This window comes from Bradyrhizobium sp. DOA1, from assembly GCF_001593325.1.
Lineage (GTDB): Bacteria > Pseudomonadota > Alphaproteobacteria > Rhizobiales > Xanthobacteraceae > Bradyrhizobium.
In genome coordinates, this window is record NZ_JXJM01000001.1 from 2,599,422 (window position 1) to 2,656,616 (window position 57,195).

49 protein-coding genes, 1 tRNA gene and 4 pseudogenes (1 of these 54 cut by a window edge) are annotated in these 57,195 nt (G+C 65.0%); 34 read left to right on the forward strand and 20 right to left on the reverse strand.

Going from position 1 to position 57,195, the window contains the following annotated elements; genetic code table 11:
- Window positions 1-548: DNA-processing protein DprA (locus tag SE91_RS12330; protein ID WP_197489566.1), on the reverse strand; the 548-nt coding region annotated here is incomplete at its 3' end.
- Between the two features lie 91 nt (window positions 549-639).
- Here SE91_RS12330 and SE91_RS12335 point away from each other — a divergent pair.
- Window positions 640-1,884: an amidase gene (locus SE91_RS12335; protein ID WP_061847790.1), complete on the forward strand. Its 1,245-nt coding sequence runs from the start codon at window positions 640-642 to the stop codon at window positions 1,882-1,884.
- Here SE91_RS12335 and SE91_RS12340 read toward each other — a convergent pair.
- The 4 genes from SE91_RS12340 to SE91_RS12355 form a co-directional block, all read right to left on the reverse strand.
- The gene (locus tag SE91_RS12340) at window positions 1,876-3,081 is read right to left on the reverse strand and encodes a patatin-like phospholipase family protein (RefSeq protein WP_061847791.1); all 1,206 of its coding nucleotides are present in this window, start codon (window positions 3,079-3,081) and stop codon (window positions 1,876-1,878) included. The genes SE91_RS12335 and SE91_RS12340 overlap by 9 nt on opposite strands.
- 157 nt (window positions 3,082-3,238) lie before the next feature.
- Window positions 3,239-3,835 carry a glycerol-3-phosphate 1-O-acyltransferase PlsY gene (plsY, locus tag SE91_RS12345; protein WP_060736277.1) on the reverse strand — a complete coding sequence of 199 codons (597 nt, stop codon included), beginning with the start codon at window positions 3,833-3,835 and terminating at the stop codon, window positions 3,239-3,241.
- Window positions 3,836-3,882: 47 nt separating this feature from the next.
- Window positions 3,883-5,184, reverse strand: coding sequence for a dihydroorotase (locus SE91_RS12350; RefSeq protein ID WP_061851102.1), 1,302 nt, complete (start codon window positions 5,182-5,184; stop codon window positions 3,883-3,885).
- 5 nt (window positions 5,185-5,189) lie between these two features.
- Entirely contained in the window at window positions 5,190-6,137 is a 948-nt protein-coding gene (locus SE91_RS12355; RefSeq protein ID WP_008548449.1) for an aspartate carbamoyltransferase catalytic subunit, read from the reverse strand.
- 222 nt (window positions 6,138-6,359) lie between these two features.
- Here SE91_RS12355 and SE91_RS12360 point away from each other — a divergent pair, with 222 nt between their 5' ends.
- The 3 genes from SE91_RS12360 (at window position 6,360) to SE91_RS12370 (ending at window position 9,689) form a co-directional block, all read left to right on the forward strand.
- The gene (locus SE91_RS12360; RefSeq protein WP_061851103.1) at window positions 6,360-7,109 is read left to right on the forward strand and encodes a M15 family metallopeptidase; all 750 of its coding nucleotides are present in this window, start codon (window positions 6,360-6,362) and stop codon (window positions 7,107-7,109) included.
- 24 nt (window positions 7,110-7,133) lie between these two features.
- On the forward strand, window positions 7,134-8,777 hold the full coding sequence (locus SE91_RS12365) for an acyl-CoA dehydrogenase family protein (RefSeq protein ID WP_061847792.1): 1,644 nt from the start codon (window positions 7,134-7,136) through the stop codon (window positions 8,775-8,777).
- Window positions 8,778-8,924: 147 nt separating this feature from the next.
- Window positions 8,925-9,689 carry a CPBP family intramembrane glutamic endopeptidase gene (locus SE91_RS12370; RefSeq protein WP_061847793.1) on the forward strand — a complete coding sequence of 255 codons (765 nt, stop codon included), beginning with the start codon at window positions 8,925-8,927 and terminating at the stop codon, window positions 9,687-9,689.
- On the opposite strand, the gene SE91_RS12375 is transcribed toward SE91_RS12370, so the two are convergent.
- Entirely contained in the window at window positions 9,690-10,613 is a 924-nt protein-coding gene (locus SE91_RS12375; protein WP_061847794.1) for an AEC family transporter, read from the reverse strand. It lies immediately after the preceding gene.
- A gap of 3 nt (window positions 10,614-10,616) precedes the next feature.
- Window positions 10,617-11,108: a Holliday junction resolvase RuvX gene (ruvX, locus tag SE91_RS12380; protein WP_061847795.1), complete on the reverse strand. Its 492-nt coding sequence runs from the start codon at window positions 11,106-11,108 to the stop codon at window positions 10,617-10,619.
- 46 nt (window positions 11,109-11,154) lie between these two features.
- Between ruvX and SE91_RS12385 the strand changes: the two genes are divergently transcribed.
- Together SE91_RS12385 and SE91_RS12390 are read left to right on the forward strand one after the other, a co-directional pair.
- A complete protein-coding gene (locus SE91_RS12385; RefSeq protein WP_008548416.1) occupies window positions 11,155-11,367 on the forward strand; it encodes a hypothetical protein in 213 nt (70 codons plus the stop codon).
- Window positions 11,368-11,686: 319 nt separating this feature from the next.
- A complete protein-coding gene (locus tag SE91_RS12390) occupies window positions 11,687-13,900 on the forward strand; it encodes a DNA/RNA non-specific endonuclease (RefSeq protein ID WP_061847796.1) in 2,214 nt (737 codons plus the stop codon).
- A 63-nt stretch (window positions 13,901-13,963) separates the two neighbouring features.
- On the opposite strand, the gene SE91_RS12395 is transcribed toward SE91_RS12390, so the two are convergent.
- Window positions 13,964-14,899, reverse strand: a complete 936-nt coding sequence (locus tag SE91_RS12395) for a cyclase family protein (protein WP_061847797.1) — start codon at window positions 14,897-14,899, stop codon at window positions 13,964-13,966.
- A gap of 199 nt (window positions 14,900-15,098) precedes the next feature.
- Complete coding sequence (locus SE91_RS12400) at window positions 15,099-15,989, reverse strand: LysR family transcriptional regulator (RefSeq protein ID WP_061847798.1); 891 nt, start codon at window positions 15,987-15,989, stop codon at window positions 15,099-15,101.
- A 97-nt stretch (window positions 15,990-16,086) separates the two neighbouring features.
- Between SE91_RS12400 and SE91_RS12405 the strand changes: the two genes are divergently transcribed.
- From SE91_RS12405 to SE91_RS12445, 8 genes are all read left to right on the forward strand, one after another.
- On the forward strand, window positions 16,087-17,067 hold the full coding sequence (locus SE91_RS12405; protein WP_061847799.1) for an NAD(P)H-dependent flavin oxidoreductase: 981 nt from the start codon (window positions 16,087-16,089) through the stop codon (window positions 17,065-17,067).
- A gap of 17 nt (window positions 17,068-17,084) precedes the next feature.
- Entirely contained in the window at window positions 17,085-18,161 is a 1,077-nt protein-coding gene (locus tag SE91_RS12410; RefSeq protein WP_061847800.1) for an NAD(P)H-dependent flavin oxidoreductase, read from the forward strand.
- 77 nt (window positions 18,162-18,238) lie between these two features.
- Window positions 18,239-18,526, forward strand: coding sequence for an Asp-tRNA(Asn)/Glu-tRNA(Gln) amidotransferase subunit GatC (gene gatC, locus SE91_RS12415; RefSeq protein WP_008548395.1), 288 nt, complete (start codon window positions 18,239-18,241; stop codon window positions 18,524-18,526).
- 24 nt (window positions 18,527-18,550) lie between these two features.
- On the forward strand, window positions 18,551-18,763 hold the full coding sequence (locus SE91_RS12420) for a hypothetical protein (protein WP_008548392.1): 213 nt from the start codon (window positions 18,551-18,553) through the stop codon (window positions 18,761-18,763).
- Window positions 18,760-20,235, forward strand: a complete 1,476-nt coding sequence (gene gatA, locus SE91_RS12425; protein WP_060736272.1) for an Asp-tRNA(Asn)/Glu-tRNA(Gln) amidotransferase subunit GatA — start codon at window positions 18,760-18,762, stop codon at window positions 20,233-20,235. Before SE91_RS12420 ends, gatA begins: the two co-directional genes overlap by 4 nt.
- On the forward strand, window positions 20,226-20,528 hold the full coding sequence (locus SE91_RS12430; protein ID WP_156489586.1) for a hypothetical protein: 303 nt from the start codon (window positions 20,226-20,228) through the stop codon (window positions 20,526-20,528). The genes gatA and SE91_RS12430 overlap by 10 nt, the downstream gene beginning before the upstream one ends.
- Window positions 20,525-22,003, forward strand: coding sequence for an Asp-tRNA(Asn)/Glu-tRNA(Gln) amidotransferase subunit GatB (gatB, locus tag SE91_RS12435; RefSeq protein ID WP_061847801.1), 1,479 nt, complete (start codon window positions 20,525-20,527; stop codon window positions 22,001-22,003). Before SE91_RS12430 ends, gatB begins: the two co-directional genes overlap by 4 nt.
- A gap of 1,488 nt (window positions 22,004-23,491) precedes the next feature.
- Window positions 23,492-23,758, forward strand: a complete 267-nt coding sequence (locus SE91_RS12445) for a hypothetical protein (protein ID WP_061847802.1) — start codon at window positions 23,492-23,494, stop codon at window positions 23,756-23,758.
- Window positions 23,759-24,204: 446 nt separating this feature from the next.
- Here the strand turns inward: SE91_RS12445 and SE91_RS12455 are convergent.
- Window positions 24,205-24,297 (reverse strand) — tRNA-Ser (locus SE91_RS12455).
- Window positions 24,298-25,096: 799 nt separating this feature from the next.
- On the opposite strand from SE91_RS12455, the pseudogene SE91_RS12460 reads away from it, so the two are divergent.
- Window positions 25,097-26,670, forward strand: a pseudogene (locus tag SE91_RS12460) (porin).
- A 475-nt stretch (window positions 26,671-27,145) separates the two neighbouring features.
- On the opposite strand, the gene SE91_RS12465 reads toward SE91_RS12460, so the two are convergent.
- Window positions 27,146-29,524, reverse strand: a complete 2,379-nt coding sequence (locus SE91_RS12465) for a lytic transglycosylase domain-containing protein (protein ID WP_061847804.1) — start codon at window positions 29,522-29,524, stop codon at window positions 27,146-27,148.
- Window positions 29,525-29,805: 281 nt separating this feature from the next.
- Between SE91_RS12465 and dapA the strand changes: the two genes are divergently transcribed.
- Genes dapA through SE91_RS12485 form a run of 4 tightly spaced genes read left to right on the forward strand, consistent with a single transcriptional unit; the run spans window position 29,806 to window position 32,280 of the window.
- Complete coding sequence (dapA, locus tag SE91_RS12470) at window positions 29,806-30,696, forward strand: 4-hydroxy-tetrahydrodipicolinate synthase (RefSeq protein ID WP_061847805.1); 891 nt, start codon at window positions 29,806-29,808, stop codon at window positions 30,694-30,696.
- A gap of 54 nt (window positions 30,697-30,750) precedes the next feature.
- Window positions 30,751-31,164: a large conductance mechanosensitive channel protein MscL gene (mscL, locus tag SE91_RS12475; protein WP_008548332.1), complete on the forward strand. Its 414-nt coding sequence runs from the start codon at window positions 30,751-30,753 to the stop codon at window positions 31,162-31,164.
- Between the two features lie 59 nt (window positions 31,165-31,223).
- On the forward strand, window positions 31,224-31,697 hold the full coding sequence (gene smpB / locus SE91_RS12480; RefSeq protein ID WP_061847806.1) for an SsrA-binding protein SmpB: 474 nt from the start codon (window positions 31,224-31,226) through the stop codon (window positions 31,695-31,697).
- Between the two features lie 4 nt (window positions 31,698-31,701).
- Entirely contained in the window at window positions 31,702-32,280 is a 579-nt protein-coding gene (locus tag SE91_RS12485) for a peroxiredoxin (RefSeq protein ID WP_008548328.1), read from the forward strand.
- Window positions 32,281-32,283: 3 nt separating this feature from the next.
- Here SE91_RS12485 and SE91_RS12490 read toward each other — a convergent pair whose 3' ends face one another.
- Entirely contained in the window at window positions 32,284-32,958 is a 675-nt protein-coding gene (locus tag SE91_RS12490; protein WP_061847807.1) for a uracil-DNA glycosylase, read from the reverse strand.
- Entirely contained in the window at window positions 32,939-33,583 is a 645-nt protein-coding gene (locus tag SE91_RS12495) for a LabA-like NYN domain-containing protein (protein ID WP_060736267.1), read from the reverse strand. Before SE91_RS12495 ends, SE91_RS12490 begins: the two co-directional genes overlap by 20 nt.
- A gap of 328 nt (window positions 33,584-33,911) precedes the next feature.
- On the opposite strand from SE91_RS12495, the gene rpoZ reads away from it, so the two are divergent.
- From rpoZ to SE91_RS12535, 8 genes are all read left to right on the forward strand, one after another.
- On the forward strand, window positions 33,912-34,304 hold the full coding sequence (rpoZ, locus tag SE91_RS12500; protein WP_007603391.1) for a DNA-directed RNA polymerase subunit omega: 393 nt from the start codon (window positions 33,912-33,914) through the stop codon (window positions 34,302-34,304).
- A gap of 204 nt (window positions 34,305-34,508) precedes the next feature.
- Window positions 34,509-36,794: a RelA/SpoT family protein gene (locus SE91_RS12505; protein WP_061847808.1), complete on the forward strand. Its 2,286-nt coding sequence runs from the start codon at window positions 34,509-34,511 to the stop codon at window positions 36,792-36,794.
- 110 nt (window positions 36,795-36,904) lie between these two features.
- Complete coding sequence (locus SE91_RS12510) at window positions 36,905-37,657, forward strand: pyridoxine 5'-phosphate synthase (protein ID WP_061847809.1); 753 nt, start codon at window positions 36,905-36,907, stop codon at window positions 37,655-37,657.
- Window positions 37,654-38,073 carry a holo-ACP synthase gene (gene acpS, locus SE91_RS12515; protein ID WP_008548285.1) on the forward strand — a complete coding sequence of 140 codons (420 nt, stop codon included), beginning with the start codon at window positions 37,654-37,656 and terminating at the stop codon, window positions 38,071-38,073. Before SE91_RS12510 ends, acpS begins: the two co-directional genes overlap by 4 nt.
- Window positions 38,074-38,321: 248 nt before the next feature.
- Window positions 38,322-39,086: a signal peptidase I gene (gene lepB / locus SE91_RS12520; RefSeq protein ID WP_061847810.1), complete on the forward strand. Its 765-nt coding sequence runs from the start codon at window positions 38,322-38,324 to the stop codon at window positions 39,084-39,086.
- Window positions 39,083-39,904 carry a ribonuclease III gene (rnc, locus tag SE91_RS12525; protein ID WP_060736264.1) on the forward strand — a complete coding sequence of 274 codons (822 nt, stop codon included), beginning with the start codon at window positions 39,083-39,085 and terminating at the stop codon, window positions 39,902-39,904. The genes lepB and rnc overlap by 4 nt, the downstream gene beginning before the upstream one ends.
- Entirely contained in the window at window positions 39,894-40,820 is a 927-nt protein-coding gene (era, locus tag SE91_RS12530; RefSeq protein WP_061847811.1) for a GTPase Era, read from the forward strand. The genes rnc and era overlap by 11 nt, the downstream gene beginning before the upstream one ends.
- Window positions 40,821-40,841: 21 nt before the next feature.
- Window positions 40,842-41,222 carry a hypothetical protein gene (locus SE91_RS12535; protein ID WP_061847812.1) on the forward strand — a complete coding sequence of 127 codons (381 nt, stop codon included), beginning with the start codon at window positions 40,842-40,844 and terminating at the stop codon, window positions 41,220-41,222.
- Window positions 41,223-41,314: 92 nt separating this feature from the next.
- Here SE91_RS12535 and SE91_RS12540 read toward each other — a convergent pair whose 3' ends face one another.
- The gene (locus SE91_RS12540) at window positions 41,315-41,620 is read right to left on the reverse strand and encodes a hypothetical protein (protein WP_061847813.1); all 306 of its coding nucleotides are present in this window, start codon (window positions 41,618-41,620) and stop codon (window positions 41,315-41,317) included.
- 58 nt (window positions 41,621-41,678) lie between these two features.
- Between SE91_RS12540 and recO the strand changes: the two genes are divergently transcribed.
- The 5 genes and pseudogenes from recO to SE91_RS12565 form a co-directional block, all read left to right on the forward strand.
- Complete coding sequence (gene recO, locus SE91_RS12545) at window positions 41,679-42,431, forward strand: DNA repair protein RecO (protein WP_061847814.1); 753 nt, start codon at window positions 41,679-41,681, stop codon at window positions 42,429-42,431.
- A 99-nt stretch (window positions 42,432-42,530) separates the two neighbouring features.
- Window positions 42,531-42,818 (forward strand): annotated as a pseudogene (locus tag SE91_RS37600) (hypothetical protein).
- Window positions 42,819-42,878: 60 nt separating this feature from the next.
- The gene (parC, locus tag SE91_RS12555; protein WP_061847815.1) at window positions 42,879-45,137 is read left to right on the forward strand and encodes a DNA topoisomerase IV subunit A; all 2,259 of its coding nucleotides are present in this window, start codon (window positions 42,879-42,881) and stop codon (window positions 45,135-45,137) included.
- Between the two features lie 330 nt (window positions 45,138-45,467).
- Window positions 45,468-47,012 carry a GMC family oxidoreductase gene (locus tag SE91_RS12560; protein ID WP_061847816.1) on the forward strand — a complete coding sequence of 515 codons (1,545 nt, stop codon included), beginning with the start codon at window positions 45,468-45,470 and terminating at the stop codon, window positions 47,010-47,012.
- A gap of 454 nt (window positions 47,013-47,466) precedes the next feature.
- Window positions 47,467-47,664, forward strand: a pseudogene (locus SE91_RS12565) (YnfA family protein); the annotation flags it as partial.
- Between the two features lie 123 nt (window positions 47,665-47,787).
- Here SE91_RS12565 and SE91_RS12570 read toward each other — a convergent pair.
- From SE91_RS12570 to SE91_RS12585, 4 genes and pseudogenes are all read right to left on the reverse strand, one after another.
- Entirely contained in the window at window positions 47,788-47,967 is a 180-nt protein-coding gene (locus SE91_RS12570; RefSeq protein ID WP_060736262.1) for a hypothetical protein, read from the reverse strand.
- Between the two features lie 415 nt (window positions 47,968-48,382).
- Window positions 48,383-49,597 (reverse strand): annotated as a pseudogene (locus SE91_RS12575) (YeeE/YedE family protein).
- A gap of 142 nt (window positions 49,598-49,739) precedes the next feature.
- A complete protein-coding gene (chrA, locus tag SE91_RS12580; RefSeq protein ID WP_061847817.1) occupies window positions 49,740-51,125 on the reverse strand; it encodes a chromate efflux transporter in 1,386 nt (461 codons plus the stop codon).
- Entirely contained in the window at window positions 51,125-51,943 is an 819-nt protein-coding gene (locus SE91_RS12585; RefSeq protein ID WP_061847818.1) for a chromate resistance protein ChrB domain-containing protein, read from the reverse strand. Before SE91_RS12585 ends, chrA begins: the two co-directional genes overlap by 1 nt.
- Before the next feature lie 195 nt (window positions 51,944-52,138).
- Between SE91_RS12585 and dmeF the strand changes: the two genes are divergently transcribed.
- The gene (dmeF, locus tag SE91_RS12590) at window positions 52,139-53,101 is read left to right on the forward strand and encodes a CDF family Co(II)/Ni(II) efflux transporter DmeF (protein WP_061847819.1); all 963 of its coding nucleotides are present in this window, start codon (window positions 52,139-52,141) and stop codon (window positions 53,099-53,101) included.
- 232 nt (window positions 53,102-53,333) lie between these two features.
- Here the strand turns inward: dmeF and SE91_RS12595 are convergent, their stop codons facing one another.
- Complete coding sequence (locus tag SE91_RS12595; protein WP_061847820.1) at window positions 53,334-54,491, reverse strand: MFS transporter; 1,158 nt, start codon at window positions 54,489-54,491, stop codon at window positions 53,334-53,336.
- Window positions 54,492-54,651: 160 nt separating this feature from the next.
- On the opposite strand from SE91_RS12595, the gene SE91_RS12600 reads away from it, so the two are divergent.
- Window positions 54,652-55,911 carry an adenylate/guanylate cyclase domain-containing protein gene (locus SE91_RS12600; protein ID WP_008548219.1) on the forward strand — a complete coding sequence of 420 codons (1,260 nt, stop codon included), beginning with the start codon at window positions 54,652-54,654 and terminating at the stop codon, window positions 55,909-55,911.
- 77 nt (window positions 55,912-55,988) lie between these two features.
- On the opposite strand, the gene SE91_RS12605 is transcribed toward SE91_RS12600, so the two are convergent.
- A protein-coding gene (locus tag SE91_RS12605; RefSeq protein ID WP_061847821.1) for an MFS transporter crosses the window boundary here: on the reverse strand, window positions 55,989-57,195 show its 3' portion. Its footprint extends 38 nt past the window's final position; only the last 1,207 of its 1,245 coding nucleotides appear in the window; its start codon lies beyond the right edge, outside the window — the gene reads right to left on this strand; the stop codon is at window positions 55,989-55,991.

Consider the following 57,195-nt stretch of genomic DNA (forward strand, 5'->3'; position numbering starts at 1 on the left):
AGCACGGCAATCGTGCCGCTCTCGACGCTGGCGCGATGCGCGGCCTGGTCGACGCCGCGGGCGAGGCCGGAAATGACGACGAAGCCGGCTTCGCCGAGCTCGCGCGCGAGCACGCCTGCGAATTTCAGCCCGGCGCCGGAGGCATTGCGCGAGCCGACGATCGCGATCATCGGCCGCATCAGGGTTTTCGTGTCGCCTCGCACGGCCAGCAGCGGCGGCGCGTCGTCGATCATTGCCAGCCGCGCCGGATAGCCGTCTTCGCCGGGCGCGCGCCAGGCGATGCCGAATTTGCGGCTCGCGGCCAGCTCGGCCTTGGCTTCATCGGCGCTACAGATGCGCCCCGATCGCTGTGCGCCGCCGCGGCGTGCCAGATCAGGCAGCCGCTCCAGCGCAGCCCGCGCGGTGCCGAAATGATCGACCAGCGAGCGGAAGGTGCGCGGCCCGACATTGTCGGAGCGGATCAGACGCAGGCGGTCGATCCTGTCAGACTCGGTCAGCTCCACGCTCGGATTGATGGCGTCCACGGGGTCTCCTTGTGGGGGCAGAATGGAACAACCAGAGGGCGTTGCGCAACAGTGGCGTGCGCTTGCGCGGCCTTGCCCCGATGCTAAAAGCGATGCCAATAAGAAGGATGTTGCCATGATCTCACTCGCCGACCTCCAGCGCCGCATCGAAGCCGGCGAGCTGTCGCCCGATGCCGCCATCGCTCAGTCCCACGCGGCGATCGAAGCCAAGGAGAAGGACGTCCACGCCTTCGTCCGTCATGACAAATCCGCGAAGGCGCAAGCCTCCGGCCCGCTGCGCGGCATCGCGGTCGGCATCAAGGACATCATCGACACCGCCAACATGCCGACCGAGATGGGCTCGGAAATCTATCGCGGCTGGCAGCCGCGCTCGGACGCGCCTGTGGTGATGATGTTGAAGCGGGCGGGCGCCACCATCATCGGCAAGACCACGACCACGGCGTTCGCCTCGCGCGATCCGACGCCGACGCTCAATCCGCACAATCTGGGCCACACGCCGGGCGGCTCGTCCTCGGGCTCGGCCGCGGCCGTCGGCGCCGGCATGATTCCGCTGGCGCTGGGCACGCAGACCGGCGGCTCCGTGATCCGCCCCGCCGCCTATTGCGGCACGGCTGCGATCAAGCCGTCGTTCCGGATGCTGCCGACGGTCGGGGTCAAATGCTATTCGTGGGCGCTCGATACGGTTGGTCTGTTCGGGGCGCGCGCCGAGGATCTCGCGCGCGGGCTGCTGGCGATCACGGGGCGCACCGAGTTCTCCGGCATCACCCCGGCCAAGGCGCCGCGCATCGGCGTAGTCAGGCAGGAATTTGCAGGCAGCGTGGAGCCGGCGGCGGAGCAGGGGTTGGAGGCTGCCATTCAGGCGGCGACACGAGCGGGCGCCAATGTGCGCACGATCGATCTGCCCGCCTCACTGCAGGACGCCTGGCGCATCCAACCGATCATCCAGGATTTCGAGGCGCATCGCGCGCTCGCCTGGGAGTTTTCGGAACGCCACGACGAGATCGCGCCGATGCTGCGCGCCAGCCTCGATGCGACGGCCGGACTGACCCCGAAGGAATATGACGAGGCGCGCCGGATCAGCCGGCGCGGACGCCGCGAGCTCGGCGAGCTGTTCGAGGGCGTCGACGTGCTCCTGACCTATTCGGCGCCGGGCACCGCGCCGGCCAAGGAGCTCGCGACCACGGGCGATCCCCGCTACAACCGGCTGTGGACGCTGATGGGCAATCCTTGCGTCAACGTGCCGGTGCTGAAGGTGAATGGCCTGCCGATCGGCGTGCAGGTGATCGCGCGCTTCGGCAATGATCCGCTCGCACTTGCGGCGGCACGGTTTCTGGAGGATGCGCTGGCGAAATCAGGCTAGCGCAGGTTCGCGGGGAACGGACTGCTGATCACGCGCGCGCGCGTTGCCGTCTGCGCCTTGCCCGAGCCAGCGCTCGGCCGCCTCGCGGCCGCTTCGGTGCAGCGCGCGAATGAAGCCGCGGCCGAGATCCGTGGACGAGCGCTGCGCGAGGCCCTCGACGAAGTCTTCGGCCGCGATCCTGGACAGCCGCAGTGAAGGCGCGGCATGGGCCTGCGCCCATTCAAGCGCGGCGATCTCGGCGTTGAGCGCGGCGTTGGCCGCGATCTGGTCGAGCCGGCGGTCGATCGCTGCGAGCGTGATCGGCACGTAGCTGTCGCGTGCCGGCGTGACCTGGATCAGCAGGACATCGGGCGTCGCCGTTTCCTGCGCCAGGCGCAGCAGCGGCGGGTTGCCACCGAAGCCGCCGTCCCAATAGGCCTCGCCGTCGATCTCCACGGCGCAGTGAACGAGCGGCGGACAGGTCGAGGCCAACGCGACGTCGGCGGTGATGGCGTCATTGCGGAATATCCGCTGCTGCCCGTCGCGGATTCGCGTCGCCGCGATCATGAGCTTTGGGCACCTTGCGTCGCGCAGGGCAGCAAAATCGATGTCGCGCGACAGCGCCTGCCGCAGCGGATCGAGATCGAACGGATCGAACTGGCCGGAGCGCAGCGTCGGGCCGAATGCGACAGAACTTCCCGCCGGCGAGAAGCCGCCGATCAGCATCAGCGAGCGGAACGAAGCCTCATGCATCAGCCGGACCCAGAACCGGTTCAGCCGGGAGCGCGCGCCTTCGCGGCCGCCTTCGGCCAGGCCGCAGGCGAGCAGCAGCGCATTGATGGCGCCGGCGCTGGCCCCGCTGATGGTGTCGATCGCGATATCAGGCTCTTCCAGCAGCCGCTCCAGCACGCCCCAGCTGAAGGCGGCGAAGGTGCCGCCGCCCTGAAGCGCCAGCGAGAGTTTTCGCGGCGGCCATTGGCGGGCATGCGGCTGTACGGGCGCAATGGGCGCGGCCGTGGTCACGACCTCGACCGTCACGGGCGCTTTCGCGATTGGATCGGGTGGCGACACTGGCGGCAGAGCGGAAAGAGGATTTGGGGCGGGCGGCGAGGGCGCATCGGACCAGATATTGGTCGCCGAGAGCAGCCGGCTTGCTGCGGTGCCAGAAGCACCCAGCGAACCATCCCCGTCATGCGTGTCGACAATCTTCTCGCTCATTCTGAGCAACCGCCGCCATATCCGCTGTCACGATGACAGACCCGGAACTCGCTTGCCAATACAACCGTGATTCGGTCGCAAGTTGCGAACAGGATTTGGCATATAATGCAGAAGGAGCGCTTCGGTATCCGTAGATGCCCGGCGTCGTGCGAAAACGCTATGCCTTCTCGCCGATCCGGCTTTCCCTGCCACCTTGCAGGCGCTTGATGTTCTCGCGATGCGCGTAGAACAGCAGCAGCGTCAGCACTGCCGTCAGGGCCGACAGGGCGAGGTGCCCGAACCACCACAGGAAGATCGGCGTGATGAACGCCGCCACCAGCGCCGAGAGCGAGGAGTAGCGGGTGGTGAAGGCGGTGGCGAGCCAGAGCAGGCAGAACACGATGGCGCCGGGCCAGAACAGGCCGAGCAGGACGCCGATATAGGTGGCCACGCCCTTGCCGCCCTTGAACTTCAGCCAGACCGGGAAGAGATGGCCGAGGAAAGCGCCGAGCCCCGCCACCATGGCGGCATTGGGTCCTGCGATGTAGCCGGCGATCACCACGGCCGCGGTGCCCTTGAGCGCATCGAACAGCAGGGTGCCCGCGGCGAGGCTCTTGCGGCCGGTACGCAGCACATTGGTGGCGCCGATGCTGCCGGAGCCGATCGAGCGGATATCCTGCGTACCCGCAAGCCTGGTCAGGATCAGCCCGAAGGGGATCGATCCGAAGAGATAGCCGATGACGAACGCCACCGGCAAAAATGCTTCAAGCGCCATGGCGGCAGCTCCAAAGGCCCAACTTCCAGGTCGAGCGATCTCGTACGTCAGACATGCTCATAGACCGTCCGGCCGCCGACAATGGTGCGCACGACGCGGCCTGTAAAGCGGGCCTCGTCGAACGGGGTGTTCTTGCAGGGCGATTTGAGGTCGGCGGGATCGACTACCCAGGGTGTGTCGGGGTCGATTACGATGACATCCGCCGGGCTGCCGGCGCGCAGGGTTCCGCCCGGCAATCCCAGCAGTTCGGCCGGACGGGTCGACATCGCACGGATCAGCGTCTTCAGTTCCATCTCGCCATTATGCACCAGCCGCAGGCCGGCCGGCAGCATGGTCTCGAGCCCGACGGCGCCGGGTGCGGCTTCGGCGAAGGGCAGGCGCTTGACCTCGACGTCCTGCGGATTGTGGTCGGACATGATGACGTCGAGCAGGCCGGAGGCGAGCGCGGCCACCAGCGCGCGGCGGTCGTCCTCGGTGCGCAGCGGCGGGGACAGCTTCAGGAACGAACGGTAAGGGCCGATGTCGTTTTCGTTGAGCGCCAGATGATTGATCGAGACCGAGGCACTGACGGCAAGGCCTGCGTCGCGGGCGCGCTGGAGGATATCGAGGGAATCGGTGCAGGTCAGCGAGGCCGCGTGATAGCGGCCGCCGGTCAGCGCAACGAGCCTGAGGTCGCGCTCCAGCATCACGGCTTCGGCGGCATTCGGGATGCCCATCAGGCCGAGCCGGGTCGCGAACTCGCCCTCGTTCATCACGCCTTCGCCGACGAGGTTGGGATCCTCGGTGTGATGTACGATCAGCGCGTCGAAATCTCGGCCGTAGGTCAGCGCGCGGCGCATCACCTGGGCGTTGGTCACGCTCCTGTCGCCGTCGGTGAAGGCGACCGCGCCGGCCGCTTTCAACAGGCCGAACTCGGTCATCTCCTCGCCGTGCAGGCCCTTGGTGAGCGCGGCCATCGGCTGGATGTTGACGATCGCGGTGTCGCGGGCGCGGCGCATCACGAAGTCGACCGTCGCCGAATTATCGATGACGGGCGAGGTGTCGGGCTGGCAGATGATGGTGGTGATGCCGCCGGTCGCGGCGGCCTGGCTTGCCGAGGCAAAGGTCTCGCGATGGCTGAGGCCGGGCTCGCCGACAAAGGCGCGCATGTCGATCAAACCCGGCGCCACGATCTTGCCGGAGCAGTTGATGATGTCGGTGCCTTCGGGCACGCCGGCCGCGCCGATGCCGCGGCGGGTCTCGCGGATGGCGCCGTCGGCGATGAGCACGTCGCCGACGCCGTCGAAATCCCTCGAGGGATCGACGACGCGGGCGTTGGCGAGCAGGATGGGGCGGCGATCAGTCAGCATCGGCATCACGCGTTCGGCAGGTTACGGGCGAGCGCTTCCAGCACGGCCATGCGGACCGCGACGCCCATCTCCACCTGTTCGCGGATCAGGGACTGTGCGCCGTCGGCCACGATCGAGTCGATCTCCACGCCGCGGTTCATCGGGCCGGGATGCATCACGAGGGCATCCGGCTTGGCGTAGGCGAGCTTCTTCTGGTCGAGCCCGAAATAATGGAAGTATTCCGACGAGGAGGGCACGAAGGAGCCGTTCATGCGCTCGCGCTGCAGGCGCAGCATCATGACGATGTCGGCGCCCTCCAGGCCCTCGCGCATGTCGCGTGCGACCTCGACGCCCATCCGCTCGATGCCGGGCGGCAGAAGCGTGGAAGGGCCGACGACGCGGACGCGGGCGCCCATGGTGTTGAGCAGGATGATGTTGGAGCGGGCGACGCGCGAATGCAGCACGTCGCCGCAGATCGCGACCACGAGACCTTCGATCCGGCCCTTGTTACGGCGGATGGTGAGCGCATCCAGCAACGCCTGCGTCGGATGCTCATGCGCGCCGTCGCCGGCATTGATCACGGAACCGTCGACCTTGCGCGCCAGCAGTTCCACCGCGCCGGATGCGTGATGGCGCACCACCAGGATGTCCGGATGCATCGCGTTCAGCGTCACCGCGGTGTCGATCAGGGTCTCGCCCTTGCGGATCGAGGACGAGGACACCGACATGTTCATGACGTCGGCGCCGAGCCGTTTTCCCGCGAGCTCGAACGAGGATTGGGTCCGGGTGGAAGCCTCGAAAAAGAGGTTCACTTGCGTCCGTCCACGCAGGACGGTGCGCTTCTTGTCAACCTGGCGGTTGAGCTCGACATATTCTTCGGACAGGTCGAGGAGGCCGCTGATGTCGGCCGCGGAAAGGCCCTCGATGCCCAGCAAATGCCGGTGGCCGAGGACGAAGGTCGATTTCGATGTCATTAAAAGCAGAGCTATAGGGGCGGATGGCGGGGGGAGCAAGGGGCAAACGGTGCGACGGGAGTTATCCCCTGATCTGTCGGTTCGGTCGCTGCGGCGTGGCCTGTCCCTACCTTTTCCGTCATGCCCGGGCTTGTCCCGGGCATCCACGATCTTCTATCGCATTTGACGCAAAAGAACGTGGATGGTCGGGACAAGCCCGGCCATGACGATGTGGGGCATTCCGTGAAAAGAATTCTGACAGCGTTCCTCGCCGCAGTGACGATCAGTGCCGCCCACGCCCAATCGCTCCCTGGCGGCTTCGTATACCTGCGCGACATCGATCCCAGCATCATCCAGGACATTCGCTACGCCACGTCGAACAATTTCGTCGGCCGTCCGCTCGCCGGCTACGATGCCGGCGAATGCGTGGTGAAGCGGGAGGTGGGGCTCCGGCTGAAGGCGGTCCAGCAGGACCTGGCGTTGCAAAATCTCTCGCTCAAGATGTTCGACTGCTACCGGCCGGCGCGGGCCTCGCTCGACATGGTGAAGTGGTCGCAGAACGGCCGCGAGCCGGCGGCCGAGCGGCGCTACAATCCGCGAATTCCAAAGACCGAGTTGTTCCGCCTCGGCTACATCGCGAGCCGTTCGCAGCATTCGACGGGGGCGGCGCTCGATCTCACGCTGGTCGATCTCAAGGCCGACAATTCCGCCAAATACGATCCCTCGAAGACCTATGCCGATTGCACGGCGCCGGTCGATGCGCGCGCGCCGGAAGGCAGTGTCGACATGGGCACCGGCTACGACTGTACCGACACCAAGGGCCACACTGCGGCGCCATCGATCAGTCCGGAACAGCGCGCCTGGCGCAAGCGGCTGGTGGCGGCGATGGCCGGGCAAGGCTTTGTGAACTATTCGAAGGAGTGGTGGCATTTTTCCCTGCCGGGGGCAGGCGGGGCGGCCTATGATTTCCCGATCCAGCCGCGGCGGAACTAAAAGTCCGCTCCGAGGAAGTACTCAATGACCCAGCCGAGCTTTGCGACCCACGAGGTCCTCAACCAGTCGCCGCCGTTCGAGGACGTCGACCTCTTCGCCGTCGATCGGCCGCTGATCGAGGCGGTCAGGGCCAATGGCGGCGCGTCGGCGGAACGCGAGCTGTCGGAATTCGGCAAGCAATGGGGCTCGGCGGCGATGGCCGATCGCGGGCGCGTCGCGAACGAGAACGCGCCGAAGCTGCGCAGCTTCGATGCCAAGGGCAATCGCCGCGATCAGGTCGAGTTTCATCCCGCCTATCACGAGCTGATGGCGCACAGCGCGCATGCCGGCGTCCATAATTCGACCTGGACGGCGGATGGAAAACCTGCGGGCGATGCCGCCGAGGTCATTCGCGCGGCAAAGTTCTACATGGCGGCGCAGGTCGAGACCGGCCATCTCTGCCCGATCACGATGACGCGCGCCTCCGTCGCGGCGCTGGCGATGCAGCCGGATTTGCTCGCGCGCGTGATGCCGGTGCTGTCGACCAGGAGCTACGACCCGAGCTTCGCGCCGTGGTGGGACAAGCGCGGCATGACGCTCGGCATGGGCATGACCGAGAAGCAGGGCGGCACCGATGTGCGCGCCAACATGACCCGGGCCGTGCGCGACGGACATGCCTATCGCATCACCGGCCACAAATGGTTCATGTCGGCGCCGATGTGCGATGCATTCCTGGTGCTGGCGCAGGCGGAGGGCGGCCTGACCTGTTTCTTCATGCCGCGTTTTGCGCCTGACGGCTCGGTGAATGCGATCCAGTTCCAACGCCTCAAGGACAAGCTCGGCAACCGCTCCAATGCCTCGTCCGAGGTCGAGTTCGTCGGCGCCTATGCCGAAGCGGTCGGCGAGGAGGGCAAGGGCATCCGCACCATCATCCAGATGGTGCAGCTGACGCGGCAGGATTGCGCGATCGCCTCGGTCGGCCTGATGCGTTCGGGCCTCGCCCATGCGCTGCATCACGCCCGTCACCGCAGCGTGTTCCAGAAGCATCTCGCCGATCAGCCCCTGATGCAGGCGGTGCTGTCCGACATGGCGCTGCATGTCGAGGCGAGCACGGCGCTGGTGATGCGGCTCTGCCGTGCCTTCGACCGCACCGCGCAGGAGGCGGCGGAGGCCGCCTATATGCGGCTGCTGACGCCCGCGATCAAATACTGGACTTGCAAGAGTGCGCCGCCGTTTCTCTACGAGGCGATGGAGTGCCTCGGCGGTAACGGTTACGTCGAGGACGGCATTCTCGCGCGCCATTATCGGGAGGCGCCGGTCAACGCGATCTGGGAAGGCTCCGGCAACGTGATGTGCCTCGACGTGCTCCGCGCGCTTGCGCGCGAGCCAGACGCAGCCTTGGCGGTGCTGCAAGCGCTGGCTGCCGAGGCCAGGGGCTTGCCGGGGGCAGGCGAGGCGGTGGCGTTCATCGGCAAGGCCTTCCGCCGCGCCGATGGTGAGCGCGTCGCACGGCTCGCGGTCGAGAAGCTGGCGCTGCTCGCGGCGACTGCGGCACTGAACGGCGTGTCTGCGCACGGTGCGGAATTGTTTGCGAGCACGCGTCTCGCCGCCAATCACGCCAGCATGTATGGTGCGGTCGAGCTCGACAATGGTGACGTGCGCGTGCTGCTGGAGCGGGCGTTGCCGTGAGCATGGCACTTGCTACCCACATCGTCATGGCCGGGCTTGACCCGGCCATCCACGTCTTGAGTCGCAGCGCGAAGAACGTGGATGCCAGGGACAAGCCCGGGCATGGCGGTTCTTTCGACAGCTCGCCGGCCTAGTGAAAGCCTTGTGATGGACTCCCTCAATCCCGATTATCCGCCGCCGAGTGTGACGCCCGCGACGCCGCGCGTCTGGATGTTCTGGGGCACGGCGCTGTGGGGCTTCCTGATCTTCTTCGCAATGTTCGTCGGGCAGATCGGCGCCATCGTTCTGCTGGTGGCGCAGCGCGGCCTGCCCATGGACCTCGCCTCGCTGCAACTCGTCGGGCGTGAGCCTCAGGCGCTCGCGCTGTCGGTCGCCATGGGTCTGCCGGCGACGCTGGCCGCGGTCTGGCTCGCCATTCGCATCAAGAAGGCGTCCTTCGTCGATTATCTCGCGCTGCATTGGCCGTCCTGGAAGCAGCTGCTGCTTGGTGTCGTCGGCCTCATCCTGATCGTGCTGGTCTGGGAGACGATGTCGCGCGCACTGGGCCGCGAGGCGACGCCGGGCTTCATGACCGATCTGTTGAAATCGGGCCGCGACAAGGGGGCAGCCCTGCTGTTGCTGTTCGCCTTCAGCGTGGCGGCGCCGATGTCGGAAGAGGTCCTGGCGCGGGGCTTCCTCTATCGCGGCTGGTCGGAAAGCTTCCTGCGGGTATCAGGCGCGATCCTGCTGTCGTCGCTGGTGTGGACGATCGTGCACCTGCAATACGATCTGTACTTCCTGGCCGAGGTCTTCTGCATCGGACTCTGGTTCGGCTACATGCGCTATCGCGCCAATTCGCTCTGGCTCACCACCGTGCTGCACGCGCTCAACAATCTGACCGCGGTGGTGCTGACGATGTGGCTGGGGAGTTGATCAGGCCGCCAGCGCGATCGCGACCGGCATGGTGACGGCCGCAAAGATCGTCTGCAGCGTGATGATCTGCGCCAGCAGCGGCGCATCGCCGCCCATCTGGCGCGCCATGACATAGGCGCTCGACGATGTCGGCACCGCCGAGCAGATCGCGACGATCGCGAGGCTGTTACCGGACAGCCCGAACCAGACACCGAGCCCCATCGCGAGCGCGGGCATCAGCACGAGCTTGAACACGACGCCGAAGGCGGCCCCCAGGCTCGGGTGCAACAGGCCTTGGAGATGAAGGCCGGCGCCGGTGACGAGCAGGCCGATCGCGAGAGAGGAGCGGCTCAGCGCGTCCGCGACGTCGTGCCAGATCTTCGGCAGCGGCAGGTGCATCAGGTTGACCGCAAGCCCGATCGCGCAGGCCCAGATCAGGGGATTGCGGACCATCGTCATGACGATCGTGCCTGCCGACTGCTTCTCGGGCGCCGCGTAACGGGCGAGCACCACGACGCTCAACACGTTGACCAGGGGAATGATCGCGACCATCGCCACGGAGGCGAGCGCCAGCCCGACGTCGCCGAACATGTTGGCGGCGACCGACAGGGCGACGAAGGTCTGCCAGCGCGTCGCACCCTGGAAGATCGAGGTGAAAGCAGGGCCGTCGATGCCGAGCCGCGACAGGGCCGGGCGCAGCGCAAGGCACAGCAGCGACATCGCGAGCGCCGACAGCAGCAGCGCGCCGCCGACGCCGGCGACCGGCACCTTGGAAAGGTCGGCCCTCACCAGCGTCTGGATCAGCAGCATGGGAAACAGCACGAAATAGGTCAGCCGCTCCAGCCCGTGCCATTGCGTGTCGAGCTGCATCAGGCTGTGCTTCAGCACGATGCCGAGCACGATGAGGACGAACACCGGCAGCAGCGCCGCGATGACGACAGCCATGGATCAGTCGATCCCCGGATTGGTGCGAAGATTGGCGAGGCGGTCGAGCGCGCCTTGCAGGATGAAGATCGCGGCGTGTTCGTCGATCACCTCGGCGCGCTTGGCCCGGCTGACGTCCATGCCGATCAACTCGCGCTCGACCGCCGCGGTCGAGAGGCGCTCGTCCCAGAGGCCGATCGGCAGTGCGGTCAGGCCTGCAAGATTGCGGGCGAAGGCGCGCGTGGATTGCGCGCGCGGGCCCTCGCTGCCGTCCATGTTGATGGGAAGGCCCAGCACGAAACCGGCCGCCTTGCGCTCGGCCGCGATCGCGAGGAGGCGAGCGGCATCCAGCTTGAACGCCTTGCGCTGGATCGTCTCGACGCCGGTAGCGAGCTTGCGATCGGGATCGGATACAGCGACGCCGATGGTCTTTGTGCCGAGGTCGAGCCCGATCAGCGCGCCGCGCGCGGGCCAGTGGGTTGCAGCATCGACGAGAGGCAGGATAAGAGCCGGCATGGTCTTAGCGCATATCACGCGTCGCGCTGTGGAGTGAACCCTGGACATGGATGCACTGACACTATTCGGCCTGTTTGCCGTGACGGCGATGCTGGTCTGCTATGCGCTGGAAGACCGCAGCCACTGGTTCGTCCTGCTGTTCGCGGCGTCCTGCGCGCTCGGCTCCGCCTATGGCTTCCTGCAAGGCGCCTGGCCGTTTGGCCTCGTCGAGGCGATCTGGGCTCTGGTCGCGCTCCGGCGGTGGCAACGGAAGGCGTAGCGATGGAAGCGCGTCTTCGGACTTGTCTCTCAGAAGTGCTTTCGAAATCGTGATGCGCACATGCGAGAACAACGATCATTTTGTTGCGCAGTTCACACAAGCAAAGCGCGTCCCATGACATGATGTCGCGCGAGCAGCGACCAGCATCGATTGACGCTTTGGTTGTGGCGCGATAGGTTTATCGGGCTAAAGTAGTGGGGCATCGACCCCAATTCTTGAATAATCATTGGCAGTGGACGGTGGTTCGACCGCACTGCAGCCTCGGCGCAGTTTTCAGCCTCCGCACGTCGATATTCATCCGAATTTTCGAGAGGTCATCATGTTCATCAAGCCAAGCCTGATCGCGGGCTCAGAACGGCGATTCAAGCAAGCCGAGTTTTCACCGGAGGCCCTGAACAAAAAGCTGGGCGACGGCCCGATCGAGATGTCGGTCGAGAAGAAGCGCTTGCGTCAGCGCCAGCTGTTCGCCGAGACGAGGGACGTGCAGAAGGCCGAGACCGGCCTCGAGCGGATCATCCAGGGCAACGATCTCGACAGCATCAACTATCTCGCCAAGGGCACGGCTGCCGCGCGCTCGATCTGCCGCATCCAGCTGAGGGATGGCAGGTCGAATCTGCTCGGCTACGGCTCGGGCTTTCTGATCGGGCCGGGCCTGCTGCTGACGAACCATCATGTGTTCGGCAAGCCGTCCGATGCAGCCAATTCGGTGGCCGATTTCAACTACGAGCTGGACATTTCGGGCCAGGAGCGTGCGCCGGTCAGGTTCGGATTCGAGCCGGGCAGGTTCTTCTACACCAATGACAGGCTGGATTTCTCGATCGTCGCGGTGGCACCGACCTCGTTGTCCGGCGACGAGCACCTGGAGGATTGGGGCTGGTTGCCGCTCTTTGGCGCGCCCGGCAAGGCGGACCCGGGCGAGTACCTCACCATCGTCCAGCATCCCAGCGGGCAGATGAAGCAGGTCTGCGTCCGCGAGAACAAGCTGCTCAAATATGTCGGCGACTTCGTCTGGTACAACACCGATACCACGGCAGGTTCGTCAGGCTCGCCGGCCTTTAACCGCTTCTGGCAGGTGGTCGCACTGCATCACAGCGGCGTCCCGAGGAAGGACGCAAGGGGCCGCGCCCTGACCAAGGACGGCAGGGTGTGGGATGCCTCGATGGACGAGACCTTGATCGACTGGATCGCCAATGAGGGCATCCGGATCAGCGCGATCGTCGCCGATCTCAAGATTGCGGTCGGCTCGCATCCCCTGATCAAGCCGGTGCTCGACGAAGAAGAACCGCCGGCCCGGCACGAGATCGAGAAGATGCCGCAGCCAGCCGCCCCGGTCTCCTTCGGAGCCAATCTCTGGTTCGAGCAATCCGTCGATGGGACCTCGCTGGTGGTCCCCGTCCGCGTACCATTGCCGATGCTCCGGAAGGAAATTCCCATGCCGCCGATGCCGCCCATGCCGGGCCGCGGGGGCAACGGCGGCCTGCCGAACGGCGGCTTGCCAAATGGCGGCAAGCCCTTGATCGTTCCGCCGGTCGGCCTGCTGCCTCACATCAGTGCCAAGAACGGCCTGCCCATGGAGGCCGTGCATATCAATCAGAGCACGCTGAAATCGCGGCCGGGCTACAAGGCGAATTTCCTAGGCACCGGCAAATTCTCCGTCCCGCTGCCGAAGATACCGGCCGCCCTCAAATCTCGAGTCGCGATGCTGAAGGGGAGCTCCAGGCAGTCCGAGCTGAAATATTTCAACTATAGCGTCGTCATGAACAAGGAGCGCGGGCTCGCCTTCTTCAGCTGCGTCAATATCGACGGCGGCCAGCAGCAGGACGTCGGCAAGCGCGAAGGCGATTCCTGGCTGCGCGATCCACGCATAGACGAGGACGCCCAGATCGGCGACGAGTTCTACCGCAAGCAGGCTACCTTCGAAGCAGACCGCAGCAAGAACCCGTTCGATCGCGGTCATCTCGTCCGCCGCCTCGATGCGACCTGGGGTGACACCGTCGCCGCGGCCAAGGAGCACGGCGACGATTCCTTCCATTTCACGAACTGCTCGCCGCAATTCTTCTCGTTCAACCAGGGCAAGCAGCTCTGGGCCGGACTGGAGGATTACACGCGCGATATCCTGCTCAAGGGCGAGGAGAAGGGCATCGTCATGAACGGCCCGGTCTTCGATGGGCCGGACGCCGACGGATCTGATTTGCCCAATCCGGCCGGCCGGCCGCGCAAGGATCCGAGCTTCGGCGGCGTTCAAATTCCGAAATATTTCTGGAAGATCCTAGTTCGACGCGACGACGACGCTCTCAAGGCGATGGCGTTCCTGATGAGTCAGCGCAAGCAGGTCATGGAGATCGACCGTGTCCAGGAGGCGGATCTACTCGAGCGCATGTCCGAAGAGGACGTCAGCGTCTTCCAGGTCTCGGTCGCGGACCTGGCGAAATTGACCAAGCTCGACTTCGGCAATCTCGCAGATGCGGACTCGCTCGAGGCGACCTCGATCGGCCCGCGCCGGATCGAGTCCTACGAGGACATTCGTACCTGAAGTTCGGGCCGGGTGAGGGTAGCGGTGTGCTCACCCGGCCTTCTTCCAGGGCCGCTTCGGGCGTCAGCGGATCGCGATCGGGTTGATCATCGCCTGCACGCCGCCGGTCCAGCGCGGCTGTCCCAGCACGAACAGGAATTCGTAGCCCTTGTCACGAGCGAGCGCGGCCGTGTCCATGTTCTCGAGGATGTAGGTCCCGTTCATCGCGAGCAGGATTTGATGCACCTCGAACAGGTTCTTGGATTCGAACGGCACCACCTCGACCCCCCAGGTGTCGGCGCCGACCGCGACGACGCCCTTGCCGGTCAGGTACTTCGCGCCTTCGACGCCAAGTCCCGGCTCGCCGGCCGAATAGCGCTTGTCGTCCTTGCCGACCAGGCCGAGCCAGCCGGTGTGGAAGATGACGACGTCGCCCTGGCGGATCTCGACGTTCTGCGCCTTGGCGGCTTCCTCGATCTCTTTGACGTTAAAGGCGGTGCCTTCCTTGACCACGTCGGTTTTGAAATAGGCGGCCATATCGAGCAGCACCCCACGGGTGACCATCGGCGGCACCTTCTCGATGCCGAGCTTCTTCAGTCCGGTCGGATCGGCGAAATCGGCCAGCTTGTTGCCGTTGTAATAGACGTGCTCGATGCCGAGATGGCCGAGCCCGTCGAGCTGACTGCCGACGCCGACCCAGGTATTCAGGATGTCATCGTTATAAGTTGCCTTGTTCGGACCAAGGCCGCTGCTGCCGGCCTGTCCCGGCTGCACAATGGTGATCTTGTAGTCGCGGGGCGGATAGGCCGGAGTCTTGGAATCGACGGCCATGCCGAGCGCATAGGTCTTGCCGGTCTTCACCAGCGACGCCGCCTTCACTACGAGCTCCGGCGTCATGTAGTTGGCGGCTCCGACCTCGTCGGTTGGCCCCCACTTCGATTTGGTCCAGTCCTGGGCGTTCGCTGTGGCTGTCATCGCCGACAACGCGGCGACGCAGCACAACACGAGCGTATCGCGCATCGTTAGTCCTCCCAATGTCTTGCCGATATTTGGCTTCGTTATGGTTCGCGCTGGTAGTGACGCATCCTAGCGTCAAAGAATCGCGTGCTTCAAAGTGTTTCAATGCACTGCGCTGCGGCGGCTGAGCGCAGGGCAGCGGTGATTGATTCAAGTACGACAGATTTATGACGAATTTCGTGTGATGGAACGAGGCATCGCCTCAGGCCGCGATGACGTCCGCGTCCTGCGTCAGGCCTGCGGCAAAGCCGCTGAGCGCGCTGGTTCGATATCCGGTCCGGCGCTGGATGAAGAGCGTCTCGACGCGCGCATGCGAGGCGCTCAACGCGTGGAGGGAAACGCTGCCGCTCATCGCGCTGCCTTCGACGACCGCGCGCGGCAGCAGCGTCACGCCCATGTCAGCGGCGACGCAGCCGATCATGCCGTCGAGCGTGCCGAGCTCGAAGCGCGCCGCCGACGGCCAGCCGAATTCGACGAACACCTGCTCGAGGCGCTGGCGATAGGTGCAGCCGGTGCGAAACACCAGCGCGGTCGGACCGGACTCCGGCGTGCCGGCGCGCAGCTCTGCCAGCGAAGCACAGCGCCGCGCGCTGACCAGTACCAGCTCCTCGCGGAAGGCGCTGGTCGCGGTGAGGTCGTCATGCGTGATCGGTCCCGCGACGAAGGCACCGTCGAGCGTGCCGTCGAGCACGGCGGCGACGAGGTCGGCCGTCGGTGCGGTGCGCAGGGACAGTCGCACGGCCGGACAGCGGCGATGGAAATCCGCCAGCAGCGGCGGCAGCCGCACCGCCGCCGTCGTTTCCATCGATCCGATCGCGAGCGGACCTTTCGGCTCGCCATCGTCGCGTGCGGCGAGCAGGGCTTCGCGCGACAGCGCCGCCATCTTTTGCGCGTAGGGGAGGAGGCGCTTGCCGGCACCGGTCAGCGTCATGCCGCGCGCGTGCCGCTCGAACAGCGCTGTGCCGATCTCCGCCTCCAGCGCCTTGACGCGCTGGGTGACGTTCGACTGCACCGTGTTGAGCTCCTCCGCAGCGCGGGTGATGCCGCCGGCGCGGGCAACAGTGGCGAAGGTCTGGAGATCGCTGAGTTCCATCGGCCGTTTCTCTTTTGAGATGGCAGCATTCACAAGAATTCATTTTTCGCGAATGTTAGTCGCGCTTACGCTCGCTGTCCAGATCGGGAGAGGGACCATGTCCATTGTGACGTCGCTGACGGAGTTGCTGGAGATCAGGCATCCGATTTTGCTGGCGCCGATGGATGTCATCGCCGGCAGCCGTCTGGTGATGGCCGTGAGTGGCGCAGGCGGATTCGGCATTCTGGGCGGCGGCTATGGCGAGAGGGCGTGGCTGGAGCAGGAGACCGCGAAACTCGCGGGATTGTCGGCACCGTTCGGGATCGGTTTCATCACCTGGAGCCTCGCCAAGCGGCCCGAGCTTCTCGACATCGCGCTCGCCGCAAAACCATCCGCGATCATGTTGTCGTTCGGCGATCCCGCGCCGTTCGCGCCGAAGATCAAGTCAGCCGGTGCGCGCCTGATCTGCCAGGTGCAGGACGAAGCGATGGCGCGGCAGGCGCTCGATGCCGGCGCCGACATCCTGATCGCGCAGGGAACGGAGGCAGGTGGGCACGGTGCCTCGCGCAGCACCGTCGATCTCGTGCCTTCGATCGTTGATCTCGTCGCAGGACGCGCGCCTGTCGTTGCGGCCGGCGGCATCGCCGACGGCCGCGGGCTTGCCGCCATGATGATGCTGGGTGCGAGCGGCGTGCTGCTGGGCACGCGCTTCTATGCGAGCCGGGAGGCCGATGGCGCGGAGGAAGCCAAGCGGCGCATATGCGCGGCAAGCAGCGGCTCGACCGTGCGCGGCATCATCTTCGATCTCTCCCGCAACAATGTCTGGCCGGCGCCGTTTACCGGGCGATGCCTGATCAATGACCATGCGAGGCGCTGGATCGGGCGCGAGGTCGAGCTGATGCAGAATGTTGCCGCGGTCACGGCGGAGTATGCCGCGGCAAAGGCCGCCGGCAATTTCGACGTCGCGGCCGTGATCGCGGGCGAGGCGGTCGGACTGATCCATGATATTCCACCGGCGGCCGAGATCGTCGAGCGGATCGCGGTTGAGGCGGAGCAGCTCCTTGTCGGCCGGCGCAACTCGATCGCGTCGATCGCCTGAACTGAGAGGACAAAACCATGTGGCCCGACCGTCGACTGATCGACCTCTTCAAGACCGAATTCCCGATCGTGCTGGCGCCGATGGCCGGCGTGATGGATGCGGAGCTGGTGATCGCCGTGGCGGAGGGCGGCGGGCTTGGCTCGTTACCGAGCGCGATGCTGTCGCCGGAGAAGGCGCGCGAGCAGGTGAACCTCATCCGCCAGCGCGTGAAGGCGCCGGTCAACATGAACTTCTTCTGCCACACGCCGATCGACCTGACGGCCGAGGCTGAGGCGCGCTGGAAGCAGCGGCTGATGGACTATTACACCGAGCATGGTGTCGATCCGGCGGCGCCGATCGCCGCGGCCAACCGCGCCCCGTTCGATGCCGCCTTCTGCGAAGTCGTCGAGGAGTTGAAGCCCGAAGTCGTCAGCTTCCATTTCGGCCTGCCGGAGCAGGCGCTGCTCGAGCGGGTGAAGGCGGCCGGCTGCCGCGTCATCTCCTCAGCGACGACAGTGAAGGAAGCAGTCTGGCTCGAGCAGCACGGCGTCGACGCTGTCATTGCGCAGGGCGCGGAGGCTGGCGGCCATCGCGGCATGTTCCTGACGGACAAGATCGCCGAGCAGCCCGGCACCTTCGCCCTAGTGCCGCAGGTCGTCGATGCCGTGAAGGTGCCGGTGATCGCGGCCGGCGGCATTGCCGACGGGCGCGGCATTGCTGCGGCCTTTGCGCTCGGGGCATGCGGCGTGCAGATCGGCAGCGCTTACTTGCGCTGTCCGGAATCCAAGGTCAGCGCGGGCGGCCGCAAGGCGCTCGCCGAGGCTCGGGACGATTCCACCGTCATCACCAATGTCATGACCGGCCGTCCTGCGCGTGGCGTGCAGAACCGCCTGATGCGCGAGGCGGGCCCGGTGTCGCCGGATGCGCCGCCGTTTCCCCATGCCGCGACCGCGCTTGGGCCGCTGAAGGCGGCGGCCGAAAAGCAGGGCAGGGTGGATTTCACCAATCTCTGGGCAGGCCAGGCCGTGGCGCTGGGCCGCGAGATCCCGGCGGCTGAACTGACCCGAGATCTCGCCAAATCGGCTCTGATCCGCCTGAAAGCGCTGGCGGGATAGGTAGGAAGCGCCGGTTGCGGCGCAAAACCGGCCTCTGCTATACGGCACATAGGTTTTGCCGTGAGAGGCCTTATATAATGTCCGTCGACGCCGCTACCGTCCGCCGCATCGCGCATCTGGCGCGCATCGCGGTTTCCGAGGACGAGGTTCCGCATCTGCAGGGCGAGCTCAACGCCATGCTCGCCTTCGTCGAGCAGCTCTCGGAGGTCAACGTCGAGGGCGTGGAGCCGATGACCTCGGTCACCCCGATGCAGATGAAGAAGCGGCAAGACGTGGTCAATGACGGCGAGATCGCCGACGATATCGTTGCCAACGCGCCCGCGACCGAAGGCCATTTCTTCCTGGTGCCGAAGGTCGTCGAGTAAGTCTTCAATTCAGGACGCTGTCCGATGTGTCTGCTTTGCGACGATGAGAAGGCCTATCAGGCCTACATGAACTATCTCGACAAGATGGAGCGGCAGGGCAAGGCTGCCGATCCCAATGTCGCCGTCAATGCCGTGCTCGACGAGCTCGAGGCCGCCGCGAATGCGGCCGCCAAAAAAGACGACCCGGCCAATGACAAGACCCTGTCTCCATTCTTCTGCAGCCCGATCAATAAATGACCGATTTGACATCGCTGACGCTCGCCGAGGCCCGCAAGGGTCTCGCCGACAAGACTTTCACGTCACTCGAGCTGACCGACGCGCATCTTTCCGCGATCGAGGCCGCGCGCGTGCTCAATGCCTTCGTGATGGAGACGCCGGACCAGGCGCGCGCCATGGCCAAGGCCGTGGACGAGAAGATCGCCAAGGGTGAGGGCGGGCCGCTCGCCGGCATCCCGCTCGGTATCAAGGATCTGTTCGCGACCAAGGGCGTGCGCACCACGGCCTGCTCGAAGATCCTCGACAATTTCGTGCCGACCTATGAGTCCACCGTCACCTCGCAGCTCTGGCGCGACGGCGCGGTGATGCTCGGCAAGCTCAACAACGACGAGTTCGCGATGGGCTCGGCCAACGAAACCTCGTGCTTCGGCCCGGTCGGCAATCCCTGGCGGCGCGAGGGAAGCAACACGACGCTGGTGCCGGGCGGCTCGTCCGGCGGCTCGGCCTCGGCCGTGGCGGCGCTGCTCTGCATGGGCGCGACCGCGACCGATACCGGCGGCTCGATCCGCCAGCCGGCGGCCTTCACCGCAACCGTCGGCATCAAGCCGACCTATGGCCGCTGCTCGCGCTGGGGCATCGTCGCGTTTGCCTCCTCGCTCGATCAGGCCGGTCCGATCGCACGCAGCGTGCGCGATGCCGCAATGCTGCTGCGCTCGATGGCCGGCCACGATCCGAAGGACACGACCTCCGTCGACATCCCCGTGCCTGACTACGAGGCCGCGATCGGCAAGTCCGTAAAGGGTATGAAGATCGGCATCCCCAAGGAGTATCGTCTCGACGGCATGCCGGGCGAGATCGAGAAGCTGTGGAGCGAGGGCGCAGCGTGGCTGAAGGCGGCCGGCGCCGAGCTCGTCGAGGTGTCGCTGCCGCATACCAAATACGCGCTGCCGGCTTATTATATCGTGGCCCCTGCCGAGGCCTCGTCCAACCTCGCGCGCTATGACGGCGTGCGCTACGGCCTGCGCGAGTCCGGTAAGAACATCATCGAGCAGTACGAGAACACCCGCGCCGAAGGTTTTGGCGCGGAGGTGCGCCGCCGTGTCATGATCGGCACCTATGTGCTCTCGGCGGGCTATTATGATGCGTATTACTTGCGGGCCCAGAAGGTGCGCACGCTGATCAAGAAGGATTTTGAGGATTGTTTCGCGAGGGGCGTCGACGCGATCCTCACGCCGGCAACACCGTCGGCGGCCTTCGGCATCGGAGAGAAGGGCGGTGCAGACCCCGTCGAGATGTATCTCAACGACATCTTCACGGTGACGGTGAACATGGCGGGCCTGCCGGGCATTGCCGTGCCCGCGGGTAAGGACGCGCAGGGCCTGCCGCTCGGCTTGCAACTGATCGGCCGTCCCTTCGACGAGGAGACGCTGTTCTCGCTCGGCGACGTCATCGAGCAGGCCGCCGGCCGCTTCACGCCCGCGAGGTGGTGGTGAATGTCGCTGATTTCATCGCGAGCCTCGACGGCGCGGCGCCTGCGCCGGAACTGAACGCGCCGCTCGCCGGCCTCTGGTGGGCGGCGAAGGGCGACTGGGACCGCGCGCACGGGATTGTCCAGGACGAGAGCAGCCGCGAGGCGGCCTGGGTGCATGCCTACCTGCACCGCGTCGAAGGCGATCTCAGCAATGCCGGCTACTGGTACCGCCAGGCCGGTCAGCCCGCTGCAAAGGATTCATTGGAAGCAGAGTGGGAGCGGATCGCTGCCACGCTGCTCGGGAGCAAGACATGAGCACGGCCACGCACAAGCTTCTCAAGGGCGCCACCGGTGACTGGGAGATGGTGATCGGCATGGAGATCCATGCCCAGGTGACGTCTAACTCGAAGCTTTTCTCGGGCGCCTCGACCGCGTTCGGAGGCGAGCCGAACAGCCATGTGTCGCTGGTGGACGCCGCGATGCCCGGCATGCTGCCCGTCATCAACGAGGAATGCGTCAGGCAGGCTGTCCGGACCGGGCTCGGGCTCAACGCGAAGATCAATCTGCGTTCGGTGTTCGACCGCAAGAATTATTTCTATCCGGACCTGCCGCAGGGCTACCAGATCAGCCAGTACAAGTCTCCGATCGTCGGCGAGGGCGAGGTGCTGGTCGAGCTCGACGGCGGCCGCAGCGTCAGCATCGGCATCGAGCGGCTGCATCTGGAGCAGGACGCCGGCAAGTTGCTGCACGACCGGTCGCCGACCATGTCGAATGTCGATCTCAATCGCTCCGGCGTGGCGCTGATGGAGATCGTCTCCAAGCCCGACATCCGCGACGCCGAGCAGGCCAAGGCCTATGTGACCAAGCTGCGCTCGATCCTGCGCTATCTCGGCACCTGCGACGGCGACATGGAGAAGGGAAGCCTGCGCGCCGACGTCAACGTCTCGGTGCGGAAGCCCGGCGGGCCGCTCGGCACGCGCTGCGAGATCAAGAACATGAACTCGATCAACTTCATCGGCCAGGCGATCGAGTACGAGGCGCGGCGTCAGATCGAGATCATCGAGGACGGTGGAGCGATCGACCAGGAGACGCGGCTCTACGACCCCAACAAGGGCGAGACACGCTCGATGCGCTCGAAGGAAGAGGCGCACGACTATCGTTACTTCCCCGATCCCGACCTGCTGCCGCTGGAGTTCAGCCAGGGCTTCGTCGACGAGCTGAAGGCTGAGCTGCCGGAGCTGCCGGACCAGAAGAAGACGCGCTTCGTTGCCGATTTCGGCCTGTCGGCCTATGACGCGAGCGTGCTGGTCGCCGAGCGCGAGAGCGCGGTGTTCTACGAGACCGTGCTCGACAGGCTCGGCAACCGCGCGCGTGACGGCAAGATGGCCGCGAACTGGGTGATCAACGAGCTGTTCGGCCGTCTCAACAAGGAAGGCCGGGATATTACGGCCTCTCCGGTGAGCGCGGAGCAGCTCGCTGCGATCATCGACCTGATCGGCGAGGGCACGATCTCGGGCAAGATCGCCAAGGATCTGTTCGAGATCGTCTGGCAGGAGGGCGGCGATCCCCGCGCGCTGGTGGAAAGCCGCGGCATGAAGCAGGTCACGGATCTTTCGGCGATCGAAAAGGTTGTCGCCGACATCATCGCGGCCAATCCCGACAAGGCTGCGCAGGTGAAGGACAAACCGCAGTCGCTCGGCTGGTTCGTCGGCCAGGTGATGAAGGCGTCCGGCGGCAAGGCCAACCCGCAGAGCGTCAACGAGCTGCTCAAGTCCAAGCTCGGCGTCTAGCAGCCTCACACGTTCGAGCGAGGTGATGGACGCGCGCATCGTCACCTCGCTTCCGGCATCCGGTGCGACGCTCGCGCGCATCCTCGAACGGCAAACTTCATCCTGACGACGGCGATGCGGCGAGCGAATCGCCGTCACGCGATTCGCGCAAAACGGCGGCTTGCGCACGCTCCGACCAGCGTTCGCGCCGTTAAGCATGAAAATATTTTCGTTGCCAAAAATCGCGACTCAGAGTCCGCGAAACGCCTTTGCGAGGCGATCGCGCGATCTGCGATGCACGTGTGTACGTCGATCATGCGCGATGCGCGCGTACAGAAAAATACTTGCTGCATAGTGTTTTTCCGCAATCGCATTGCTCGCAAACAGCGACGATGTGCTCACCCTCCGTCGTCGCGAGCACATGTCATGCAGTGCGCTTGCATCGCGCCGGCCAAGCGCACGTGCGTTGCGTCGTCAACACTTCTTTAAGCGAGACGCTGTTTTTTTCTTCGTGTTGGTGTATTCGGGATGAAGTGCATTCGATCCCCGAGTGCACGCAGCGATTAAAGCCATCTCACACATCGGAGGGCAACATGGCCAAGAAAGCGAAGAAGGCGAAGAAGGCGAAGAAGGCGAAGAGCGCAGTGAAGAAGACTGCGAAGAAGACCCGCAAGGTCGCGAAGAAGAAGTAACTTCGCTTCTGAAGTTGCCGGCTCCATGAGCCGGCACGTCATCAGCGCCTTCTAATGGTTCTGGTCGACGATAGAGGGTGTCGGCGAGACATCAGGTCAACGGTCGGATCGCTCTTTCGCGGTCCGGCAGAAGAAACAAGTTTTCTTCGTTCGGTGTGGTTCTCCGCAAGGGGCTCCGCAATTTCACAAGCGGCCTTCGGGCCAACGTGGAATCTGGTCCTGACGTGTTCGCCGACGCCCTCGTTCTCCTGAGGCCGGGGTATTGCCGGCATTCCTTTTCCAGACATTGTTGATCTGACCGCGACGCCGTCGCGCTGACGTCTTGCCGTGTCCTTGCACAGGCGAGGGCTGCGGCTGATTGCACCGTCGCACGCCACGTCTCATTCCCGGCGTCATCGCCCCGGCTCCGACCGCCGATCCAGTCCGTCGCGGCCTGTCGGTGGGATGACTGCCGTCAGTCGGGATATCGGGGCGCCCCGTCTGCGCATGTGGCGACGACGAGCGGCACGCCACGGCGCATCCGACCGCGCGCGATGGTTATCGATGTCCTGAAATCCTGCGGTAAACAGAATCTCACGAATCGCAGAAGTGCCTGCAAATCAGGGACTTCCGGGATTCTGCGCGTCGGCGCCGCGCGCCCGCGTTTACGTCTGCTTCATCGCGATACTTAAACTGCCATTCAAATTTGCCCGCCATCATCGCCTCCAACAAGCCGGCAAACGGCATGGACAAGAAGACTCGGGGATGAGTTGAACAACGATTTGGACGGGAGCCGCGCTCGGGGGAACGAGGCGGCATAAGAAAAAGGGGATGCGACATGTTTCAGGGTACTTTCGATCTGGAGACGGCGACGCCGATCGACGCAAGCGCGCTCTCGGACGTGCTGTTCGAGCGCGGGATCTACTGGGCGAGCGGCCGCGCCGGCCTCGTCGATCTGATCGCCGCACATAAATGGTTCAACCTCGCCGCGCTGAAGGGCCGCAAGGACGCCGTCGCGCTGCGCCAGGAAGTCGCCGGGCAGATGTCGGAGGCCGAGATCTCGGCCGCGCAGCGCGAGGCGAGGGCGTGGGTCTCAGCCCACTGAACTCAAGGATCGCATCCGGCCCCGTGTTCTCACGGGGCGATCCGATTGCGGAGAATCAAGTTCCTGCCTCATGCCGGTCTCTACACCGGTGTCGCATGAGCGACTCTCACAGAAACGGCCCAGGCATGGGTCAATGGCTGCCGATTCAGATCGCGCCCGACGATTGCGATCTGGAACTCGGACGTCTGCACAAGACGGGTGTTGTGCCCTGGATGTTCCCATGCCGGCGTAAATCCGGCGTCTGGTTCAACGTCTGGGCCGGCGAAGCGGTGTTGATCTCACCCTCGCATTGGCGGATCTGGCGGTCGGGCCGTTAGAAGCTGCGACATATAATAAGGTGAGCGCGAATCGGCCGGGCTCGTGGCGCCGATCCTTGGCAGGGCTTTCCCCGGCACGCGATCGCATTCAGGCGAGCGGCACAGACCTGGATTGATTCTGGGGTTGGGTGGCGGAGAGGGAGGGATTCGAACCCTCGATACAGCTTGAGACCGTATGACGCTTTAGCAAAGCGTTGCCTTCAGCCACTCGGCCACCTCTCCGGTGCGAGCCTTATGCATCTAATTGCTTGGGCCGGTCAATTTGGAAGCGCGTGTTTTTGCTCGAATATTCCCAGTGATTTTCGAGATGAAGCGGTTTGCCTCGAAGGCGGGAACATTCGACAGGCCGGGCAATGACGGTTTCACCTATGAAGGTATCGACCCTCTCATAACAAGCTAAATTTATTGAAGAATTTGATGGCGATCGAGAGCAGCCTGATCCGCGGGTCCGAATCCGTCTGTGCCGGCTGAGCTCCCGGTGCCGATCCGGCAATGCCACCATCCATATAATGAGTGTTCGCGCCGTGCCCAAAACTGATCACGCCTGGGGCCAAATAGAGAGTCGCGGAAGGTGCTTCTCCTTCCCCTTGAGTCTCCTTTGATTCCCGCGATTCGAGCTGCTTCTGAGCTCGTCAGGGGCGGGTGACGCCGCAGGTGCCACATATGCGGAACTTTGGTGGCGAGCGGAACCGCTCTGAAAAGATAAAGAAAAACAATGTGTTGTGAGGACGGCGAGATCACATCTGCGTGTTGTTTGTGCAACACCCGTCGGAAAACACGCTCCATCGGCCCGTTTCGAAGCGTTCTGTTGTTGTGTGTGCAAGGGCGTTCGGTAATTGTGACTGAGCGACGGAGGGGGGCATCCCAAGGTCGTCCCGTTTAGGTCATTCGCTTAAGTCCCTCGCGTTCATGCGGGTGTGTCCGAAGACGCGAAGGAGCCGAAAGCGGTGATTTAGAGGGGGTTGGGGAATTGGCCGTCCGGGTCAGTGACCTTCCCTGAAGAGCAACTTGGAGGTTTAACATGAAGTTGGTTAAGAGCCTTTTGCTCGGCTCAGCGGCGGGTCTGATCGCCGTGGGCGGAGCGCAGGCAGCCGATCTGCCCGTGAAGGCCAAGGCGGTCGAATACGTGAAGATCTGCTCCCTGTACGGTGCGGGTTTCTACTACATCCCGGGCACCGATACCTGCATCAAGCTGGGTGGTTATCTGCGCGCTGAAGTCGCGCTGAACACCAACTCGGTCTTCAGCGGCCAGCTCACCGGCAACAACGGTGCGCGCAACCGCCTGACGAACTACTACACGATGCGTGCTCGTGAAGATCTCAACATCGACACCCGCACTGCGACCGAGTACGGCGTCGTCCGTACCTTCTTCGACGGCGTGTTCTCCTGGACAACCGGCAACTATTCAGGGTTGGGCAGCGCGACCGGCGCGACGGTCTACAGCGGTGCTCTCGGCCTCAATACCTCGGGTGCGACCCCGGCTCTCGTTGGCTCGTCGGTCAACGGCACCGATGGCAACACCTCGGCCGGTTCGCTCGGCGTGTACTACGCCTTCATCCAGTTCGCCGGCTTCACCATGGGTAAGGCCGTGTCGCAGTTCGACGCGCCCTGGACCAACTATCCCGGCAACAACTTCGACAGCCTCGTCGGCGGCAGCGGCACGGTCACTGGTGTCAACCAGTTCACCTACACCGCTGACTTCGGTCAGGGCATCACGGCGTCGTTCTCGGCGGAAGACGCGACGGCCTACTACCAGGCCGGCAACCTGAACATGACCGGCGCGACTGCGGCTGGCATGATCGGCGGTTCGTATGGCTCCAACGCCATCGGCGGTTCGCGTTCGCCGAACCTCGTTGGTATGGTTCGTGTCGACCAGGCTTGGGGTCTCTTCCAGGCGTCGGTCGCCGCGCATGACAACCATGTCGCTTACTACGGCGCGACCGAGCCGACTGGCCATCCCGACGACAAGTGGGGTTGGGCGGTTCAGCTCGCTCTGTCGATCAAGAACATCCCGACCGGTGCGGGTGACGTGATCAACATTTCGGGCGTCTACACCGACGGTGCGACCCGCTACAACTTCCAGAATCTGTCGGGCGGCAGCTACTCGATGTTCGGCAGCTCGAGCAACGGTTCCTACCAGAGCGTCGGCTTCGCCACCGCTCCGGATACCGTGTTCATCACGGGCAGCCAGCAGGAAACCGTCAAGACCTGGGGCTTCCGTGGCGCTTACACCCACAACTGGGATCCCTACTGGAAACCGCGCTGTACGGTGCCTACGCTCAGGCTCAGTTCGGCACGCTCGCCAAGACCACTCTGTGCGGCGCAGGCGGCGCAGGCGGCGTGTTCGGCGGCCTGGCCGGCGTCACGGGTTGTAACCCTGACTTCGCGATCGGCCAGATCGGTATCATCACCCGCTGGACCCCGGTCAAGAACCTGACGTTCTCGGCCGACCTGAACTGGACCCACCTGGACCAGAAGTATTCCGGCAACGTGGCTTACGCTGGTTCCGGCACGACGGCCAAGCCGGCTGCCGTGTACGAGCTGAAGGATCAGGACACCATCACGCTGCTCCTCCGCGCTCAGCGCAACTGGTAAGTTCGGTCTAACGACCTGACAGAGAGCCCCGGCGGGAAACCGCCGGGGCTTTTCTTTTGTCCGCATTCTTAATCGCCGCCAATGCTCAGCTCTCGCTTCGTGCCGCCGCGCGCAACTCGACCTGCCGTTCTCCGTCGATCGGATTTCGTGACGATCCGGTGGCACGATATCGGAGGGATCTTGGCGCCTGCAGCCATCCGCGACGCGTGGCCTGCGACCTGCGGACGGCCGACGCCCAGCAGAACACCCGGCTGATCCGATTCTGCAGCAGCAGGCGGCTCGCACCTAGGAACGGCGGGACCCTCGCGAGCTTATCGACGTGCCTCGCGAGCTCGGTGGCCCTCGCTCGAGATATGCTGTCGCAAAGAAGGCTTGAGCTTCGTGCGCGACAGCTTCGTACGTCGTTCGAGAGACTCAGGGCCGGACGGCATCGCTCCCGGCCGATGCTCCGACAGCAGATCGGAGGAGAATGGCGCTATTCCACGCTGCCGGCGCCGCGGCGCAGATCGGCCTCGATCTGGAGGCGCGTGCCGCCGCCGAAGCGGGCGCGGTAGACCTGAAGGTTCTCCATGATCCGCTGCACGTAGTTGCGCGTCTCGGAGAACGGGATCAGCTCGACCCAGTCGACCGCATCGACCTTGGGATCGCGCGGATCGCCATAGCGCTCGACCCACTTCTTCACGCTGCCGCGGCCGGCGTTGTAGGCGGCAAAGGTCATGATGTAGGAGCCGCGATAGTCCTCGAGCAGTCCGCCGAGCTCGGCCGAGCCGAGCGTGGCGTTGTAGACCGAATCGTTCTTCAGCCGGCTTAGATCGTAGGTCGCCCCATGCCGCTTGCAGACATAGCGCGCGGCATCCGGGGTCACCTGCATCAGTCCATAGGCCTGCGCCGGCGAGACCACCGACGGATTGAACGCGCTCTCCTGCCGCGCGATGGCGTAGATGATGCTGCGCTCGACCTCGGGGCCGATCGGTGTGAACTGCGGAATGCCGTTGACGGGGTAGGCGTAGAAGTCGAACGGCAGGCCACGGTTGAGCGCAGCCTTGCCGAGCAGCAGCATGCCGCGCGCGTCGGTGTAGCGCTGGGTCAGCTCGCCGAGGCCGGCAAGCGCTTCGGGATCGCCGTTCTCGCCCATGTCGGCGAGCAGCGGTATCGCCATCTCGCGCTCGTCCAGTTCGTAGAGCAGTTGCGCGGCGCGCACGATCTCTAGCCGTTCGGCGCCGCGGCCACGCGGCTGGCTGTTGAGCTCGATCTGGGGCAGGCCGAGCTTGGCGCGCGCAAGCTGGCCATAGTAGCTGGTCGACTGCTCGGCAGCTCGCGCATAGGCGTTGCGGGCCTCCTGCTGGCGGCCCATCGCTTCCGCGGCGCGGCCCTGCCAGTAGCCGGCACGCGCCAGCGCGGTCGGATTGACGCTGCCGACCCCGATGCGCGCGAAATGCTGCGCGGCGGTCGCGGGATCGTTGAGGAAGCGGAGCGCGATCCAGCCTGCGGTGAACTCCTGCTCGGTCTTGTAGATGTCGCGCGAGGGCAGCGCGGCGTCGCGTGCGATCAGATAGGCGCTGCGGAATTCCTCGGTGTCGATCATCTTGCGCGCCAGCAGGCGGCGCTCGATCCACCATTCGTCGAGATTGTGCAGCCGGCCCGGGTCCTTCGGCGCCGCCAGCATGAGCTGGGCAGCCTCAGTGAACTTCTCCTCGCGGCGCAGCAGCTGGATCTTGCTGAACATGAAGCCGGGATCGTTGTGCAGCTCGCGCGGCACCGCATCGAGCAGCGCCCGTGCATTCGGCGCCTTCTTGACCGCAGCGATGCGGGCCTTGGCCAGCGCGACATAACCGGCGCCGAGGCGCTTTGCGGCGCGCAGCGCGGCTTCGTTCTCGCTGCCGTAGAGCAGGGTGTCCATCCGCGCCTTCTGATCGCCCGGCGTCAGCAGGGCACCGAACTGATCGAGTGCGTTGTTCTCGGTGTCCTCCGACATCGGATCGCTGCGCCAAGCCTCGCGCACCAACCGCTCGGCATTGGCGCGGTCGCCGCGTGCCAGCAACGCCCTGGCGAGCGTGAAGCGGCCCTTGGCGGAGATCGGAGACTCATTCTCGAACCACGACCACGCCACGGACTCGTCGCGCCGATCATCCCACATCGCAGCCTCGAGGCGCCGGCGCAGGAAGGTCTGCGACGGCCAGCTCGGGTTGGCGGAGATGAACGCGCGATAGCGCTCCACCGTCGCGCCGTTATCTTCGCTGCGCAGGATGATCCATTCCGCGAGCTTTCGCGCCACCGGATCGGAAATCGAAGCCGCGTAATTGGTGGCGTCGGCTGCCTTGCGCTTGCGCACGGATTCGATGACGTTCTCCAGCGTGTCCTTGTCGGCCTGCGACGTCGACGATGTCGCTGCGACCGCGGCCGGTATGACTGGCTTGCGCGGCGTTGCATGCTGGCGGGTCGCAGGTGCCAGCACCGGCGCTGCGACGGGTCTGGCGGGGGCCGGAGCGGCTGGTCTGATCGTCGCTGTCGAAGCCGGCGCGGGCGCGGTTTTGGGGGCCGAAGCGCTGGCGGCCGGGGGCTTGGGCGCGGGGGCCGCCGCTGCGGGCTTGGAGGCTGCCGCCGGCTTGGATGCCGCCGCTGGCTTCGCTGCCGGCTTGTCCTTGGCGGAGTCATTGGCAGGTTTCTTGGCGGCATCCTTGGCCGGGGCGCTGGTCGCACCCTTGCTGGCGCCCTTGGCGGAATCCTTGGACGTTCCCTTGTCTGTTCCTTTGGACTGGTCCTTGGCCGCCGGCTTTGCGGACTTCTTGGCCTCGTCCGCGCTCGTTTCGTTGGGCTTGGCCAAGGCCTCGCAGCCGATCGACAGCCCTGCCATCAGGCTTACAATCAGACCTAGGGATCGCCATGCGGCGCGCGGAAGGGAGGTCACGGCGTTTCGTCGCCCCGAATCAGTCAAGTGGGTCCAAGATCGAGCTGTATTTGATTGAATATGCGGACAAAATACCAACAGCCGCTTACTTCGGGCCGATTTGCACCACCACCGCGGCAAAATCGCGGCCTAAACGGTGCGTCACACGGCAGCGGGTCTTTTACCGGCGGGATAGACCCGATATGAAGGGGGCTTGCTCGAGAGATCGCCGCGTACGGAGGAAGTCCATGGCAGCCAAGACGAAATTCCGGGGATCGTTCACCGCCTTGGTCACGCCGTTCAAAAATGGCGGGCTGGACGAGGCGGCGTTCCGCTCCCTGGTGAACTGGCAGATCTCGGAAGGCACCAACGGCCTGGTCCCGGTCGGCACCACCGGCGAAAGCCCGACGCTGAGCCATGACGAGCACAAGAAGGTCGTCGAATGGTGCATCGCTGAAGCCAAGGGCCGCGTCCCCGTTGTTGCCGGCGCCGGCTCCAACTCCACCAAGGAGGCGATCGAGCTCGCCCAGCACGCCGAGAAGGCGGGCGCGGACGCCGTGCTGGTCGTGACGCCCTACTACAACAAGCCGACGCAAGAAGGCATGTACCAGCACTTCAAGGCGATCAACGATGCGATCGGGATACCGATCATCATCTACAACATTCCGCCGCGCTCGGTGATCGACATGTCGGTCGACACCATGAAGAGGCTGTGGGAGCTGAAGAACATCGCCGGCGTCAAGGACGCCACCGCCAGCATGGTGCGCGTGTCGCAGCAGCGGGCGGCGATGGGCGAAGACTTCAACCAGCTCTCGGGCGAGGACGCGACTATCCTCGGCTACATGGCCCATGGCGGGCACGGCTGCATCTCGGTGAGCTCGAACGTCGCCCCGCGCCTGTGCTCCGAGTTCCACGCCGCCTGGCAGAAGGGCGACACCAAGGCGGCGCTCGCCATCCACGACAAGCTGATGCCGCTGCACAACAACCTCTTCATCGAAAGCAACCCGGCGCCCATCAAGTATGCGATGTCGCTGCTCGGCAAGCTTGACGAGACGCTGCGGCTGCCGATGGTCCCGGTCTCCGAGCCGACGCGGGTTGCCGTGCGCAGCGCGATGGTTCACGCTGGCCTGATCAACTGACGCGTTGGCCTTTCGGGGGAGCCTTCCATGAGCGTCGAGGACAAGGGCGCGCGTATGCTCAAGGAGTTCCGCGAGTTCGCCATGAAGGGGAACGTCGTCGATCTCGCGGTCGGCGTCATCATCGGTGCGGCTTTCGGTGCCATCGTCACGTCGCTGGTCGGCGATGTCATCATGCCGATCATCGGCGCCGCGACCGGTGGCCTCGACTTCTCGAACTACTTCATCCCCTTGTCGAAGGCGGTCACCGCCACCAACTTAGCGGATGCCAAAAAGCAAGGCGCCGTGCTTGCTTACGGCAGCTTCCTGACGCTGACGATCAACTTCATCATCGTCGCCTTTGTGCTGTTCCTGGTGATCCGCGCCATGAACACGTTGAAGCGCAAGGAGGAGGCGGCTCCTGCCGTCCCCGCCAAACCGTCGGCCGAGGTCGAGCTGCTGACCGAGATCCGCGACCTCCTCAAGAAGTGACGCGCGCACTTCATCCGAACTGTTAGCTTTGCTGCGCATCTCGATCAGGTTTGCCTGTCATGGCCGATAAAAACGAACGTCCGATCAAGGTCATGGCGGAAAACCGCAAGGCCCGCTTCAACTACGCCATCGAGGATACGATCGAGGCGGGCATCGCGCTGACCGGCACCGAGGTCAAGTCGATCCGCAACGGCAAAAGCACGATCGCGGAGTCCTATGCCGATTCCAAGAACGGCGAGATCTGGCTGATCAACGCCACCATCCCCGAATATCTCCAGGGCAACCGCTTCAACCACGAGCCCAAGCGGCCGCGTAAGCTGCTGCTGCACCGCCGGCAGATCAACAAGCTGATGGGCGCGGTCGACCGCGAGGGCATGACGCTGATCCCGCTCAAGCTGTACTTCAACGAGCGTGGTCGGGCCAAATTGCAGCTCGCGGTTGCAAAGGGCAAGAAGCTGCACGACAAGCGCGAGACCGAGAAGAAGCGCGACTGGAGCCGCGAGAAGGGCCGCTTGATGCGGGCGAGGGGGTAGCGGGATGACCCAGAGGAACCTGCTCGAGGTCGACTGGAGCAAGATTCCCGCGCCGGCCGATGACGGCGGTGCCGCGCATCTCGGGGGCATGACGTTGCCTCCGATTGGCCTGCGCGCGACCGACGATACGTCAGTCACGCTGTCGGCGCTGCGCGGCCGCACCGTCGTGTTCGCCTACCCCCGCACCGGCGAGCCGGGCAAGATCGCGTTGGTCGATGATTGGGACATGATCCCGGGTGCACGCGGCTGCACGCCGCAGACCTGCGCGTTCCGCGATCTGTTTGCCGAGTTGAAGGCGGCGGGCGCCGTGCATGTGTTCGGTCTGTCGACCCAGAGCAACGACTACCAGATCGAGATGGCCTCGCGACTGCATCTGCCGTTTCCGGTGCTCTCGGACGAGAAGCTGGCGCTGACGCATGCGCTGAAGCTGCCGACGATGGAGGTCGCAGGTCTGACGCTGATCAAGCGCCTGGCGCTGGTCATCGACGATGCCCGGATCACGCATGTGTTCTATCCGGTGTTTCCGCCCGACCGGAACGCCGGCGATGTGCTGGAATGGCTGAAGGCCAATCCAGCCAGGTAAGACCTAACCGAGATCCGCCTTCACCTTCGCGAACACGGACCGGAACATGTCCGGCGTCAGCACGCCGGTGTTCGTGTTGTAGCGGGAGCAGTGATAGCTGTCGTAGAGCCTGAAGGCGCCGGCCTGGTGCACCGCGCCGTGGCCGAAGGGAGCCTGGGAGGCTTTCAGCTTCAGCGGCTTGAGCACGCTGTCATGCGCAATCCGCCCGAGCGCCACGATCGCGCGCAGCTTGGGCATCGTCTCCAGATTAGCGACGAGAAACTGGCGGCATGTGGTGATCTCGACCGGCAGCGGCTTGTTCTGCGGCGGAACGCAATGCACGGCATTGGCGATGCGGCAATCGACCAGCTTCAGGCCGTCGTCGGGCCGCGCTTGATAGGTACCCTTGGCAAACCCGTATTCGAGCAGCGTGGCGTAGAGCAGGTCGCCGGCATAGTCGCCGGTGAAGGGGCGGCCGGTGCGGTTGGCTCCCTGCATGCCCGGCGCGAGGCCGACGATCAGCAGGCGCGCACGGATGTCGCCGAACGGCGCAACCGGCGCATTGTGCCACAACGGCTCACGCGCGCGGTTCGCCTCACGAAAGGCGACCAGGCGCGGACAGAGCGGACAGTCACGGTCGGGGATGAGGGTGGGGGTCTGGCGTCTTGGCCGGGCCGCCTCACTCCTCGAAGTCGTCATCACCCCTCGGCGCCACGGTCGTTGCGCGCTGGAGGAATTGCGGGGCGTGGTGGCGTTCACCACGCTCGCCGCGGTCGCGCGGGGCGGGGCGTTCGGACGGGTCGCGGCCGAGCTTGGATTGCAGCTCGACGAGATCGGTGAAGACGTCGGCCTGGCGGCGCAGCTCGTCGGCGATCATCGGCGGCTGGCTGGCGATGGTGGAGACCACGGTGACCCGCACGCCGCGACGCTGGACGGCCTCGACCAGGGACCGGAAGTCGCCGTCACCCGAGAACAGCACCATCTGATCGATATGCTCGGCGAGCTCCATGGCATCCACGGCGAGCTCGATGTCCATGTTGCCCTTGACCTTGCGGCGTCCGGAGGCGTCGATGAATTCCTTGGTCGCCTTGGTGACGACGGTGTAGCCGTTGTAGTCCAGCCAATCGATCAACGGACGAATCGAGGAATACTCCTGATCCTCGATGATCGCGGTGTAGTAGAACGCCCGCAACAACGTCCCGCGGCTCTGAAATTCCTTCAGCAGGCGCTTGTAATCAATATCGAAGCCAAGCGTTTTCGCCGTCGCGTAGAGATTGGCCCCATCGATGAAGAGCGCGATCTTGTTGGTAGGGGAAAGTGACATTCAGTTTGCTCGCGTAGTGTGTCGTGATTGATCGTTTATTGTTGGCGCGCGGCGGCAAGCCACGCACGTCAGAGTGCTGCCGAAACCCGTCGAAACCGCAAATCCGGAGAAGTCGGGGCAATCAAGGTATAGTTATGGCGAACTTGCATAGACCCTGTGCTACCTTCGATGGCAGCCCGGGAAACCATCCATCCTAGCCCCAATGTGGGGGTAGCAGAGCCGTTTGGCGAGGCCAAATCACAAATTGGCCTTGCGAAATCGGCACGGTCCCTATAACTAGCCCCGATCATCCACATATTTCGTCCCACCCACAACGGAGCGACAGTCCATGGCTCGCGTCACCGTAGAAGATTGTATCGACAAGGTCGACAACCGGTTTGACCTGGTCCTGCTGGCCGCCCACCGTGCCCGCATGATTTCGTCCGGTTCACAACTAACGGTTGACCGAGATAACGACAAGAACCCTGTTGTGTCTCTGCGCGAAATTGCGGAAACGACCATCTCGCCGGAGGACCTCCGCGAGGAGCTGGTGCACTCGCTCCAGAAGTTCGTCGAGGTCGACGAGCCCGAGCCCGATACGGTGCCGCTGATCGGTTCCGCCGGCGCGAGCGTCGATGCAGATGACACCGAGGTCGCCGTCGAGCGCATGACCGAAGAGGAGCTCCTGAAGGGTCTCGAAGGCCTCGCGCCGCCGGAGGAGCAGCCGGAGGAGGACGAGTAATCGTCCCGTCGCAATCATCGACTGCTTGTGATCTTATCGAGGCCCGAACCGTTGTTCGGGCCTTTGCTTTTGTTGGCGTTTTCGTGGTTACCATAGTGTCGTCGGTTCGCGCTGGCCTGTCACCGAATTGATCGGACACGCGCAGGATCGACGCTAAGATGTGTGCAACGGGCCGTCTCCTGGCCCGTTTAGAGGCAGGACGGCATGGTTTATCGGCGCCGCAGATCCACGCAGATGCAGGCCGCAACCGAATCGGTTGCCGTGGCCCCGACTGCGCCGGTGGCGCGCCCGGCCAAGCCCCGCGCGCGGATGATGCGTCAATATGACCTCGTCGAGCGCGTCAGGTCCTACAATCCCAACACCAACGAAGACCTGCTGAACCGCGCCTATGTCTACGCCATGAAGGCGCATGGCTCGCAGACCCGCGCCTCGGGCGATCCGTATTTCTCGCATCCGCTCGAAGTGGCGGCGATCCTCACCGACCTCAAGCTCGACGACGCCACCATCGTGGCCGCGCTGCTGCACGACACGATCGAGGACACCGAGGCGACGCGGGCCGAGATCGACCAGATCTTCGGGCCCGAGATCGGCGCGCTGGTCGAGGGGCTGACCAAGCTGAAGCGGCTGGAGCTGGTATCTCGGGAGGCCAAGCAGGCCGAGAACCTGCGCAAATTGTTGCTGGCCATTGCCGACGATGTCCGTGTGCTTCTGGTCAAGCTCGCCGATCGCCTGCACAACATGCGCACGCTGGATTTCGTCCCGACGGAATCGCGGCGGCGCATCGCCGAGGAGACGCTCGACATCTACGCGCCGCTGGCGGGCCGCATGGGCATGCAGGAAATGCGCGAGGAGCTGGAGGATCTGTCCTTCCGCACCCTCGATCCCGAAGCCTATTCGGTGGTGATGCAGCGGCTCGACGCGCTGGCCGAGCGCAACCGCAATCTGATCGGCGAGATCGAGGACCAGCTCTCCAACAATCTGCGGCACCGCGGTCTGGGCGCGCGGGTCTATGGCCGCCGCAAGAAGCCATTCTCGATCTGGACCAAGATGGAGCGCAAGTCGGTCGGCTTCGAGCAATTGTCCGACATCTTCGGCTTTCGCCTCGTCGTCAACGACATTGAGGCCTGCTATCGCGCGCTCGGCATCGTCCACACCACCTGGCCGGTCGTGCCAGGGCGCTTCAAGGACTACATCTCGACGCCGAAGCAGAACGACTATCGCTCGATCCACACCACGGTGATCGGTCCCGGCAACCAGCGCGTCGAGCTCCAGATCCGCACCGAGGCGATGGACCAGATCGCCGAGCGCGGCATCGCCGCGCACGTGTTTTACAAGGAAGGCGTGGGCTCACCGACCGAATTCCTCAAGCGCGAATCCAACGCGTTCGCCTGGCTGCGCCACACCATCGGCATCCTCTCCGAGAGCGCCAATCCCGAGGAATTCCTCGAGCACACCAAGCTCGAGCTGTTCCACGACCAGGTGTTCTGCTTCACCCCGAAGGGCAAGCTGATCGCGTTGCCGCGCCATGCCAACGTGATCGACTTCGCCTATGCCGTGCATACCGACGTCGGCAACAGCGCGGTCGGCTGCAAGATCAACGGCAAGTTCGCGCCGCTGTCCTCGGAGCTCCAGAACGGCGACGAGGTCGAGGTGCTGACCTCGGAAGCGCAATCGGCGCCGCCGTCGGCCTGGGAGACGCTGGCAATCACCGGCAAGGCGCGGGCCGCGATCCGCCGCGCCACGCGCACTGCCGTGCGCGATCAATATGCCGGGCTCGGCCGGCGCATCGTCGAGCGTCTGTTCGAGCGCGCCAAGATCGAATATGCCGACGACAAGCTCAAGGGCGCGCTGCCGCGGCTTGCACGCACCTCGATCGACGACGTGATGGCGGCGGTCGGCCGCGGCGAGATCAAGGCCTCCAACGTCGCGCGCGCGATGTATCCCGACTACAAGGAGGAGCGCATCGCGCGCTACGGCGCCAAGAAAGGGCTCGCCGCCAAGCTCAAGGAGAAGTCCTCGGAGCCGTCACGCAGCCCGGTCGCGATCCCGATCCGCGGCATCAATTCCGACCTTCCGGTGAAGTTCGCGCCGAATGGCGGCGCCGTGCCCGGCGACCGCATCGTCGGCATCGTCACGCCGGGCGAGGGCATCACGATCTATCCGATCCAGGCGCCGGCCCTGAAGGATTTCGAGGAGGAGCCGGAGCGCTGGCTGGATGTGCGCTGGGACATCGAGGACTCCGCGCCGCAGCGCTTCCCCGCCCGCATCAAGGTCGAGAACGTCAACGAGCCCGGCGCGCTGGCGCAGATCGCCACCGTGATCGCCGAGCACGACGGCAACATCGACAATATCAGCATGCAGCGACGCTCGCCCGATTTCACGGAGACGACGATCGATCTCGAAGTCTATGATCTGAAGCATCTGAGCGCGATCCTGGCCCAGCTGCGTGCGAAAGCGGTCGTCGCCAAAGTCGAACGTGTTAATGGATGAAGTTCGTCGTTGCCGGGATTGATCCGGCAACCCATCTCTTCAAGGAAGATGGATGTGCGGGTCGAGCCCGCGCATGACGAGTTGGGAAATGTCACTTCGCGAGCTCTGAAATGCCAGCATCTCCGCTCCGCCTCGGCGTCAATGTCGACCATGTCGCGACCCTGCGCAACGCGCGCGGCGGCCGCAATCCGGACCCGGTGCGGGCTGCGCTGCTGGCAATCGAGGCCGGCGCCGATGGCATCACCGCGCATCTGCGCGAGGACCGCCGCCACATCCGCGATGAGGACATGGCGCGGCTGAAGGCCGAGATTTCCAAGCCGCTCAATTTCGAGATGGCGGCGACCGACGACATGATGCGCATCTCGCTCGCCACCAAGCCGCACGCGGTGTGTCTGGTGCCGGAGCGCCGTCAGGAGGTGACGACCGAGGGCGGATTGGACGTGGTCGGCCAGCACAATGCGCTGGCGCCCTATATCGCGCGGCTCAACGACGCCGGCATTCGCGTCTCGCTGTTCATCGCCGCCGATCCTGCTCAGATCGAGATGGCGGCGCGGCTGCGCGCGCCGGTGATCGAGATCCACACCGGCGCCTGGTGCGACGCCGTCGTCGACGGCCACACGGAAAAGGCCGAAGCGGAATGGCAGCGGATCGTGGCGGGGGCGAAGCTCGCCAAGGCTGCCGGGCTGGAGGTCCATGCCGGGCACGGGCTGGACTATGCGACGGCGGAGACCATTGCGGCCCTGCCTGAGATTATGGAGCTCAACATCGGCTACTACATGATCGGCGAGGCGCTGTTCGTGGGGCTGGCCGAGACCGTACGCAGGATGCGGGCGGCGATGGATCGCGGGCGGAGCCGGGCATGATCATCGGCATCGGCTCCGACCTGATCGACATCACCCGCGTCGCCAAGGTGATGGAGCGCCACGGCGAGCGCTTCCTCGACCGCATCTTCACCCCGGCCGAGCGGGCCAAGGCGGAGCGGCGCGCCAAGAACGAGAAGATGGTGGTGGCGACCTACGCCAAGCGCTTCGCCGCCAAGGAGGCCTGCTCTAAGGCGCTCGGCACCGGGATCCGGCGCGGCGTCTGGTGGCGCGACATGGGGGTGGTCAACCTGCCGGGAGGGCGCCCGACCATGCAACTGACCGGCGGCGCCTTGGCCCGGCTTCAGGCCCTGACACCGGAGGGGTTCGAGGCACGGATCGACGTTTCGATCACCGACGACTGGCCGCTCGCGCAGGCCTTCGTCATCATTTCGGCCGTCCCGCTCGCCAAGCCCTGACGGCGTCAGGAAAGATCATAATTCGCATGAAATACCAGTATCTTAGGCGGTTTTGATGCGATCATTGATTGCGTGGTGTCCGACAACCGTCTAAAAGTCCGCGAACGCAAATCAGGCTGGGTAAATTCGGCTTTACGCCGGAATTGGCCCTCACTATCAGAATCAGGACAATCTCCTTGGGCCGCGAACCGATGGGCTGTTCGCGGGAGGAGGGCGCTCTGTGACCGCCGGCCGGAATTGAGAGAGCAATGAGCGTGACTTCGGGAACGAAAACTGAGAGCGGCGTCGGCGAAACGATCCGGGTCGTGATCCATGCTCTGTTGATCGCGCTGGTGATCCGCACGTTCCTGTTCCAGCCCTTCAACATCCCCTCGGGGTCGATGAAGGCAACGCTGCTGGTCGGAGACTATCTGTTCGTCTCGAAATACTCCTACGGCTATAGCCACTACTCGATCCCGCTTTCGCCGAACCTGTTTTCCGGGCGGATCTGGGGCTCGGACCCCCACCGCGGCGACATCGTGGTCTTTCGCCTGCCCAAGGACGATTCCACCGACTACATCAAGCGCGTGATCGGCCTTCCCGGCGACCGCATCCAGATGCGCGACGGTCTGCTCTACATCAACGATGCCCCGGTCGAGCGGCAGCGCATGAGCGAGTTCGTCGGCGAGGACCCGTGCGGCTCCGAGGGCGGCGGCATCTCCCGGGTGAAGCGCTGGAAGGAGACGCTGCCGAACGGCGTGTCCTACGAGACGCTGGACTGCGCCGACAACGGCTACATGGACAACACCAACGTCTACAACGTGCCGCCCGGCCACTTCTTCATGATGGGCGACAACCGCGACAACTCGACCGATAGCCGCTTTCTCGGCCAGGTCGGCTATGTGCCGCAGGAGAATCTGATCGGCCGCGCCCAGATGATTTTCTTCTCCATCGCCGAAGGCGAGCACGCCTGGATGTTCTGGCGCTGGCCGTGGTCGGTGCGCTGGAATCGTTTCTTCAATATCGTCCGATGAAAGACGAAGCCAAGGACATCGCGATCCAATCGACCGAGGCGCAAGCCGCTCCCGAGAGCGAAGCTGCACCGAAGGCGCCTGCGAAGAAGAAGCGGGCGCGGAGCAGCAAGGCCAAGGGTACCGATGCGAATGCCGCGCTCGAGGCGCGCATCGGCCACAAGTTCGCCGATCCGAACCTCCTGATGCAGGCGATCACCCATGTCTCGGCGCTGAAGTCGGGACGCAAGCGCGGCGACAGCTATCAGCGGCTGGAATTCCTCGGCGACCACGTGCTGGGCCTCGTCGTCTCCGACATGCTCTATCACGCCTATCCAAGCGCCGATGAGGGCGAGCTGTCCAAGCGCCTTGCCGAACTCGTGCGCAAGGAGAGCTGCGCCGACGTCGCCAAGTCGCTCGGACTGCTCGACGACATCAAGCTCGGTTCGGTCGGGTCCAGCGCCGATGCCCGCCTGCGCAAATCCATCCTCGGCGACATCTGCGAGGCCGTGATCGGCGCGATCTTCCTGGACGGCGGCCACGCGGCGGCAGCCGAATTCGTCAAGCGCAACTGGACCGAGCGCATGCACAAGCCGCGTCGGCCCTTGCGCGACCCCAAGACCGTGCTGCAGGAATGGGCACAAGGCAAAGGACTGCCGACGCCGGTTTATCGCGAGGTCGAGCGCACCGGCCCGCACCACGATCCGCAGTTCCGCGTGGCGGTGGACCTGCCGGGACTGGCTCCGGCCGAAGGCATCGGCGGGAGCAAGCGCGCGGCTGAGAAGGTGGCGGCATCAGTGATGATCGAACGCGAAGGCGTTGGCGGCGGCAATGATGGCTGAAGCAAGCGGCGAGGCGCCCACCGCAAGGCGCTGCGGTTTCGTTGCGCTGATCGGCGCGCCCAATGTCGGCAAGTCGACGCTGGTCAACGCGCTGGTCGGCGCCAAGGTCACGATCGTCTCGCGCAAGGTGCAGACCACGCGCGCGCTGATCCGCGGCATCGTGATCGAGAACAACGCGCAGATCATCTTGGTGGACACGCCCGGCATCTTCCTGCCCAAGCGCCGGCTCGACCGCGCCATGGTCTCGACCGCCTGGAGCGGGGCGCATGATGCCGACCTCGTCTGCGTGCTGCTCGACGCCAAGACCGGCATCGACGAGGAGGCCGAGGCGATCCTCGCCAAGGCGGCCAGCGTCAATCACGACAAGATCCTCGTCATCAACAAGGTCGACCTGGTCCAGCGCGAGAAGCTGCTGGCGCTGGCGCAGGCCGCCAACGAACGCATGAAGTTCGCTCGGACCTTCATGATCGCGGCAATCTCGGGCGACGGCGTCGACGACATCCGCACGACGCTTTCGGAGATGGTGCCGCCGGGCCCCTTCCTCTATCCCGAGGACCAGATGTCCGACGCGCCGATGCGGCAGCTGGCGGCCGAGATCACGCGCGAGAAGATCTATCAGAAGCTGCACCAGGAATTGCCCTACCAGTCCACGGTCGAGACCGACAAGTGGGAGGAGCGCAAGGACAAGTCGGTGCGCATCGAGCAGACGATCTTCGTCGAGCGCGAGAGCCAGCGCAAGATCGTGCTTGGCAAGGGCGGCGCCACCATCAAGTCGATCGGCGCGGATTCGCGCAAGGAGCTGACGCAGATCCTCGATGTGCCGGTGCATCTGTTCCTGTTCGTCAAGGTGCGCGAGAACTGGGGCGACGATCCCGACCGCTATCGCGAGATGGGGCTGGACTTCCCCAAGGAATAACCAAGAAAAGATCGGTATCCGATGAGCGTGCCCAGCAACGTCCGGCGCTTCGAAGCGCTGCTCTATGCATCGTTGATGCTGGATGCCCTGTCGGTCGCGGTGCAGGACCGCACGCCCAATGCCGAGATGACCGAGCAGATGATCATGACGGCGACCCTGCTCGCCGGCGGCATGATCCTGCTGCTGGTCTATTTCGTCCGGCTGGCCGCGCATCATCGCAAGAACTGGCCGCGCTGGGTGCTGGCGGCGGCGCTCGTGCTGTCGGTGATGTCACTCGGCCAGATCATCGGCGCAAAGGGCTTGGAGCTCGACAGCGCCATCGAGATCGTTTCCTGTGCGCTGACCACGATGGGCCTGTATTACTCCTTCACTGGCGACGCGCAGGGTTGGTTCGACGCGTGATGTCTTGGTGCGGCGCTATTGGGCTGATTAGCGTAGCGTAATCCGCCATCCGAGTGGACCACTTGGCGGATTACGCCTTCGGCTAATCCGCCTTACGATCGGTAAGCGTGGACAATGATCACCGCGCCTATGATGAGCGTCCAGATCACGAAGCCTACGACGACGCCGAGCGCCGGCGACAGGATCATCCGGCCTTCGTTCGTACGCGTGACCTGCAAGAGGCCTGTCCAGCCGACCCGGATCATGCTCTTGGGGAATGCGACGGTGATCCTGCCGAAGGTGGCTGCATAGAGCAGGGCGAGGGCGGTGAAATAGAAAAAGGTCGGCAAGGCCTCCCAGACGATCCAGAACACCAGCTCGAGAATGAGCGCAATCAAGTCGGAAATGATGCTGGCCATCGTGATTCCAGGCGTGTCCGAACTTCTGCGTCAAGGCATATAGCGCTATATATAGCACATGGAATGGACCGACGAAGGCATCGTGCTGGGCGTGAGGCGACATGGCGAATCCAGCGCCATCGTCGAGCTGCTGACGCGCGCGCACGGCCGGCATCTCGGGCTCGTCCGCGGCGGCGCCGGTTCGCGGATGCGGCCGCTCTTGCAGCCCGGCAACAGCGTCAGTGCGGTGTGGCGGGCGCGGCTCGACGAGCATCTCGGCACCTACGCCATTGAAGGGCTGAAACTGCGTGCGGCGACGCTGCTGGCGTCCTCGCACGGCGTCTACGGCGTCACCCATCTCGCGTCGATTGCGCGGCTCCTGCCCGAGCGCGATCCGCACGAGGAGATTTTCGCGCAGCTCGAACATGCGCTCGACGATTTCGACGATATTGGCGGCGCCGCCGTGCATGTCATCCATTTCGAGCTGGCGATGCTCGCCGAGCTCGGCTTCGGCCTGGCGCTGGAGAATTGCGCTGTCACCGGCGAGACCACGGACCTGATCTATGTCTCGCCGAAATCCGGCGGCGCGGTGTCGCGCGGCGCGGGCGAGCCATGGCACGACCGGCTGTTGCGGCTGCCGCCGTTCCTGCGCCAAAGCGAGGTGCACACCGACCTCACGGAGCAGGATCTCCAGGATGGCTTTCGGCTCACCGGCCTGTTCCTGCTGCGCCATGTGCTGGAGCCGCGCGGGCAGGGCCATTCCGACGCACGGGCAGGCTTCATCAACGCCTTGATGCGGCAGCAGGCGAAAGCCGCGATACCGGCGCCATGACTTGAGCGCGTCTCTGCCTTGTCCCTCGACATGGAGTTCCCGGGAACGAAATCCGTCCGAGCGGACTTGGGTCCTGTGGCCACAACGGGGACAGCCCAAATGTTGATCAGGGGATTCGCCTTGTCTGCGGCGCTGCTGACGTTTGCGCCTGATGCAATGGCCGGCGAGCCGCAACCCGGCGTGTTTCGCCGGGCATCCTGCACGGTGGTCCGGTACTAAGTGGCCAAATATTCCGCTGCAGCCGCCGAGGCATGGGCACGCTCCCATGGCGCGACCGAGGCCGAGATCGAGACCGCGCGCCGCTGCGTGACCAACGCGCCGGCCCCGGCTCAGGCGCCTGGGCAGGCGAAGACCCCGCCTGTGACGGCCGGTTGGGCGGGCCACTAGGCCGCCCACAGGGAACATTCGATCCTTGCCCGATTCGCTTCCACGGTTTAACCGGGCGGCATGGGAAAACGAATCGTTCCGCCGGAAGAACCGGCCGAAATTCACGAGGTGCCGCTGCGTGAAGCGCTGGAAGAGCGCTATCTCGCCTATGCGCTCTCCACCATCATGCACCGCGCGCTGCCCGACGCGCGCGATGGCCTGAAGCCGGTCCACCGCCGCATCCTCTACGGCATGCGCCTGCTTCGGCTCGACCCGGGCACGGCCTTCAAGAAGTCGGCCAAGATCGTCGGCGACGTGATGGGCTCGTTCCATCCGCATGGCGACCAGGCGATCTACGACGCCATGGTGCGTCTCGCGCAGGATTTTTCCTCGCGCTATCCGCTGGTCGACGGCCAGGGCAATTTCGGCAATATCGACGGCGATAACCCTGCCGCCTACCGCTACACCGAAGCGCGCATGACCGATGTCGCGCGCCTGCTGCTCGAGGGCATCGACGAGGACGGCGTCGAATTCCGCGCCAATTACGACGGCCAGTCGAAGGAGCCGGTGGTTCTGCCCGGCGGCTTCCCGAACCTGCTCGCCAACGGTGCGCAGGGCATCGCGGTCGGCATGGCGACCTCGATCCCGCCGCACAACGCCGCCGAACTGTGCGACGCCGCGCTGCATCTGATCGAGAAGCCCGACGCGAAATCCAAGGCGCTGTTGAAATGGGTCAAGGGCCCGGACTTCCCGACCGGCGGCATCATCGTCGATTCCAAGCAGGCCATCGCTGAAGCCTACACCACCGGCCGCGGCTCGTTCCGCGTTCGTGCGCGGTGGGAGCAGGAGGAGGGCGCACGCGGCACCTGGGTCGTCGTCGTCACCGAGATCCCGTTCCTGGTGCAGAAGTCGCGCCTGATCGAGCGGGTCGCCGAGCTGCTGGACCAGAAGAAGCTGCCGCTGGTCGGCGACATCAGGGACGAATCGGCCGAAGACGTCCGCATCGTCATCGAGCCGAAGTCGAAGAACGTCGATCCCGCGCTGATGATGGAATCGCTGTTCCGGCTGACCGAGCTCGAAAACAAGATTCCGTTGAACCTCAACGTGCTGGTCAAGGGCCGCATTCCCAAGGTAGTCGGCCTTGCCGAAGCCTTGCGCGAATGGCTCGACCATCTGCGCGACGTTCTGGTTCGCCGCAGCAACTACCGCAAGGCGCAGATCGAGCATCGGCTCGAAATCCTCGGCGGCTTGCTGATCGCGTATCTGAACATCGACAAGGTGATCAAGATCATACGCACCGAGGATGAGCCGAAGCCGGCTTTGATCAAGGCGTTCAAGCTCACCGAAGTGCAGGCCGAAGCCATCCTCAACATGCGGCTGCGCTCCTTGCGCAAGCTCGAGGAGATGGAGATCCGCACCGAAGATGCCGATCTGCGTAAGGAGCTGAAGGGCATCGAAGGGCTGCTCGCCTCCGAATCCCAGCAGTGGAAGAAGGTCGGCGAGCAGGTCGGCAAGGTCCGCGACATGTTCGGGCCGAAGACGCCGCTCGGCAAGCGCCGTACCACCTTTGCCGACGCGCCCGAGCACGATCTCGCCGCGATGGAGGAAGCCCTGGTCGAGCGCGAGCCGGTGACCGTGGTGGTCTCCGACAAGGGCTGGATCCGCACCATGAAGGGCCATGTCGAGGATCTCTCGGGGCTCGCCTTCAAGCAGGACGACAAGCTCGGCTTCGCCTTCTTCGCCGAGACCACCTCGAAGCTGCTGCTGTTTGCCACCAACGGCAAGTTCTACTCGCTCGATGTCGCCAAGCTTCCGGGCGGCCGCGGCCATGGCGAGCCGATCCGCCTGTTCATCGACCTCGAGCAGGAGGCCGCGCCTGTCGCGCTGTTCGTGCACAAGGGCGGACGCAAATTCCTGGTCGCGAGCCATGAGGGTCAGGGCTTCATCGTCAACGAGGACGATTGCGTCGGCACCACCAAGAAGGGCAAGCAGGTCCTCAACGTCGACATGCCGAACGAGGCGCGCGCGATCACCGAAGTGCTCGGCGACACCGTCGCGGTCATCGGCGACAACCGCAAGATGCTGATCTTCCCGCTCGACCAGGTGCCGGAGATGGCCCGTGGCCGCGGCGTCCGCCTGCAGAAGTACAAGGACGGCGGCCTCTCTGATGTCGCCGTGTTCGACGCCAAGGCGGGCCTGACCTGGAAGGACTCCGCGGGCCGCGAATTCTCGGCGACCATGAAGGAGCTCGCCGAGTGGCAAGGCACCCGCGCCGACGCCGGCCGCCTGCCGCCGAAGGGCTTCCCGAAGTCGAACAAGTTCGGTCGGGGGATCGAATAGCATCCCGTGTCCCGGACGCGCTGCAGCGTGCAACGCTGCTTCGCAGAGCCGGGACCCACGCTGCAATGCAGGTGTCGTGCCCCGGCTTGACCGGGGCATCCAGTACGCGGCGGCTTCTCGGTTCAATCACACCCGTCTCGGAGTACTGGATCGCCCGGTCAAGCCGGGCGATGACACCGAATGTCTGGATTGCTTCCGCTTCGGCGGACAAGTCGCCGCGCTCGCAATGACGAGCTGCGACAGCGCCCCTCTTCAATTCGCTTTCCACCGCTCAGCGCCGTCTGATACCGTCCACAACGCCGGTGTTCTGGAATGTCGAGAAATAACGCCATGTACGATGTCATTGTTGTCGGCGGCGGCTCCGCCGGCGCTGCGGTTGCGGCCCGGCTGTCCGAAGATCCCGCAAGGCGCGTGCTGCTGCTCGAAGCAGGCCTCGACTGGCGTGCCGACGAGGCGCCATGGGAGGTGCGCACGCCAAACCCGATCCCGATCATCCACAAGCGCGAATACCAGGAGAAATGGCAATGGCCTGATCTCTTGTCGCGCCGCGTGGCCGGGCAGGAGCCGCGCTTCTACTGGCGCGGCAAGGGGCTCGGCGGCTCCTCGATGATGAACGGCCAGATCGCCATCCGCGGCGTTGCCGAAGCGTTCGACGAATGGGCCGCCAATGGCTGCAGCGGCTGGTCAGCCAAAGAGGTGATGCCGCTGTTCTCCGTAATCGAGGATGATCTTGAATTTGGCGATGCCGAGGGACATGGCCGCGGCGGACCGTTGCCGGTCTATCGCGCCCCGACCGAGAAATGGGGCCCGATCGATCGCGGCTTGCGCGATGCGGCGCTGGCGAGCGGCTATCCCTGGTGTGCCGACCTCAACGGCCCCGACGGCGAGGGCGTCGCCTGCTATCCCATCAACAGCCGCGACAGCCGCCGCATCAGCACCAACGAGGCTTACCTCGAGCCCGCGCGCGGACGTGCCAACCTCGAGATCCGCGGCCACGCGCTGGTCGATCGCGTGCTGATCAGCGACGGAAGGGCGACCGGTCTCCGCGTTCATTTCGAGGGGCAGGGCACGCAGGAGATCAGCGCGCGCCAGATCGTGCTTTGCGCCGGCGCGATCCACAGCCCTGCTATCCTGTTGCGCTCGGGGATTGGGCCGGCCGAGGAGCTGAAGGCGATGGGCATCGCGGTTGCGCGGGATTTGCCGGTAGGCCGTCACTTCTTTGACCACCCGCTGTTTCGCGCCACGATCCAGCTCCACGAAAACCTGCGGCCCACCGATCCCGACACCCGCCACACCAATTGCTGCGTGACCTATTCCTCGGGCCTCGCCGACGGCGGCAAGCGCGACATGATCCTGATCGCGTTCAACCACCGCGGCATCGGCAATCCCGGCGCGATCGGCGCCGGCCTGTTCAACGCGTATTCGCGCGGCACGCTCAAGCTCGCCTCGACCGACCCGTCGGTCGATCCCGTCGTCGAGGAGAACATGCTGGCCGATCCCCGCGACATGCTGCGCATGATGGATGCGGTGAAGCGCCTCGCCGTGATCACGTCCCAGCCGGCGCTGTCGGGCATTGCCGATTGGATCCGGCTCGCAGACACCGATTTGACGCTGCCGCAGGCAGCCAGCCTGCCGGACCACGAGCTCGACGCGGTGCTGCGCCGGGAGACCGGCGACATCCAGCACGCGGCCGGCAGCTGCCGCATGAGCGGCTTTGGCGATGCTAATGGTGTGGTCAATCCTGACGGCACCGTGAAGGGCATCTCCGGCCTGCGCGTCGCGGACGCCTCGATCATGCGGTCCGATTGCCGCGCCAACACGCATTTCACCACGGTGGTGATCGGCGAAGCGATCGCGCGGATGATGACGAGGTAGCGCCACAAAGACCATGTCGTGCCCCGGCTTGACCGGGGGCATCCAGTACGCCGCGGCCTGTCTTCTCAATCACGCCCGTCTCGGAGTCCTGGATCGCCCGGTCAAGCCGCGCGATGACAGCGAGTGTGGGGCTTGCGGCTCCCACGCTCGTAATGACGGAGCAAGTGGGGAGGCCCCCGCTCTTCAATTTGCCGCGCGATCGCCTTCTCGCGGCGCATCGCGCCCGAGTTTTGATTCTGGCACACCCTCGAAAGAGACAAGGGCACAGGGAAGACCGGGCGACGGCGGCACCCGCAAGTCCGTGCACAGTAAGAATGCACACGGGGTGGACCACAGGTGTTGCCGGTCGCCCGGCCTTCCCTGCGCGAATGGTTTTAACGGTGTCCTTCGTGCTCTCCCCGGGGAGCGATGCACTATTGCCCCCGTCGCCTTGCGGATGATCGATGCGCGTGTCGTGTTTGCTTACCTGTTAACACTTGTCGAGGCGGAGGCGGCCGGGCGCGCCTACGCCACTTACGGCGGCATCTACATTGTCTCGTCGCTGTTTTGGCTCTGGCTGATCGAGAGCGTACGTCCGGATCGCTGGGACGTCGCCGGCGCTTCAGTATGTCTAATTGGCGCGGCCATCATTCTCTGGGGTCCGCGTGGGTAGTTGATGTCGCCTAGTGGCCCTTAGCCGAACCCGCTGATCCAGTTGTCACGTCGTCTATCGTTGGTAAAGCGGACGCGCGGCCGCTTGTGACGCACAGTTGACTTGGAGGGGTTGAAGCAATCGTTAGCCGCCCTTGCCGCCCGTCTCGAGCTGCCGGCGCAGCTTCTTGGCGTATTGCTTGAGTTCAACCGTGAGGCGCCGGTTATAAATGCGGACTTCTTCGTCCGCGGACAGATTTCCCAGTAGCTCGCTTTCGGCGGCTTTCACTTCGACATCTTCAATACGTTGCTTGAGGTTGGTCACCCAACTCTCCTTTCAGTCCTACGCGAGTGGGGCACGCCGGAGCCCGTGGTCGTAACCGGCGAGACGCTTATGCGCTATTCGCAAGCATTGGCCCATGTCCGCTGCGAGAAGCGAACTGCGGCGGGTGACGCTTGAAAGTATGCAGAACATACGGTCTGAAAAATCCGAAGCGCCTGCTCGTTTTCATTCGGCCAATGATGGGCTTGGTACGCGACCCCAAGCGCTTCCAGGGCTGGACGTGAGGCAGCGCCGGGGCCGCGAGCGCACCGACTCAACTTGCGGGCTGAGGGAATACTTCCGAAAAATGACCGACTCGTCGTATCAGATGATACGTGCACGCAGGTGAAGTCGGCCGCAACATCCCCGAGCGGGGCTGAAGCGCCACGCCTGCCGCGCAGCTATCAGCAGCGCAAATCTAACGTTCGACGCCCAGCCCAAACAGCGGCCGCAGCTGCGTTCCCAGGATATTGCCCAGGAAGGCGGCGATCAGCCAGCACCAGCCGTGCAGGCTGCCGGAAGCGATCCCGCTGAAATAGGCGCCGATGTTGCAGCCATAGGCGAGGCGCGCGCCGTATCCCAGCAGCAAGCCGCCGACGATCGCGGCGAGCAGCGAGCGAGGCGCGATGCGCCACGTCGGGCTGAATTTGCCGGCGAGGCCCGCCGCAAGCAACGCGCCCAGGATGATGCCGAAGTCCATGACAGAGGTGATGTCGGTAAAGATGCTCTGCTGCAGCGAGGCGGCGCGGGCACCCTGCCAATAAGGCTATGATGCGACGTCGACACCCAGTCCCGTCAGGATCTTCGATCCCCACAGTGCGAATGCGGACGTGATGCCCCATGGCCGCCCGGCCAGATATAGCGTGGCGAAATTGCCGATCGCGAGCAGGATCGCGCCCCATAAGAGAGGCTATGGTCCTTGCATGAATCGTCGAAAGCCTCGCAGCTCCGTCCGCGCTCCCGGTTCGAGCGCGCCATGCCGTTGCCGCTCGGCCCTGACAGTCAGGAGATAGATGACAGCCATCACGGCCCAGCAGAGCATGAGCGCCGGCAGCCATCCCAGCCTTTCGATCAGGGAAACAGGTCCGATGTTCGGAAGACCGCTCCACCAAGGCAGATGAAGCGCGCCGATCGTCGATCCCGCAATGAAGGCCGCCAGCGTCACCAGCATCCGCGTGTTGCCGCCGCCGGCGGTGTACAGCGTTCCCGACGCGCAGCCGCCGCCAAGCTGCATTCCGAGGCCGAACAGGAACGCCCCGGTCAGCATTCCGATTCCGACCGCGCCGATCTCGCCCCGGACGGCCCCGCCAAACAGAGTGCCTTGAGCCAGGACGGGAAAGAACAGCGCCGTCGCCAACGCAAGCATGACCATCTGCGCACGGAGCCCTGCGCCTCTGCGCGAGACGATGAAGACACGCCAGGCCGAGGTGAAACCGAACAGCGCATGGTAGAGCGTCAGGCCAAGAGCGCCGCCGAGGAGAAACAACAATCCCTGCTGCCACGAAACGACGTTCGACAGAGCTGCCGCGCCAGCGAGGAGAAGAGCCGCCGCGATGGCGACGATTGTGAGATTGGCTTGGTGCCGATTGTTGTCAGGAGCAAGCAGTCGGGCATCGATGGACAGGTCAGTCATGCACTCTTCCCCGGAAAGCCGACCCCATGGTTACGGGAGCTAACCATGGCAAATTAGCCCCGTTCCAATCGCCATTGGCGGGAACCCTGCGCTTATGTTCGGGCGCGTTCCGCCGGCTTACCGACGTGTCTGAGTTTTCCGGCTAGATCACCCCCGCCAGCCGCAGCGCCACACCCGCCGCGCAGCTTGCCGCGAGCACCGTCAGCATCCCCAGCTCGAACCGGAAGATCGCCGTCGCCGCCGCGATCGCCAGCAGCAGCGCCGGAACATCCACGCTTGTCAGCACCGGCCTATCGAAATTCAGCGGGAACGCGTTCATCGGCACGGTCTCACGGAACAGCGTGTGCAGCGCGAACCAGATCGAGAGGTTGAGGATCACGCCGACGACAGCGGCCGTGATCGCGCTGAGCGCACCGGCAAGCCCCGTGTTGCCGCGCAGGCGCTCGATATAGGGGGCGCCGACGAAGATCCAGAGGAAGCAGGGCGTGAAGGTGACCCAGGTCGCGAGCAGGCCGCCGAGCGTTGCCGCCAGCATCGGCGACAGGCCGCTCGGGTCGCGGTACGCCGCCATGAAGCCCACGAACTGGAGCACCATGATCAGGGGGCCCGGCGTGGTCTCGGCCATGCCGAGGCCATCGAGCATCTCGTGCGGCCTCAGCCAGTGATAATGCTCGACCGCCTGCTGGGCGACATAGGCCAGCACCGCATAGGCGCCGCCGAAGGTGACCAGCGCCATCTTCGAGAAGAACAGCGCGATCTGGCTGAACACGCTGGCCTGCCCGAGCAGTACAAGCAGCGCGGCGACAGGCACCAGCCAGAGCGCAAGCCACAGCGCCCCGACGCGGATTGCGCGCCCGGTATCCGGCTTGACGTGGTCGGGCACGGCGTCGCCGAGCATGCTGTCGATCACGGCCGTGCTGCCGCCATGGCCGTGACCCACGGGGGCGAATTCGGGGCGACCCTGCCTTGCGCTGATATAGCCGATCATGCCGGCGGCGATGATGATGATCGGGAAGGGGACCGCAAAGAAGAAGATCGCGACGAAGGCGATGGCCGCGAGCGCGATCATGATGCGGTTCTTCAGGGCGCGCTTGCCGACGCGCACCACGGCCTCAACGACGATGGCGAGCACGGCGGCCTTCAGCCCGAAGAACAGCGCCTCGACGAAGCTGACATTGCCGAAAGCCGCATAGACGTAGCTGAGGCCCATGATGGCGATGATGCCGGGCAGGATGAACAGCCCGCCCGCCATCAGCCCGCCGGCAGTGCGATGCATCAGCCAGCCGACATAGGTCGCGAGCTGCTGCGCCTCCGGCCCCGGCAGCAGCATGCAATAGTTCAGCGCATGCAGGAAGCGGCCTTCAGAGATCCACTTCTTCTCCTCGACCAGGATGCGATGCATCACCGCGATTTGGCCCGCGGGCCCGCCGAAGCTGAGGCAGGCGACGCGCAGCCAGACGCGGAAGGCTTCATTGAAGCTGACGCCGTGACCGGCGTCAGCTCCTGCACGAACGGTACGAGTATCCATTACGCCTTCACCTTGTTGGTCGGCCAGTTGTGGGTCTCGGCCGTCGCATCGCGGCACCAGCGGTAGAAGGCGTCATAGAGCAGCATGCCGGCCTCGAGCTGTTCGAGATCGTCGTCATACATCCGCGACAGTCCGAGCGAGGCCGCAAGCAGGCCCGGCGCCTCCGGTGCGAGATCCGGCCGCGCGGTGTCGGCGCCGCGCACCAGCGTCGCGAGGCGGAGCAGGGCCGGTGAAGCGATCCCGAACTCCTCGATCATGACGTCGAAAGTGCAGAGCTCGCCGCGGTGGCTCCAGAACACGTTCTCGATGTCGAAGGGCGCGGCATTGAACCGCTCGCCGACGCCGATCACCTCGGAGGGGGCGACGAACAGGAACGCCGCGTTGGGATCGACGAAGCGGCGGATCAGCCAGGGGCAGGCGATGCGGTCGACCTTGGGGCGCGCCCGCGTCACCCAGACGGTGCGTCCCCTGGCATCGCGCGGCGGCAGCTTGCGGGCGTCGAGCAACGGGAGCTTGGCCGCTTTCCAGCCCTCGAAGCCGCCCTCCAGTGCCTCGGCCTCGACGCCGAGTTGGCGCAGCCAGGCGGCCGTGCCCTGCGCGAGCTTTTCACCGCGAAGGCAGGAGACGATGGCCCGGCGGCCGGCGAAATCGCCGCCCCAGTCCGTCACCTTGTCATGGCTTAGCTTGATAGAGCCCGGGATCAGCCGCCGGTCGGCGGCAAAATCCTCCTCGGTGCGCACGTCGATGAGGGCAGGGCTGTTCGCCGTGCCTATCAGCCGTGCCAATTTGTCAGATGATATGGTCGTGAAAGCAGACATGATGCGTCCTCGCAAAACCGAACGGGACGCGATGCTTGGGCGTGTCGCCTCGTGGGGAGATCGCTCAAATCCCCATGGCGCAGATTACAGCGAAACTAGCAAGCACTGTCAATGCGCGGAGCGATTGGACCTTAGAAAATCGGTGTCCGGCGACTATACTAACCGTCAACTGACCTGAATCTTCTGGAGAATTCGATGCATTCCCACTCCATCGAGCAATGGACCCATGACCACGCCTTCCTGGGCGAGAAGCACGAGGAGAACGAGCGGCGCACCTGGTTCGTGGTCGTCCTAACGCTGGTCATGATGGCCGGGGAGATCGTCGCGGGGTCGCTGTTCGGGTCGATGGCACTGCTCGCCGACGGCTGGCACATGGGTACGCATGCCGCCGCGCTCGGCATCGCCGCCTTCGCGTATCGCTTCGCGCGACGGCATCTCGGGAATGCACATTTCACCTTCGGCACCGGCAAGTTCGGCGATCTCGCCGCCTTCGCCAGCGCGATCATCCTCGGCCTGATCGCGGTCGAGATCGCCTATGAGAGCGTGCTGCGGCTGATCACGCCGGTGCCGATCGTCTATGGCGAGGCGATCGCGGTCGCAACGCTCGGGCTGTGCGTCAACCTCGCCAGCGCGTGGCTGCTGCGCGGCAACCATGATCATCATCATGGCCATCATCACGGCCATGGCCATGCGCATGATGATCACGACGATCACCATGACCACCACCACCATCATCACGACAACAACCTGCGCGCGGCCTATGTGCACGTGATGGCGGATGCTGCGACCTCGGTGCTGGCGATCGGTGCCCTTGTGGTCGCGATGTATTCGGGTTGGGTCTGGGCCGATCCGGCCGTCGGCCTGATCGGCAGCGCCGTGATCGCGGCCTGGGCGTTCGGCCTGATCAAGTCGTCAGGCGCGGTGCTGCTCGACGTGCGCGCCGACGAGAAGCTAGAGCGGGTGATCCAGGCGCGCATCGAGGTCGGCGACGACCGCGTCACCGATCTGCATCTCTGGCAGGTCGGGCCCGGCCATTGCGCCGTGCTGCTCTCGGTGGTGTCGGACCAGCCGAAGCAACCGGCCGTCTACAAGCGGCGGCTTGCCGGACTGAAGGGGCTGAGCCACGTCACGGTCGAGGTCGAGACCTGCCCGCATTGACGTGAGGAATCAGCCTTTCGGTGCGGCCACATTGGGCGGGCTCGCGTCCGGTGTCTTCTTCGGCTTCAGCGTGCCGGCATAGAACGAGACCAGCCAGACCAGGAGAAGCGCGAGCAGATAGACGCCCCAGCCCTGCGGCGGCGTGGTCGCTCAGCGCAGGAGGCCTTTGAACGTGCGGGGCGGGCTGGCGTTTTCGCTCATGGCCCGCTTGTGCGCGAAAGCGGCCGGGCGGTCAATCCGGCCGCGGCCTGGTGCGGATCAGGAACAGCGCTGCCAGCGCCGACAGGCTCAGCGCGGAGGAGACGATCAGCACCTTGGCGCCCATGACGTCGATCAGCAGGCCGAAGGCGAGCGGCGCCACCGCCTGTGCCATTCGCGCCGGCGCGCCGATGATGCCGAGACGATAGCCAAAATCCTTCGGTCCGAAGATCGCGAGCGGCAGCGTCCCGCGCGCGATGGTCAGGATGCCGTTGCCGGAGCCATGGAACAGCGCGAACGCGCTCGCGGCCGCGCCGCCGAAGATTGCCACGACCACCGCGCCGATTGGATGGGTGAGGCAGGCGAGCCGCGTCGACCACAACGGATGGAAGCGGCTGAGAAAGCCCGCTTCTAGCATGCGTGCGCCGACCTGCGCCGGGCCGATCAGCGCGCCGGCCGCGATCGCCTCGACCGGCGTTGCGCCGGTCGCCTCCAGGATGCGTGGGAAATGCGCGGCCATCGCGCCTGTCACGGTCCAGACCGCGGCGAAGATGAAAGCGAGCAGGACCATGGTGCGGTCGAGCGGCAGATGCGGCTTCTCGGCGGTCGCAGCAGTCTGCTTCGCGCCCGTGATCGCTGGCAGCATGAAGAAATTGAGCGGCAGGCCGATCAGGAGATTGGCCGCGGCCCAGGCAAAGCAGGTCTCGCGCCAGCCGATATGGGCAAGGCCCCAGGCGGTGAGCGGCCAGCCGATCGTCGAGGCGAAGCCCGCCATCAGCGTGATGCCCGTGATGGGCCTGCGCGCCTCGGTGCCGTAGATTCGCCCAAGCGCGGCGAAGGCGGCGTCATACAGACCCATCGCCATGCCGATGCCGAGCACGAGCCAGGCGATCGCCATCACCGCCACCGACTGCGCGAGGCCGAGCAGCACGAGGCCGGCGGCGATGGAGAGGTTCGAGGCCGACAGCACCTGCCGTCCGCCGAAGAGATCGATCTGCCGTCCGATGCGCGGGCCGAGCATGGCGGAGAGCACGAGCGAAGCCGAGAACGCGCCGAAGATCCAGTTGGAGGAAATGCCGAGGTCGCGCGCCATGGGATCGGCGATCAGCGCCGGCAGATAATAGCTGGACGCCCAGGCCAGCGTCTGCGTGGTGCCCAGCGCCAGGATGATCGGAAGCTGGCGCCGGCTCATGTCCTCGTGCTTCTGATCTTCTGTGTCATTGGATGCATTTGCCGCTTGCGGCGTGAGCCCGTCAACCGCGTCTGCGGCATATTCGACCTGCCGCGGACGCGAGCCTGCCGGTGTCCACGCGCGGCCTTTCGTTCGTCACGAATGCACGCCATAATGGCGTATGCAATTGACCTCGCGCCTTGCGCTGATGAACTGGCTGACCGGCCAGGGGCTCACGGGCCTGCCTGAAAACGAGCTGCTTCGCGGTTTCTGCGAGCGCTGTTGCGCCGAGGGGCTGGACCTGTCGCGCGGACTGGTCGTCATCGACACGCTGCATCCGATCTATGAGGGCCGCGGCTTCCGCTGGAGCGACCGTCCCAGCAACGAGAGCGACGCCTTCGAATACGGCTCGACCGCGGACGGCGACGCCGCCAAGAGCTGGCGCCGCTCGGTGTTCTTCCACATGCTCGAGAATGGCGACGACGAGATGGTGATCGATCTCGCCGACGCGCCGTCGCTGGATTTCTCGCAGATCGGCGAGCTCGCCGAGAAGGGCCACAAGCACTATCTCGCCTTCGTGCACCGCTTCGGCGAGAACGGCGCGCTCGGCCTGATGGATTGCCTGTATTCCTGCTGGACCACCCGGCGCGACAGCGGCTTCACCGGATCCGAGCTGGAAGCGCTGCGCGATCTGGTGCCGGTGCTGGGGCTCGCGATCAAGTCGGCCCAGCAGGTCGACATCGCGCGCACGCTCGGCCGCGTCTATCTCGGTCGCGACGCGTCCGAGCAGGTGCTGCGCGGGCGCATCTCGCGCGGCGTCACCGAGCGCATCAATGCCGTGCTGTGGTATTCGGATTTACGCGGTTCGACCGGGATCAGCGAGAGCATTGGTCCCGACGAGATCATTCCGTTCCTCAACGACTACGCGCAGGCCGTGATCGATCCGATCCATGAGGCCGGCGGCGACGTGCTGAAGCTGATCGGCGACGGCGTGCTCGCGATGTTCTGGGGCGAGGACATGGCGGCGGCGCGGCGCGCCGCGCTCCGGGCCGAGCATCTGTTCCGCAAGAACGTCGCGGCGCTGAACGCGCGCAGGGCGGCCGCCGGCCGTCCCACCACGTCGGCCTATATCGGCCTGCATGTCGGCGAGGTCTTCTACGGCAATATCGGCAGCGAGGACCGGCTCGATTTTACCGTGGTCGGGCCGACCGTCAACGAGGTCAGCCGCATCGCCTCGATGAGCCGCTCCGTCGATCGCGAACTCTTGACCTCGTCGGAGTTTTACAAGGGCTTGGATGCCGCCGGGCGCCGCTATCTCGTCTCCACCGGCCGCTACGCGCTGCGCGGCATCGGTCGCGCGCAGGATCTCTACACGCTCGATCCTGATGTCGATGCCAGCGAGCCGGTGACGGGGAGCTACGAGCGGTATCTGGCGGGTTAGGGTCGGCTGTTCTGGCTTGCTCCGTCATTGCGAGCGCAGCGAAGCAATTCAAAATGCTCCTCGCAATGACGGCGCGGCTAGCACTTCACCGCCGCCTCATCTCCCACCATGTCCGGCTGCCGGTCGAGCGACACGGCCGGTGACAGCAGGATCACCAGCGCCTGCACGCCGAACACGGCGGCCGCGAGATACAGGCAGGCTTCCGCGCTCCAGAAGCCGCCGACGATCGCGCCCAGCACTGAACCGAGCGGGCGGGCGCCGTAGCTCATGATGTTGATGGCGGAGACGCGGCCGAGCAGGCGCGGCGGTGTCACCGACTGGCGCAGCGTCGTGGTCGAGATCACCCAGAGGATCGGGCCGACGCCGAGCAGGAAAAAGCTCAGGGCCGCAAGCCAGGGCGAGGGCACCAGCACCGTCAGCGCCATCACCAGTGCGGCGACGAAGCCGGTGACCGGGCCGAGCCCGACCACGGTGCCAAACGCGACGCGCTGCATCACGCGCGTGGCGAAGAGCGCACCGATCACCATGCCGACGCCGTACATCGTCAGCACGACGCCGACGCTGGCGGCGGTCAGGCCGAGATGGCGCACCGCATAGGGCACGAACACCGCGATCTGCAGGAACCAGCCGGTGTTGAAGATGAACTGGGTGATGAACACCGGCCGCAGCAGCGGATGGTGAAACACGAAGGCCGCGCCCTCGCGGATGTCCTGCAACGGGTGGCGCCGCGGCGCCGGCGCGCGGGCAGGCTCGTAGATGCCGGCGAGCAGCACCACCGCGATCGCCGAGAGCGCGGCGGCAAAGCCGAAGGCCGGGCTTGCGCCCCACCATCCCACCAATGCGCCGCCGAACGCGGGCCCGCTTGCAAAGGCAATGGTGCGCGCGAGCTCGATGCGGGCGTTTGCGGCCGGCAACAGGTCCGGGCTCACCAGCGAGGGCACCAGCGCCGGGGCGGCCACGCTGTAGACGACGGTGCCGCATACGGCGGCGAAGCCGAGCAGCGCCAGCAGCGGCAGGTTGAGGGCACCCAGCGCCAGCAGCAGGACGATGGCCGCAAGAGCAACCGCCCGCAGCGCTTCGGCGCCCGCCATCAGCCGGCGGCGCGAGATGCGGTCGGCCAGCACGCCGGCGGGAATGGCGAACAGGACGAAGGGCAAGGTGAGGGCGGTCTGGAGCAGGCCGGTGCGCCCTTCGGCGACCCCCAGCGTCAGCACCGCGACGATGGGCGCTGCGGCGAGCGCGATCTGCTCGGCCGATTGCGCTGCGAGGTTCGACCAGGCGAGG

Coding starts and splice junctions, on each gene's coding strand:
- SE91_RS12335 (WP_061847790.1), top strand. CDS start 640: ATGATCTCACTCGCCGACCTCCAGCGCCGCATCGAAGCCGGCGAGCTG.
- SE91_RS12340 (WP_061847791.1), bottom strand. CDS start 3,081: ATGAGCGAGAAGATTGTCGACACGCATGACGGGGATGGTTCGCTGGGT.
- plsY (WP_060736277.1), bottom strand. CDS start 3,835: ATGGCGCTTGAAGCATTTTTGCCGGTGGCGTTCGTCATCGGCTATCTC.
- SE91_RS12350 (WP_061851102.1), bottom strand. CDS start 5,184: ATGCTGACTGATCGCCGCCCCATCCTGCTCGCCAACGCCCGCGTCGTC.
- SE91_RS12355 (WP_008548449.1), bottom strand. CDS start 6,137: ATGACATCGAAATCGACCTTCGTCCTCGGCCACCGGCATTTGCTGGGC.
- SE91_RS12365 (WP_061847792.1), top strand. CDS start 7,134: ATGACCCAGCCGAGCTTTGCGACCCACGAGGTCCTCAACCAGTCGCCG.
- SE91_RS12370 (WP_061847793.1), top strand. CDS start 8,925: ATGGACTCCCTCAATCCCGATTATCCGCCGCCGAGTGTGACGCCCGCG.
- SE91_RS12375 (WP_061847794.1), bottom strand. CDS start 10,613: ATGGCTGTCGTCATCGCGGCGCTGCTGCCGGTGTTCGTCCTCATCGTG.
- ruvX (WP_061847795.1), bottom strand. CDS start 11,108: ATGCCGGCTCTTATCCTGCCTCTCGTCGATGCTGCAACCCACTGGCCC.
- SE91_RS12385 (WP_008548416.1), top strand. CDS start 11,155: ATGGATGCACTGACACTATTCGGCCTGTTTGCCGTGACGGCGATGCTG.
- SE91_RS12390 (WP_061847796.1), top strand. CDS start 11,687: ATGTTCATCAAGCCAAGCCTGATCGCGGGCTCAGAACGGCGATTCAAG.
- SE91_RS12395 (WP_061847797.1), bottom strand. CDS start 14,899: ATGCGCGATACGCTCGTGTTGTGCTGCGTCGCCGCGTTGTCGGCGATG.
- SE91_RS12400 (WP_061847798.1), bottom strand. CDS start 15,989: ATGGAACTCAGCGATCTCCAGACCTTCGCCACTGTTGCCCGCGCCGGC.
- SE91_RS12405 (WP_061847799.1), top strand. CDS start 16,087: ATGTCCATTGTGACGTCGCTGACGGAGTTGCTGGAGATCAGGCATCCG.
- SE91_RS12410 (WP_061847800.1), top strand. CDS start 17,085: ATGTGGCCCGACCGTCGACTGATCGACCTCTTCAAGACCGAATTCCCG.
- gatC (WP_008548395.1), top strand. CDS start 18,239: ATGTCCGTCGACGCCGCTACCGTCCGCCGCATCGCGCATCTGGCGCGC.
- SE91_RS12420 (WP_008548392.1), top strand. CDS start 18,551: ATGTGTCTGCTTTGCGACGATGAGAAGGCCTATCAGGCCTACATGAAC.
- gatA (WP_060736272.1), top strand. CDS start 18,760: ATGACCGATTTGACATCGCTGACGCTCGCCGAGGCCCGCAAGGGTCTC.
- gatB (WP_061847801.1), top strand. CDS start 20,525: ATGAGCACGGCCACGCACAAGCTTCTCAAGGGCGCCACCGGTGACTGG.
- SE91_RS12445 (WP_061847802.1), top strand. CDS start 23,492: ATGTTTCAGGGTACTTTCGATCTGGAGACGGCGACGCCGATCGACGCA.
- SE91_RS12465 (WP_061847804.1), bottom strand. CDS start 29,524: ATGGCAGGGCTGTCGATCGGCTGCGAGGCCTTGGCCAAGCCCAACGAA.
- dapA (WP_061847805.1), top strand. CDS start 29,806: ATGGCAGCCAAGACGAAATTCCGGGGATCGTTCACCGCCTTGGTCACG.
- mscL (WP_008548332.1), top strand. CDS start 30,751: ATGCTCAAGGAGTTCCGCGAGTTCGCCATGAAGGGGAACGTCGTCGAT.
- smpB (WP_061847806.1), top strand. CDS start 31,224: ATGGCCGATAAAAACGAACGTCCGATCAAGGTCATGGCGGAAAACCGC.
- SE91_RS12485 (WP_008548328.1), top strand. CDS start 31,702: ATGACCCAGAGGAACCTGCTCGAGGTCGACTGGAGCAAGATTCCCGCG.
- SE91_RS12490 (WP_061847807.1), bottom strand. CDS start 32,958: ATGACGACTTCGAGGAGTGAGGCGGCCCGGCCAAGACGCCAGACCCCC.
- SE91_RS12495 (WP_060736267.1), bottom strand. CDS start 33,583: ATGTCACTTTCCCCTACCAACAAGATCGCGCTCTTCATCGATGGGGCC.
- rpoZ (WP_007603391.1), top strand. CDS start 33,912: ATGGCTCGCGTCACCGTAGAAGATTGTATCGACAAGGTCGACAACCGG.
- SE91_RS12505 (WP_061847808.1), top strand. CDS start 34,509: ATGGTTTATCGGCGCCGCAGATCCACGCAGATGCAGGCCGCAACCGAA.
- SE91_RS12510 (WP_061847809.1), top strand. CDS start 36,905: ATGCCAGCATCTCCGCTCCGCCTCGGCGTCAATGTCGACCATGTCGCG.
- acpS (WP_008548285.1), top strand. CDS start 37,654: ATGATCATCGGCATCGGCTCCGACCTGATCGACATCACCCGCGTCGCC.
- lepB (WP_061847810.1), top strand. CDS start 38,322: ATGAGCGTGACTTCGGGAACGAAAACTGAGAGCGGCGTCGGCGAAACG.
- rnc (WP_060736264.1), top strand. CDS start 39,083: ATGAAAGACGAAGCCAAGGACATCGCGATCCAATCGACCGAGGCGCAA.
- era (WP_061847811.1), top strand. CDS start 39,894: ATGATGGCTGAAGCAAGCGGCGAGGCGCCCACCGCAAGGCGCTGCGGT.
- SE91_RS12535 (WP_061847812.1), top strand. CDS start 40,842: ATGAGCGTGCCCAGCAACGTCCGGCGCTTCGAAGCGCTGCTCTATGCA.
- SE91_RS12540 (WP_061847813.1), bottom strand. CDS start 41,620: ATGGCCAGCATCATTTCCGACTTGATTGCGCTCATTCTCGAGCTGGTG.
- recO (WP_061847814.1), top strand. CDS start 41,679: ATGGAATGGACCGACGAAGGCATCGTGCTGGGCGTGAGGCGACATGGC.
- parC (WP_061847815.1), top strand. CDS start 42,879: ATGGGAAAACGAATCGTTCCGCCGGAAGAACCGGCCGAAATTCACGAG.
- SE91_RS12560 (WP_061847816.1), top strand. CDS start 45,468: ATGTACGATGTCATTGTTGTCGGCGGCGGCTCCGCCGGCGCTGCGGTT.
- chrA (WP_061847817.1), bottom strand. CDS start 51,125: ATGGATACTCGTACCGTTCGTGCAGGAGCTGACGCCGGTCACGGCGTC.
- SE91_RS12585 (WP_061847818.1), bottom strand. CDS start 51,943: ATGTCTGCTTTCACGACCATATCATCTGACAAATTGGCACGGCTGATA.
- dmeF (WP_061847819.1), top strand. CDS start 52,139: ATGCATTCCCACTCCATCGAGCAATGGACCCATGACCACGCCTTCCTG.
- SE91_RS12595 (WP_061847820.1), bottom strand. CDS start 54,491: ATGAGCCGGCGCCAGCTTCCGATCATCCTGGCGCTGGGCACCACGCAG.
- SE91_RS12600 (WP_008548219.1), top strand. CDS start 54,652: ATGCAATTGACCTCGCGCCTTGCGCTGATGAACTGGCTGACCGGCCAG.